A 57671-nucleotide genomic window follows, 5' to 3' on the forward strand; every position below is an offset into this window, starting at 1 on the left:
ACACGCAGAGATATTGCTCTGTGTTTTCAACCGCTATCCCTTTCTGTTTAGCCTCTGTTTGCTGCCATAAATATCTTTGATGGGCTTCTCGGTATACTTTTTCTAGTCTTTCAATACTCTCTAGAATTTTGACCGTCTCAGCATCCATCATCTTGACGTTGGTGTAGATGTCATCAAAGGATATGGACTGCGACATCCCTAGTACTTGGATCTGACCATGACGCTTATAGTAATTTTGAGCATAGATCTCTGACAAGTTGTATATTTGCTGTTCTACTGATATCAGAGGCTGATTTTCAAGGAATTGACCAAAGACTTTGAGACTAATACTAACAAGTCCTGTTACAGCAGTTTCTAAAGTTTTTCCCTCCAGTGACACTGTTCTCTAATCCCCCAATAATATTGACTTTGATTATTATTAATTGAATACGTTGATTCTCATATATTCCTTGGATTTAATTCATAAAAAGCATGAGCGATAGAGTAGGAAAGATGTATATATTTCTCTTCTTATTTGTTACTCAGCCTGCATAATAAACCTCAAAATTGCCGTACTTCTTCCCAATAATTTTTATGATATCTGGCTGCAATGCCATTGATATGTTATTACAGTATGTTATAACGTTGGTATTGCTTGGTTTAGCGCTATGACTGATAAAACTTACAAGGCATCTTGGGCCAAAATTGGGAATTCCTCTGGCTATCGGATCACGAGTGATTTCTTCCGGGAACATCCCGAGTTCGTTGGTTCAGATGGGGTTATCCAAGTCATTGCCCCAGACACCGTTGTCTTTTCACGCGCGAAGACGGAGGAAGAAGGCCAGGAGGAAGATGATCTAATGCTCAGTCTCTACCTGGACTTTCTAACCAAACAGGCCCTCGCTAACCCTGATGAGTTGGAAGAATATACTCAGGACATGGCCGATGAGGACGAAGAGTTAATCGCGGGTGTGATCCTCGATGCTGATTAATGACTGGAATATTTACTTTCTCAAACGCCTGTTTGGACAACAACGTTTGGCATTAAGGACTGAAGTAAAGCGACTGAAAGCCACTCTACCGCCAGAAGACTATGTACGCCATCCCCAGGTGAAGCTCTATGCTGCTACCATGCAGGCGATCAAAGCGAAAATTCCAGCCGATCCCTTTGCGTCTCATTTTGCGTTGACTGGACCTCTCAAGAAGTTTGGTCGGGTGAAAAAGATGGGGATTCCTAATCGATATCGGTTATTTTTTCGAGCGTTTAAAGTCCCTGAAAGTCAGTCCATCTTCGTCCTATGGTTGGGTTATCCCCGTAAGGAAGGTGATAAGAAGGATTGCTATCGAGCGTTTCGAAAAATGGTTGAGCGGGGTGATTTCCCTGATTCTTTGGATGATTTGATGGTTGAAAGTGAGCAAGGTTGATGAGTAAAAATTATGGGGTAGATATCCCGGAAGTCAAACTCATCACCTTCCCCACGACGGAAGCGGATCAAGCACCGTCTCCAAAATCCATCCGTCGAGGCAGACCGACACAGATTCCCACTCCGATGGATATCCGCTGGCCGATGGTTCAGGAGTTCCTACGTAACAGCAATTTATCCCCCAATTCTCAAAAGCTCTATGAACGGGAGCTTAAACGGTTCTTGGGCTGGACCCATTTTCGATGGTCGGATCTGACGCTTCGGCATCTGGGCCAATACAAAGTCTACCTGATGGAGCTAAAGGTCGCTGAAGGAAAGACGCTCTCCAAAAACAGTCTCAATAGTGCCTTAACGGCCCTCAAGAGCTTCTTCAAATGGCTGACCCAGTTTCACCCGGAGCTATGCCCGACCAATCCCACCAAAGGGGTGAAGTTTGAGAAGGTGCCTTTGCCCCCGGCCCAGAATTTGACCCCGGAGGAGATGACGCGAGTCTGGGATGCGATCACACAGCGGGAACAGACCCAACTGAGAGACCTGGCCCTAGTGCAGTTGCTCAGTCATAACCTTCGAGCGGGGGAAGTAGTAACCGCCAATGTGGGGTCTTTTGATGGCCGATTGATTAGTATTACCAAAACCAAGAATAACCAACCTCGACTCGTGCCCCTTTCAACGGAAGGGCAGCAGGTGGTTCAGGAGTATCTAGATTGGCGAAAGGATCAACAAGGGGAAGCGTTATCGGCTGAGTCTCCGTTGATTCTGTCCCACCACCAGGGCTGGGAAGGGCAACGCCTGAGTTATCACGGGGTCTATTTTGCTGTGGAGGATATCGGCAGATTAGCTGAACTCCCCGATCTTCACCCCCATCAGTTTCGACATACAAGTGCGACTGAATATTTGCGAATGGGGTTAGACCCGGCTCATGCCCGACGATTAACAGGGCATACGGATGAGCGGTCCTTTCGACGGTATACGGTGGCAGCAGAACAAGAGGCTGCGATCACTGCGTTTTACCGGGCGGAAAAGGAGGGGCAACCTTTAGTCTTTGCCCAGTCGTTGGACCGGAAGCAGCGTCAATTGCTGGAGGCACTAGCAGAGATGACGGGGAAGCCTCCCCTGTACCAAGATGATTTGGATGAAGGGATCATTGATTTTGCTCAGCTCTGGCAGGAAAACTTACAGGAACTTGAGCTATTAGTGGCTGATGTGCGGGCTTTGCCAGAAAAGCTGGGACTGAGAGGTTTTGTGAAAAATGAGCGGCAGTCGACATCGCTAGAAGAACGGGTCCTGCGTGGCGAAATACCGACCAATGAGGTGCTTCAGTTAGATCCTGTCGTCGAAGAGCCTTCGGACTGTCCCCAGGTAAGGTCTGTGGAGAGTTCTCATCAAGTCATTCATTTGGGTATGAAGCTCTGGGTTAATGGGAAGAAAAAAGGCAAAGTTAGGAAAGCGATTGAGGAGCGGGTACTCGAACAGTTTCAGATGGTCAAGCGGAAACCGCGAGGAAATGAATACCAGCTAACGGTTGAGGTTGAGGAAGACGATGACTTGCCAGCGATCCTCTCTCAGATGAAGTGGGAGATGGAGGTTCTGGGAGAGTTGGATGAATGTTTGGTTGAAGTAAAGCTCAATGACGAAGCCAAGAAGGGTAAACCCTAATGCACATTGTCTCTGGACATCTAGATTGTGTCTCTGGTATTAGTGTTAGCCCTGATGGTCAAACCCTCTTCTCTGCATCCTGGGACAAGACTCTGAAGATTTGGGAGCTGGCAACGGGTCGGGAGCTGAGTATACTCTCTGGACATACTGACTTCGTTTCTGATGTGATGATCAGCCCTAATGCTCAGACTCTGGTCTCTGCATCTTGGGATATGACTTTGAAGGTCTGGGAGTTGGAGACAGGCAAGGTAAGGCACACCCTTACTGGGCATACTGACTTCGTCAATGGCATCAGCATCAGCCCTGATAGTCAAATCCTCGTCTCCACGTCTTGGGATGGGACATTAAAGGTTTGGGAGCTAGAGACGGGCAAGGAGCTGCATACCCTCAATGGTCACACTTTTTCAGTCCATAGCGTCAGTATCAGCCCCGATGGTCAGACTCTCGTTTCAGCATCTAGTGACAAGACCTTAAGGGTTTGGGAGCTAGCAACAGGCCGGGAGCTGGGCATCCTCAAGGGTCATTCTGACTCTGTATCTGATGTGAAGATCAGCTCTGATGGCCAGACCCTCATCTCTTCATCTAGTGACAACAGCCTTAAGATTTGGGAGTTAGCAACAGGTCGTGAGTTGGGTATTCTCAATGGACATACTGACTCTGTCATTGGCATCAGCATCAGTCCCAATGCTCAAACCCTCGTCTCTACATCTTTGGATAAGACCCTCAAAGTCTGGGATCTGCAGACGGGTAAAGAAGTAATGAGTTTTTCTGGCGAAAGTGCATTTAGTTGTTGTGAGATCGCCCTGGATGGTCACACAGTTGTTGCTGGAGATTTTGATGGAAAACTTTACTTTTTTTCTCTAGAAGATCTAAGTTTTTCCGATGAGCACTAGAGCACTTAAACTCCGTCCTAGTATGCATTCCAGAGATAAAGGTGTTATCTTTTCGTGTAAGTTTTTGGGTAATGCAGATAAGAGGGATTATTTGGAGTAGAAATAACTACTAAAATACCCTTGCTGCTATAAGAAGGTTTTTGAAACGTGGTTTTGAGATTATGGAGGAAGGAAGGATGTTCTGTAACTCGGGTTTTGAACATTAAAAGGCAATAGTTTAGGTCAACAGAATAAAAACCCGAAGCCCTTTATAACTATTTTAGTTTGTATCGCTTGAATGACATACAGGGAATGGATTTCAGTTTAATCAACCTCTAAAATAAAAACTGAAATGAGTTGCTAGGGACAACTAACTACATTCGTAAAGGGACTAGAAGGAGTTCCAGGAGGAACCAACGTGCCATCGAAGCTGAAGATTGCATTATTATTGTCAAGACTGACAGTTGTTAAACTTTCCACCTGGAAAGGACTCCTCGCAGAGATTAGATTAAAATCTAACCCTCCTGCCATTGCAACGTTGGGATTATCACTACGATTGCCAGAAATAGCAGCACAGATGGGATTAACATCATAATTTCCTATCCGTAAACTATCCTGTCTTGCTTGAATCCGTACACTGTCCCGCCCTGCTTGAAGGATTTTATTATTAGAAATAGTAGCGGATTGGATGGCTCCATTGCCAACAGGCCTTACTAAGATACCGTCAGCATTTTTCCCTGACGTCGAAACCGTGTTTCCAGAGATAGTCGCTTTATTGATAGTGCTGTCTATGTATGGCTGGACCCTAATACCAGCAGCATTGAATCTATCCGTTGAGACAGTGTTACCTGAAATAGTCGCAACGGTGATTGTACCGTTTTGGGAAGGTTGAACGTTAATGCCATAGGCAAGTCCAGTTGTCGAGACGGTATTTCCAGAGATGATCGCAGTGGATATAACGCTATTAGTAGTAGGCCTGATATTAATACTGGCAGTTGTACTAGGAATAGTAAAGAAAGGTCTTAAAACCATATCATCAGAAATTAATCCAGCTGTTGAAATTTTATTTCCAGAGATGGTCGTGGTGGTAATAGCACTGTTATAGCCGGGTCGGAGCAAGATCCCATCAGCAATTCCAGTAGTCGAGACAGTATTTTCAGAGATGCTTGCGGTAGTAATAGTACTTTTATTGAACGGCTCAACCAAAATGCCATAAGAAAAGATTCTATCCGTTGAGACGGTGTTTCCAGAGATAGTAGCAGTAGTGATGACACTGTTGTAGATAGGCCGAACGGAAATACCCTGAGAGTTCAATCCTGCTGTTTCCACCGTATTTCCAGAGATGTTAGCGGATTGAATAGTACTATTATTGGAAGATTGAACCACGATGCCGTCAGATTGTACTCCATTTGTTTCAATCGTATTTCCAGAGATAGTAACGGATTGAATAGCACTATCATTCAAAGACTGAATCACAATGCCGTCAGTACTGATCCCTGTTGTTTTAATTGTGTTTTCAGAGATGACTACACGGTCCAAATTGATGTTGGATAAGCTGAGAGAAATACCGTGAGATATACCTGGAGCAGCAGGATCAACAAATATAGGGTTCCTGGTAATCTGGTTATTAATAATTTCAGCAGAACCTGTTATGTTCTCTAATTTGATGCCTGGAGAAAAGTCTCTCCCGATAACAATAATCTGATTGTTCTGCACCCTAACATTACGAACGTTACGGCCAAAGATGCCTCGATTGCCTGAAAAATCTACGTTGTTGGGTAAAGGGGCTATGTTTAAATTTGCGATGGTAGTATTATTTCCCAGCACCACTCCATCTCTTCCCGTGCGTTGGATGCGGCTCCCTGAGGTACCTACAATTCGAACTGAGCCTGTAGACGCACTAACATTGCTAATATCCACTCCTGCCATCGCAGGGTTATCAATATTAATCGCGTTATTGTCAAGATTGAGTGAGCCACTAATGCCATTGATTGAGATGCCATTGGTAGTTGAATTTGTACTAGCAAGACTATTATCTATAACAGTCGCAGTAGTAATGTTGTTAGCTACTAATGCTGGGGCACCCGTTACCTGTACATCAAACCCTGAGAGCAGCGTGTTATTCCCCAAACTGACGGTACTAGTGATGCGAGGGAAGCTACTATCGCCAGAGAAGGGAAGTTGAACCTGGCCTAGCCTAAGAACACTCTCTGGCCGCAATGGGAATGAAATGGGGTTAACATCAATCTGCTGTACAGCTCCTCTTGAACGAACTTGTACCTTGTCAGGAATCGTAAATCCTTCAATACCTGAATTTATCCCATTTGCTACATAAACGATGTCATTCCCATCCCCCCTTATCACTCCTAGTGCATCTTCCAAGCTAGGAAATGGTGATTCAAAGGTGCCATCGCTATTGCCCAAACCTAAGTTGACATGGTGAAAAAACCATGGCTCTCCCGTGGTTGGGTTCATTGCTGCAACCGTTTGAGTCTCAGTTTCAAGAAGTTCTGTAGTGTTGGGGGTATCTACAATTATGCTGTTGTTGCGAATGACTGAATCACCCATTCGTGCCACAACATTGTTCGCTGGTGAAACTGGGCTTTGAGGCTGATTTACTGAGAGTGTAAAGGTGATATTTCCCAACACATGGGTGCCGAAAAAATCATCATGCTGAATTCCAATTCCACCACTGATATTAGGAGTAGGTCGTACCTGTAAGCGCAACCGACCTCCAATCGTATTACCTCGAATACTGCTATGGAGAAAGTAAGGGCCTAGGTATGCTCGTAAATCACCTCCATTCTTAAAACTAAGGAGTTGTTTTCCAACTTCAAAGTCCACTCCGGCCAAGGCTTCTTCAAATTGACGCGTAATCAGACGTCGCCGCAGCAAGTCTAAAAGTAGAATATTCCCAGTAAATCGAGGGTCACCATTAAGTTGCAATACCTCAAAAATACGTTGCCTGGTTTGGCGGCGAGTACTGCCAACGGGCCAATACCCATTCAGGTGAAGGTCAACATCCTTTCCGAGACTCTCTATACCCAAGCTCAATTGCTGGAAGGTATTATTATCAGTGTTACGAATATCAAAACCTAGATGACCACCAAATATACGTTTTAGATCATCACTATACTGACGGAAGCCGAACAGAATATTTCCACCTGGGTTGCCCTGGTCATCTAGCAGGAGACGGCCTTCGAAGAAGGTCAATGCTCGACCCGGCTTCTGCCAAACAGGAACAAAGGTTTCGAGGCGAGTGGTGGTGTTTGTACCACTGCTGGGGCTATTCGCGCCAATACCGAAGCGAGGCGAGAAGCGTAGGTCAGAGGCTTGAGTTGAAGGTTGAGGCTCAGCGATCGTAGGCAGGCTATAAAAAACAGTAAGGGTAATCGCTGTGATGGCTATGCGATCGCAAAATAATGCCATAACTTAGCTCCTTAATTTTCAGGAAAGGAAATGGAACGATGCTGAGGGGAAATTATAATCTGATAAATGATTTCGGATTTTGTGTGTAACCTACCTGAAATAGCTACTTTTTAGTTTAGTAGTTAGCGTTAATAAGGTCTTGATTAAGACAAATTATTAAGTATTATCTTGTTGATATTTATTACCTGAAATAGCTAATTAACAGAGTGGCCAAATGTCATTAGATTAGAGTTTTGAGATAAATTAGGGAATTCTTTGAATTATTAGATAACCCTAAATTAGCTAAAATAATTTGCACCTAATATAGGTCTGATGAAAGGTAAACTCCCATCTGTAAGAATTATCCAAAAATTCAAGAAACTACAAGGCCCAAATCAACTGCCCTGCTGCAAGCAGACGGGGTATGGAATACGATTTGCTCCCAAACCGTAGATTTGAATTGCAATTCCATTTCTTCGCTGCAAGCAGCGGGGAATCTACCCTCACTAGATTGAAGGGCCGCTGACACCAGCTTCAATCAAACACTTTTAGGGGCTTGAAACGACGCAAATACGTTCGAGAAGAATCCAAATTATTACTAAAGGCTAAAGAAAATTGAGAAATACTAAGGCCTGAAGTCCTTTCTCTGTATAGCTTCTAGCTTTCGTTGCAGTTGGTATCAGCAACTCTTCAATTGGGCCAAAGTGATAAAAATGTTAGTGTCCTTATTTATTCGCCATGGACTGAGATAGCTGAAATGCTTTGATAATAGAGAATTCAGAGCACTCCTTGATGAACTGCGTATTCTCGTAACCTCGGGATCTAGTCCACTTTTGGTGATGCTTGAGAAAATGCACGCAAAGCTATAAGCAGCAACTACTTCAGCTCATAAGCACCAAGCGTTTATTCAAAAGGTCGAGACCAGCCCTCCCATACATTTGGCGCTTCACCATTTTCAATCGATTATTTTGTCCTTCAACCTGGCCATTACTCACTTCCAGTGTTAGGGCAGCTTTGACCGCTTCGTAGTCGTCTAGGAGCCCTTTCGCAAAACTCTGAAAAGGTTTCAGTGCACTATTTTTAGCTCTGTCCAACCACGGGTCTAGATGTTGAGGTAATCTCTTCCTGACGATGAAGAGCAAGCTTTGAGCCAGATCAATGGCTTTTGAGAGTTCAGGTTGACTACTCAGCTGTTCCAAAATTGTCTCATCCTCTTCCGTTAGATTTTCCACCTTGCGCATCACCAACCAAGCCGCCCTCTGAACTGTCAAAGGCTTTTGGATGAGCTCTTGAGCCTCAGGAACAGGTCCTCTTCCTGGTAGCTCATTGAGGGAATCTCGTGGAGGCTGCGGGGGTAGAGACTGACGCAATTTGTGAGTGTAGCGAACGACCATCGTATAACTGCCCTTGAAGCCCTGCTGCTGAATCTCTGCTAATAATTGTTTGGAATTCTGACGACCTTTATTCCATTGTTCAAGCAGGTAGGCTTTGTAAGGGTTAAGACCACTCCATCCTCGTCGGGGATGGGTTTTATACTCTTGAAATGTATCAGCAGCTAGGTAGGTATACACAGTGCGTTTGCCAATCCCCAGATGATGAGCAATATCTTTGATCAGGTAACCTTGCTTGCGTAAAGCATGAGTCTGCTCGTATTTTTCCAATCTTCGAGCCCGATTTTGAGCCTTACGAGAATTAGGATCAACTTGAGGTTTCACCACAGGCTGGCTCATTGCTTCTGTGTCTTGATGCTCAGCAAGTGTAGCTTTCAGCAGGGTGTACTCGACTGTCTTGATTACTTGGGAATGAGAGCTAAACACGTTTTCTAGAATTTCTTCAAGGTTCTGGAGTAGATGAAAGCGGTCTGCAACCTGCAATGCATCAGGTGCCCCTTCACTTGCTCCTGATTTATATGCCTTGGAGCGATCACGAGAAATGACTTCGACACCAGGGTGCTCGTTCAACCAATCTGCTAACGTGTCTGCTTTGCGATCTGTTAACAAGACAATAGGTTGATGCTTTTCAAGGTCCACAAGAATGGTGCCATATTCATGGCCTCTGCGAAGTGCAAAATCATCCACCCCTAATATTTTGGGCGTTGTCACTGAGGGAAGTGGAAGCTTGAAGAGGGCTCTCAACATAGTATTGCGACTACTTCCATAATTGATTTGATAACTCAGCCGGGCTGCAGCTGCACCACCAAGGGCCAAGCCAATCGAACTAAGGTGTTCTGCAAAGCGAACTGTCCTCCGAGCCCAAGGAACCGCGACCTGGGGTAATCGCTCAGTAAAAATGCGACGCTTACAAGTTTTATTGGAACAGAAGAACTTGCAAACTTGAAGCAGAATAGTCAGACAGAATTCCACACAGGGAAGATCTCTCAAGGTCCGCTCATAGCGACTGTGAACCCGGTGTGATGTTTGATGGCAGACTGGGCAACAAGCCAAAGCTTGAGTTGAAGAAACATGGAAGGTCATCTGATGGTTTGTGGAGTCAAGATCCCAACTGTCCAAGTGAAGGGTGTCTTGGCACGGAAGGAATTGTTGGAAGAGTTCCATAACCAGACCTGGCAAGGGTTTACTCCTCTATCCTCTACCGCATAGTTGGCATCACCAAAAGAGGACAAGAGCCCGAAGCTATGCAAATACGCATGAGGTTAGCATCGGTGAAGTTGGTACCAATGAGATCAGAACCATTAAAGTTAATACCGCTAAAAATTTCTTTCAACTTCCTAAAGTGAAGATGTAGCAGGATTTGTGAATTTTTTTTTCATTTGTGATGGTGGCTACAATATTGACTATATATTTAGGAAATATGAGGATATATCTGCATCTCAATTAAGCTATTAAGCTAAATCTTAGAGGATTTTTACCAGCTTCATAAATCTCCAAGAATGCATGTTACTTAAGACTTATTTCTGTATGAGTCTGTGGCAACAAGAGATATGAAGTAAGAATAAGATAAGTCAGTGGTTAGAGTCCCTCATAACCTCTAAGTATCTGGATCGGAACGCTTGCTGCAAAAGATATATTTCACAGTATCTCTTTTATTTTTTAGTGGCTTAAGCACTGATATGGCTTGATGAAAAGCATCTGAGTAATGTTCTACTCAGTCATTTCTTATTGGAAGTAAATAATGATGAGTAATTCGTGATACCAATTTCGTTTAGAGATGAGCTAATCGATATGCTAAAGTGGCGTATTTACAATGCTTTAGCAGTTCAATACAGGTCATCTTTATAGGTAATTGGTATGTGTATTGGTAATTTAATATCTTCCTTTTAAGGAAAAGAAAGAATTTAGATTGCTAATCTTTCCCGTCATATTTTTTCAAAATGAGGTGCAACAAAGAAGGTTATTGATCAATACCGAATGAAAGCTAAACATTATAAATTTATGAAGTAGTTTCTTCAAATATTTACGAATCTCTGTCTCAAATCAGCTCTTGAAAGTAATCCGTGAATAGAGCAAAAATAATTCTCACTTTAGATATTTTGGAAATGGTTTATGAACATATCTGCATTATTAAAAGTCTCTAGAAATGAAAGAGATATTACTTGGCTAAGAAAAGCACTGCAAACAGCTCTAAAGCTTGAGTTTTCAACCTTACCTCCTTACCTCATTGCACTGTGGACAATAAATGATCGCAACTCGTTCGCATACCAGTCCATTCGCAATCAAATTGCAGAAGAGGAAATGCTACATATGGGACTGGTATGCAATCTAATTGTGGCAATGGGTGGGGAGCCAGATCTAACTTCTAGCGATGGTGTACCCACTTATCCAGGCCCTTTGCCAGGAATGGTGCAATCCGATTTGGAAGTATCTTTAGCACGATATTCTCCAGAAGCACTTCAAACCTTTCTGGCGATTGAATACCCCGAAAATCCTCCTATTGAGATTGGCAATGATCCCAAGCCAGATGCCCAGGCTAATGATTGTGCATCGGATTGTGCTAAAACTATTGGCCAGTTTTATACCGAAATTCTTGAAGAATTTCAAGATTTACAGGATCGAGGCGAACTGCCAGAGTTTGATACTAACCAACAACTCAAATACTCAGTTGATTTTCAGAATGACCCTGATCGAAAAGTTTTTTTAATTGAAAGCCTTAAAGATGTCAAACGTGCGATCTCAGTTATCAAACGCCAAGGTGAAGGGACAGGCACATCCCCAGAAGATACAGGGGTAGAAGACCTCTCTCACTACTATCGATATTTAGAATTAGATCGTGAACGGCGAATTCGATTTATAAATGGTCAGTTTGTCTACGGTAACAAGCCTGCAGACCAAATTAAAGCTCCAGCAGAAGTTTATTCGATGGCTACTATTCCTGAGAATGGCTATCAGAGAGAAAATGTTTCTAGCGATGTCTGGGAAAAAATCACAAAATTTGATAGAACTTACTCCAAAATGCTCTTAGAAATTGAGCGAGCATGGACATACCCTGAAGAAGAAGGTGGTGGAAAACTATCTCTGGATGATGCTGTTCTAAGAACAATGTTTGAGCTGACTAATGATGCAGTCAGTATTCTACAAGAAATAATTCCTAATGCTTCTGGGGAACGTTATGGACCTTGTTTTCGCTTTGATCCAACCGTAACCCTCCCAGATGGGAATGATTCAGACAATACTGGAGGTATAAATCCCTTTCCTACTTGGGAAATTGATATCAAAAACTTTTTTACTGCTGGTGATATTGGTTGTATGAATAATGTCGGAAATCCTCCCTTTGATTTGGCCAGCTACACAGATGTATTCCAATTTGCTGATCAGATTTTAGATCGAGTTTCTTTACCTGAAGAAGACCCCCTTCTCATGCCACAAGGGGGACCTCGTTGGCATCAAGATAAGATTGATACATTTCAAAATTGGATAACAAATGGTAAGCCAAAGGTACCCACTTGGGATGATAATATCCGAGATTTATTTGAATCTTTAGATGTTAATTGCATGAAAAATAGTGGTTCGCGATTTGATCTTAGTAACTATGATGATGTCGTTGCGAAAGCTTCAGATATTTTGAATAGAGTTTCTAGAGCTGAGGGAGCTAGTGGAGTGATGCCTCCACAGACAGATAGACATTGGCCAGATAATTGGGTTGCGACATTTAAATATTGGTCTGAAAATGGAATGCCTAAAAGTAACGATAATCTACCAGAATAGCCTCTAAAATCTGGTGATATAGCGAATTTTGAATAATAAGTAGAAAGTCGAAAGACAGAATTCTTGCTTCAATCTAGTGAGGGTAGATTCCCCGCTGCTTGCAGTGAAGAAATGGGATTGTAATCCAAATCTACGGTTTGGGAGCAAATCGTATTCCATACTCCGTCTGCTTGCAGCGGGCAGTTGATTAGTCCGACAGAAATGTTACTGGTTTGGCACCTCAAGCGTCAAAGATTTGAATGTTAGTGCGAAGTCTGTTGGGAAAGCAGTTACATAATCCCAATGGATAGGAACAAAGGTAACTTGCAGTTGCTTTCTCCCGTCAAGATGAGCTGGTGTAATGATGCCCGCATGCCATAACCTAGAGAGTGTCGGCGCGATATTAAATTGTTGGGACTGTACGTCCTCAAGACCTAAAACAAAGCTGCTTATGTAATGCTGATCATCAATGGTAGTGTTAGCATCAGCATCTGGATTCTCAATAAAGATTCGAACACCCTTCAAATCCTTTGCCGCCTGCGGATAAACGTCTCGAATAACTAAACGGGCAATCTTGAGAGAGCCACCCTCAAGATGAAGTTTAAGGGTTTGCCGAACCTCATCTCCGATTTCTAACTGAAAGGTGCTAGAAGAATTGTTGATGATGTTCATAGTCATGGGATCACTCTTACCACTGTTGCCGCTTAGATCGGCTCCTTCGGCTCGAACATCTGAGTTTGAGGCAGAGCAAGCTACTGAGATGCAACTCATCAAGGCGATGGCAATGAGTCTAAAGATCGCTCTCCTTGAGACCCTCATAGCCACCCATGTGAAAAATCTGTCTTCAAGCATTGAGGTCAACCACATCAATCTGAACCATATTTGGTTGGATTTCCTCCACCGATGCGAAGGCATTCTGGTCACCAAAAAGGGAGCGAGTCACAATCGAAACTTTCAGGCTATTGCTCTCTGACAAGCGAGTGTCTCCATAGAGTCTCTTGACAGCTTCAGTAGCATTAAGAAGTACATTCTTCTTGTGACCATGACTCCAACGCTTTCTGTTGCCGCCACCTTGTCCCTCAAAGAAGGTGAAGTTGCCGACATATCCCGGTGCAGATATAGGAGTTTCAGCAGTAATGTCAGGCCCTAAAAATACAAAAACACCAGTATTTTGCTGCTTTGGTGTCTTGACACCTTCAATACGCAGACGTACAACATAGTTAGGTACTCCGACTGCTGCCGTACTTATAAGACGACGAGTCCGTAGAGATAAATCCACATTAGCTTCAAATGAAAGCACATTTTCCACAAGGATAGACTTCGACTCAATTACAGATTCTACAACCTGCTGCCTTATTATGCTTGATCGTGCTGCCAACGTCTGTGTTAGGTTAGTAATCTGATCGGTACTGTAGACATAGCCCATAACCCTTGAGTCCACAGTCTGACCACACGTGAATTCACTCCCGACCTGGTTTTTATCAACATCATAGAATTCGTTAAAGGATTGGTTCTGCCACTCATCTTCTGAAGGAGGTAAGTGGCCTGGTCTAGAAAGCCAATCAGAGTAAAGGCGGTCTATGTTGCAGTGATGCATCCAGAATATTGGATCCAGAGGAGAAAAAAACTGCACCATATTGCTATTCTTCCCACCGACATCACCAACCCATCGATGGATGAAGTTGTGTGGGATTACCTCTAGTTCACCACTACCTCCAATACCTCCATAGGTTGCATAGTCGGGATTCTGCTGGATGCTCTCGATCCTAACGGGACCAACATACTCTTCTAATTCTTGTTGTGTAATCTCCTCTCCGTCGGGACGGCCACGACCTGCCGTTGGTGCTGAAGAACAAATAGACTGGATCGAAATATTATCGTCGAGAGGATTGGCATCGCCATAGAACGAACTCGGTACAGTATGGGTTTGTGACCAATCCCAATATGGCAGTGCAAAGGTAGCGTTACCGCTGAAGTGTTGGATGAGTTGCTCGAAATAGTAGAGATAAGAGCGATGCCAGGGTGCAAAGTACCAATTACTATGCTTACAATCGGTAAAATCATTACAGTTACCATGAATATAAGCTTGGAGAATCCATCCTCGTGGGTCTTCAGGATCTGTATTTATCAGCCTCTTCATCTCGCTCACTCCATCGCGCAAAGAGGCAAGATCGCCTTCTGCATCAGGGCTAGCAACATTCTTTCGCGTGCGCAGTTCCTGTGCTTGCGCTACCTTGGTGGGAAGAAAGAACAAAGCCGTAGCTGCACCAGCAGAGATCAGGAACTCACGACGTGTTTTAGAAGTAAACATTACTCATCCTCTTCAGTAGTGATTAACAGTTTTTCTATATATTTTGCAAGTGCAAATCAAAAAAACTCACTAAGGATACTAACTAAACTATAAAAAATAATATAGAATCCGTTCGCATTTATCCAGAATTATTTGATGCTTATAATTTAGTCATCACCTCTGATTTTTTAGGTAGGCAAGAGTTAATCTTTATCAAATGTTCACTACTAAAAATACAGTAGTGAACATTTGATAAAGTCAATTTTAGTTAAATACGACAAGCTGTCAAATTATAGCAGATCGGATAATAGAACAATCCAAAACATGAATTAAAGGCTAAGAATAATACTAGTTTTAATGGATTTTGGGGCTACCTGAAATCGCCTATCAACTGGTTTCAGATTTTTATACGGTTAATCTAAAATATAGGTTTTTTAGCCTAATAATGAATAGCTGAGAAAGAATTGATAGGTGATTTCACTACTTCATTCTGGAAGTTCTCTCTATAACTACGTTTTTTCAGCAGGGTAAGCTAGACCCATGTACCAGGGATCTCAGGTATTTATGGACCATCAGTTTGTTGCTATTACCTCGTTTCATGACCTGCGAAATGTAGGTTTCAGACGCACGGCTCTGACGCGGATGCACAATGCTGGAGTGCCGACAAAGCCTATTCAGCGAATTCCGGGGCATAGGACGCTGGCGGTACTGTCGGGATATCTGGAAGTGACTGATGAGCAAGTGGAGGGGGCGATAGTGAAGTTGGTGTTTTAGTAAGGTCAGTTTGATCAGTTCATGGAGACAAGGATTGTTGCAAAGTGATGTTTTGCAATTAATAGTGGAGATATTGTGATTAAAAAGAATATTTTTAATGATTTTTTTACTGAGTATCTAGTGTATAGAGATGAATTAAATAGTTAATTTATTTCTATGATGGATTCGTTTTTATGAACGGGAGAAACCATAATTATATTAAGAAATAAATCTTTAAAGTTGCATTTTAGTTTTAGTAAAAGTATCATAGACTACATTCAGGTGATAACTTTAAAGCATTAGGTCGAGGTTCTGTTAACAAACATAAGGAAGATATAGACTTGTAAGTCTACTTTTATCTCTTGAATCTCGCTATCAAAAATCAACTACCCCATGCAAGTAGACAGGTATGAAAGATGTTTCCCTCCCAATCTGTAAGCTTGGATAGGAATCTTTTCTCTTCATTGTAAGAAATGGGGAGTGTACCCTGACTAAATGCAAATACCAAAAATCTTAATATTTTCTTGTGCATAAATAATCTCTGTATGCTGTTTTTTTAAAGAACTAAAAGTAAAGCATATTGAATAATAATACTTGGGCAATAGTGCTGATTTTAAATATGTTTATTCGAATTATTCAATAACTATTTTATGTAGTTGTATAACTTTATTGCTGTGAGATTTTTTAGATCATTTTTCAGGATTTACCTGTTAAGAAAATATGATTTTGAGTAGCTCCTTCCTACTCTTAGGCCTGATGATTTCGACGCAACTTACCGATTTTGTAAAGCAGAAGATGAGGAGAGTACTTTTTGAAACCTCACGGTTATGAAGTCACAAAAATAGATACTACTCATTATTAAAATACAAAAGCATTTTAAGGTTAGAAGAATGAACAAGAAAAATTTACTAGCATTAGCTTGTATATTACCACTATTTATTCAGGCTCCAGTCCATTCTGAATCTCAACAGCCTAGTGGTAGAAACTGCCGCCATATAAAATCAGTATTACAATTAGCAGATGATAATAATCTTGATACTGAAATTCTTATTAAACTCCAAGAAAAATATTGCTCTACTAACCATTCGGATAAACTATTTATTCTTCCTGAACAACAGACTGAAAAGACTTGCTCAGAGATAACAACTATAGGTAACTTCTCTTATGTTAGCAATGATCAACAATCCAGAGAACTATCAAAGCAAATAGTTAATCGTTCAAAATTTATATGTAGATTTGATGATGGTAATGGATCATTTGATTGGGGAAATGGTCAAACAGCGAAATCAATAGGTGGTACTTGGTATTACCCAAATGGTCAAACAGCGAAATCAATAGGTGATACTTGGTATTACCCAAATGGTAACCGTGCTTCTTCTGTTTCTACCAGTTTATTGCCATGGGCTTGCGAAAAAGTAGAACAAGAAATATGTGATCGAAGGTTATCACTAGTTTCTAAGCTACAACAATCAAATGATTCAACTAATGAAGATTATAGAGAATTTTATCTTAATCAATCTATTATTATGCTCGCTTGGCATGCACATCTTCAATAGTGATTAGGAACTATGAAATTTTGCCTTTATCGCATGCATTACTTCTGAACAAAAATTATTCATAATAAATAATACAATAATTTGTTTGACAAAAGAGGGCTTCATTCGCATTAATTTCACATAATTTTTAGTGAATTGAGTTGCTTCAGCACCCATAGTTTCAAGCATAATTAAATAATACATAACGCTGGTGTGCCGACGAAACATATCTAGCGAATATCGGGACACAGGACGCTGGCCGCATTGTCGGGGTATCTTGAGGTCACCGCTGAGCAGGTGGAGGGGGCGATTGCGAAGTTGATGTTTTAGTTAGGGTTGGTAAGGCATTCTAAAGAAAATCCCATAAGGATCTGGTTGATTTTGAAGTAACGCAATGTTGCAATGGTCTACCATACCAATTGAAATATTGATTCAATGCAAGACTCTTTACCCGAATCACTCAGCAAACTCCTAGGTAACATTTCTACAGATCAGCAAAACTATGTTCTAGAAGCCCGAAAGCAGATCTTAGGATTTGATGATCACATCATCGAAGTGGGGCGAACCACTTCAACAGAATATGGCCTTAGGAAAGGAGAAAAGCAGATCTATAAAACCTTGATGTGTGCTAAATTCATTCCGTTTCATAGAGGAGTGTACCGTCCAAAACTGTTGCTATTACTCCCTTATCCAAAGCGTGAATGGGCTGGGCAAGGCAGTGGAAGAACCTATAAGCGAGAGAAAGTGAAGGGTCTCACCTGGGTAGAAGCGAGTCATACTAAAGCGTGGGATCAGAACTCACAACTCAAACTGTATTTTTATACAGGGAAGTCACAAAGTCGATATAGCTCCGTGATGGACCTAACCCCTTATGAATCAATGTGTCATCTATTATTGGGTAAGGAAGATCTGAAATTCACATCTCTGTTCGACATCATCAATCTTGCTTTGAACGAGTGGAAGCTGCAAGTTGATGAGCGGGATCAATGATTACTCCAATCTGTGCTTGCCACCAGTGAGATCGCTTCAGTGGATACCTCACTGAAGGCTTCCTCGTCTGTGCCATCCATCCCAGTGGCCCAGTTCAGCATCCTTGCCCTGACTTCGCAGAAGTAGTCGAGGACTGGGAACCAGTGGGGGCATTTTATAAGGATAATGAGTTGATCAAGGACTGGGTGGGATATCTCGCTGCATCGGAGCGGATAGAGGTTCTGGAAACACACCCCTTTTTCACGGGAGTCTGTTCAAAGTGCTGTGCAAGCTTTGGGGATAGCAGACCCATCCACTACGATTGCAACAATTGTGGCTGGATGGATGATTCCATTAACTGAGACAAACTGAGACAGATAACTAACCCAAGCTTTTGCCTTTGCCTATTCTGAAGAGCAGCTAATGAACTGGATCATTCTGATAATTTGCATGATTGCATTCATCGTTTACTGGAGTAAATGGAGACAAAGCCGAGGTAACCTCGGCAGGGTCATTGACTACAGCAAAGGAAATAAGGGCGCGCGAAGGGAGCAATGGCAAAATTACTCTTCAAGCAAAGCAAAGCTGATTCAGAGGATTGGCCGTGAAGCTACAGAGCGTCTGATCGTCAACGTACTTCTGGATAATCCGAGTAAATCGAGAACCTGGTGCTCGGATAAAGCCTTACGTGACCTGGAACGAGATCAAGGTCTGTAAGACAATAACAATCCCAAGACAGCTACTCTGTATTCTTCTCCCCATAGCAGTATTGGGGTGTGACCCACCTTCCAGCACCATAACCAACGACGTTGCCCCAGCGAACACCACCCCCGCCGAAGTTCTCAGCACGGGTGATGGGGATACTTTGAAGGTGCGATCTAAAGACGGTACATCGAGCAAGATTCGCATTGGCTGCATTGACGCACCAGAGTCTTCGCAGGAGTATGGACCGGAGGCAGGCCAAAGACTCAAAGCATTGCTACCCAGTGGAATAACTATCGAGCTTTGGGAAATTACCACGGATCAATATGGCCGCACTGTTGCGGAGATCTATTCTGAGGGGAAATCGGTTGGGCTTCAGCTTGTCCAGGAAGGCTATGCCGTTGTGTACCACCGCTACCTTGAGGGCTGTTCAGCGACTGCGGATCAGTATATTGCTGCTGAGGAAGAGGCGCGATCACAGAAGCTGAATTTCTGGAGTCAGAGCAATCCAGAGATGCCGTGGGATTTTAGAAGATCTAGATAACGGTTCGGACCCATAACAAAATGGAAGAAGCACAGCACCAAAACGCCTTTTATCCAGAAGATCTAGGGGGTAGGCAAACCCTAAGCATGATGGAGATCCCCGAAGGTGAATTTATGATGGGTTCTCCTGAAGGGGAGATGGATCGTCAAGACGATGAAGGGCCACAACATTGGGTCAAAATATCAAGGTTCTACATGTCCCAAACTCCCATCACCCAAACTCAATGGCGAATCGTTGCTCAATGGCCATTCGTCAATATAGAGCTACAGGGATATCCGTCGTATTTTGAGGGAGAGAAGCGACCCGTTGAAGAAATAAATTGGTTTGAAGCCATCGAATTCTGTGATCGCCTCACCCAACATACTGGCAGACCGTATCGTCTCCCCACAGAAGCGGAATGGGAATATGCTTGCCGAGCAGGGACCACGACTCCCTTTTATTTCGGTGAAACGATTACGACTGACCTAGCGAATTATCGGGGAACAGATTGGGAAAAGTACAATTCGTCAGGTTCCTATGGTTCGGGACCAAAAGGAACGTATCGCGGGGAAACGACTCCCGTCGATCACTTTCAAGTCACCCATCCGTATGGCCTTAGCGACATGCATGGCAATGTTTTGGAATGGTGCCAAGACACCTGGCATAGTCATTATGATGGTGCCCCAGTAGATGGGAGTGTATGGGTTGATGAGGAAGATATTGATTCTGATAAGGTTCTACGTGGCGGTTATTGGGGCGAAAATCCAGGGTTCTGTCGTTCCGCATGCCGCTCAGGGACCGATCCCGACAACCGCAATTTCGATATTGGTTTCCGGGTTGTTTGTTCGCCTCAAGGTCTTCCTTATAGCCATAGATGATCTCGGCTGTGATCATCACGGTGATGATTGACACACAGCGGATCTGTGGGAATTTTGGACCGTCAGGTCTTGAGCCTAGCTGGCCTGATCAGGAACATATCGATGCTCTAACGGTATCTTCTCAATCGCCGCTCTCTGCCGTGCATCTCGTTCCGCTTTCTGTCGAGCAGCAATCCTAGCCCTAGCCGCTTTAGCCCGCATTGCCTTGGCATCGCTGTTGTAGTCCTTCTGAATTTCCTCGGTGTTACGAGATGGGGCTGGGGCGTATTGGTCTTGCTCTGACATCAGGGATGGAATGGGTGAATAGACCTCTAGCAATATTTAGCTAACGATGTGCTATTGCTGTCTTCTAGAAAACTGTCCTGGCTATACTCCAAAAGCCTCAAGGATTGTTCGTTCCATTTCATCAGCTACTTTCTTAAATCCTTGAGCTGATAAATGTAGCTCATTTTCCCAGTCTCCGTCTTTAATAATTATTCGCAAGTCGATGTGATAGACATTATTTGGGTATTTATCAGATAAATCTTTAAGCATTTCATTGAGGCTATCAATAAGCCTTTTAGCTATCACTTTTCCTTCTGCTTGAGAAATCCCTTTTCGTCTTAGTGCAGGTTCAAACCAAGGTCCGATGAATTCGTAATCACCTATCTCAATGACAGCTCTTCCGTCAGGTGTTGGATATCCATAACCATGTAAAAATATTTTAATATCTGACTTTGCAGATATAACTTCTTTAATCAAAAATTCGAACATTTCATAAAATACTTTATTGGTCATAAAGTCAAGATAATCTTCTTTGAGGTGAATAGTACTCAATTGTGATCGAGAGTGATGTAAGAACGGTTCGAATTTAAAACCATTCGGTCCTGCAACATCATTACCTACGCCAGAAAATAGAAAAAAGTCTGGTTCGTATTTATCTATAAGTGCTAAAGCTTTTACAAGTTGAGGGCTATTTACTAATGGATTTGTTCCAAAGGTCATATTTTCTAAGGTATCACCCGCCTTAGCAACTCGTAAAAGATTTATCTTACTTCGCATATTCAGTTGGTTGATAAGATCACCTAGCGAAATATCACTAACCCAAGCAGGAGGATAATCAAACCAAGAATCACCTTCAGCAATACCCTTTAAAGCTTCGGGTTTAATTTTCATTCGTAGTTTAAACCATTCTTCATTCGATTGATCACGAAAGCTTGAACTAGATGCATCAATAACCTCACTTTCAAATCTCAAATCATTAAGTCTTGACATAGATTTAGAGTTCCTTTTTTTTAGAAATTTCTAATACCGTAACTTGGAACTTTAATCCATATGTTTTATCTCAAAGTATTTTTTAATCTTGTGAATTAAATCTTAAGGATTCAGTAATGCAAGTGGAACTGACGGAAATGGTTACCTAAATTTCTGGAACAGTGATTACTAGCTCAAATTTTTATGATCTCTGTAGTTAAACAGTCTTCAGATCGAAGGTGTTTAATTATTCAGTTCATTCAATTGAGCAATTTGCTGTTCTATCCCTCTTTTATCACTTTGATAGGAGAGTATCTGTAAGCTTGAAATTGTGTTAGTACATGGCCTGGTGATTGGATTCACTCTAAACGGCCTTCCAATAGCGACATTTGCTGTTGGCGAATATGCTACAGAGTAGAAATTGATTGTAATAAAACCTTTTCCTTGGCGTGTCTTAATTACGCCGCTACGCCGACTTTTTTCTTGTCGTAGTTGTGTTGCTTCAGCATCTTGATTTCCTGAGTGGAAAGCTTCCCTGGCTGCTGTGAGTCGAGGGCAAATCCCTCAGCCTTCGCGAAGAGCTCGTTCTCCGAAGGACAACCTTCAGGTAGGAAGAACACTGCATCCGACATGCGAATACGGCCGTCATTGTCGTGGTCCATGTAGACCTGTCTGTCGGTGAGATCGACCAGATAGGATTTGTCGCCATCATGGACCCGATAGATCTCGTAGTTTTCGAGCCCTTTACCGGTCCAGTGAGCCTCTAGGTAAGCCGCACCAGCTCCGAAATCGAGTAGGTTTTCTTCGCCGTAGTCGACGTGTGATTCGATCGGGTGCGGGATGTTAGTCCGCATGTTGCTGAACGCGTTCGGCCGCTCTCTGCCCTCGAGATACTCCCGGAACTCATCGCCGCCGAAGAGGCCGAGAAGATGCTCGAAGGTGACCGCGTTGACGATGTTAGTACCGGTTGGAGTAACTTGTTCGGGCCCTGCGTAATTGGTGAGCCATTCGTTGTGCATGAACCGGGTAGACGCCTCCATCACGAAGTTCATAAACGTTGGATTGGGCACCGCGTAGCCTTCGGGCCGGAACTCGTCGGCGAGCTGCCCCATTCCCGTGGTCAGAAATAGTTCACCGCTCGCCTCGTTATAGGGGCCAAAGAGCTGCTCCCATCGTTGGATAACTTCCTGCGCATTCTTAGAATCGGGTTCTTTGAAAAGTTCGCGGTAGCTCTTGAGGCCCGGAATATTCAGACGTTCCAGAAAGCTGTTATATCTGCCTGTACCACGATCCAAGCCCCGCTGCACATCGGTTTCACCGATGCGCGTAGTGCCTCCGGCGGTTGCAAGGTGGGCGAACTCTGGTAGGTAGTTGTTGAGGGTGAATGCCCCAACCGAGGTGTTCATCAGCATGTGGGCGATACGGCCGATGCCTTCACGCTGGAGCAGTTCGTTTCCAGTAGAGCCGAGCGTCTCAGTGAGGGAAATAAACTCTCCACCTGCCACCGGTTTGCCTTGCTCATGAATATCGCAGAGAGCCATGTCGAACCCATCTGGCTGAAGCGCGTGGCCCACCGGACGATAGGTTTCCGAGAAGTCGAGACCTTTAAGTTCCGGATCCGAGAACATCTGCGCAATCTTCGGGTTGCCGGCGAGGCCGTGTAGGGCCGGATGGGTCCCTTTGTGCAGCGGATCGTGCACAAGCTTCTGGCGAAGCGGTGTTCTGCCCTGTAAGAGCCCAAATTGGTTGCTGTGCAGGGCCCGGGTTGCGGTCTCGTGGCCAAAGAGCATTGGCGTCCAAAATGCAGTGTGGACCTTGGCCCGGGTCTGAATGACGATGTTTGCTGCCTTCCAGTACAACTGATTGTCAGTGAGTTCAGGATGTCGCTTAGCCAGAATGTCGCAGACCAAATTGTGGAATCGCACGTAAACCGTGCGAATGAGTGTAACTCCAATCGACATATTCTGGTCGATACCAGTTTGGATCGTCTTAGCGCCACTCTCGTGCTCGATGTTAGGTAGCCACTTACCGTCTTGGAGGTAGATTTTACCGCCAGGGAGCATTTCGCCAGTGGCAGGATCGGTACGCATCCGCTTGACCGCCTCAGGGGTACTACCGCGGTCGGGGCTTCCGTCCCATGCATTCGTTGTGGAGGACAAGACCGCGCCGGTTTTGGGATCTATCTCGTTGGCGCGAATCCAGACCCACTCAATGCCGAGCTCCGCCTCCGGAGACCCGGACGCCACCGGAATAGGTATCTTCTTATGCTCATTGAACGCGGGCATGAGAACGTCGTGGGGTAGGTCGAAGAGGTGGTCGATTGCGAACACGTTGAGGTGGTCGGCGGTTTCTCGCCGACCAGTCGCATAGAGCTCGGCCTGTGCAATTTCGGCCGCAGAGGGCAGCAGGTGTTCGTACTTGTTAGGCTTATCACCCAACCCGCCGTGGATCGGAATCGGTTGCCCCACCGCCCCTGCGCTTGGGAGATCGGGGTCGGTGAAAAAACCACCGGGGCCAGGGTGTTTGGCGGTGTAGCTCGAACTCAAGTCGCTCTGGGTCTTCATCGACTCCGGGATATTTCGACCCGCGAGGAGTTCATTTCGGTCGCTCGCTAGACGAAGCAAACCAATGGTGGAGGGGAGATAGGTCCAAATTCCGTGGCGCATCGCTTGGCGGTATTTGCCGAAGCGTGAGAATACGGTGTCCACAACCTTGAAGATACAGCTCGTTAACCCCTGGACGAGATCGAAGGCACCACCCAAGAGCAGATTGATGCCTTTCCGCCACAATGAGGGCTTCGGAACATAGACCTTCAGCGGCTCCTCATTAAAGTCCATGATGTCCTTGTTTGGGCCTTCCCAGAATTCGCGGAGCACTCTATTTGCGTCGCCGGAGCGGTAGGTATCGGTGATAGGGCTCTTACGTTCGACCGATTCACCATTCATAGCCGCCTGCCCTGTAACCCGAGCGCGATCTTGCCACCAGCTTGCATGGTTGGACTCTGGGAATCTTTCCCCTAATTCACGGAAGATTTTGGCTGCGCCCTTCGGGTCACCGCTTTCAAATTTAGCAAGGGCGAGGCGTTCGATGTCGGTTTGCGAGGCTGAGCCATCCGCTACCTTGATATTCAGAAGCGTGATGGCCTGGGCATGGTTCCCCGCGTTCATTGCCTCGAGCGGATCACCTGTCTCGAGGCCAGGCGACTGGGTGTTCAACTGTACATTCTTGCCAAAACCGAAGGGGCACTTGCTACCTGCGGAATTCGGATCATTCATACTACACTCCTGTAGATTGCACTACTGTATTGCTTGGAAAAAGATTGTCGGTGCGGGAAATTATCCTAAACTGGGCTAGGTAGTTAACTCATAGATGTAAGTAGCCAAATTCACTAATATGGCAATGAGGAATTTTAAATTCTGTCCTCTTTTAGTTGTGTCGAAAATAATGATCTCAGTTACAAAAAATTCCTCTGAGTTTTATCCAAGACTATGCAGCCAATCTGAAGATTTGATTGATAAAAGAGATCTGTCCTATCACATCATCTTTGCGATGCAACCGCCTTGTGGATTTGGTTGTGTATTGAAATTATAATTAGCCATGATTACTGCTCTTTAATTCATGCATGATGCATAGTACTGTTTGTGTCCAATGGCAGGTAGTTTTGGGTGTTAATATACTCAGATAAAATCTATAAAAAAATAAAAAACACCTCAATAATTACTGTCATTTTGCAAAAAATTCAGTTCAAGTTTTAACAATAAAACTTTTCTATAGAACTATATTTACTCATCATTCCTTCTCTAAAGTTTTATGCGAAATGACATAAAAGTCCATATTTAGGAATTCGAAGTGAGGCAATCATAGATCAATTCAAGTCTCTAGCAATTTTCATAATCTTGCTACTTAAGGGAATATGGTTTACCAAGTCTAAAAAAATATAATCTTACATCCTGAAAAAGCCTTGTCAAAAACATATCTGAATATGTTTAAATATTTGTTTTAATTATTGTTAGTTTGATTGAAATAATTCTTAAGGCTTATCGACTTCCATCGCTTCTGCGTCAATTTGAACTGAGTCAAAGTCAGAGTGTTGCACGAGTACATACCACCTCTCGCCAGGTCGTTTAGCTAGATCAGGCAGAAGGCAAATCACTTGTTTTCTTCGCAATCGTCTTGTACACACTCACTCCCACTGAGCTTTATGACTACTAGTTCAAATGGCTATTTGATTACGTCCCCGACTAAGTTAAATTGACTCAGAAACGGTCCTTTTGCCCACATCACAAGTTGGCATCGGAAAAGTGAGCAGGCCCTAGAGCAATTCAAAACATAAATGGATGCGATCCCAAACCCACCGACCATAATCAAATTCTTCTGCTCTGAACCCTGCCTTTACTTGGGGATGCTGCATTATTAGATTCTTCTAAGCTTGGTCCGAGCTTGGGACTTAGTATCGGGTTTAACCTTAGCCACTATCTCAACATCAGGGAATTTCTTGAGAACAGGTTTTTTGGACTCACCCTGGCAAATCCATCCGAGCAATAAATCAGGCTCATAACAGGGGTGGCTCCTCCCAGGATCAACCATGACAGGTTTTGGCGGGCAGTAGCAACGGATGATGATTTCATCAGATTCCATTAGGGAATTTGAAAGATTATAGTTGGGTCTCAGTTGGCTAATTTTAGGTGCAAATCGGAGGTGGTATCGGAATTTGCGATCGCACTATCCAGCTAAGGAGTACTCCACAGTGATTACTGCGGTAGGTATGCAGTCACGGTAAATAATTGATAACCACATTGGCAATCACAATAACGGTCACACCGACGTTCAAGCGAGTTTGTAAGCCTGAACAACGGTGTGGCGAACGGATTCCTTGAGGGCTAATACTTCGGACGATTCGAAGAGATTGATGCTTGGAATTTTCCTTTCTAATTAGATTGTTCTCTACTCACTGGGAAAAATAACTCCATTCAGCAGGATCCAAACCATAAAAATCTGAAAGTATTTTGTAAAGTTTAGAATGATTGAGTTTCATTGGTATCGGCTTTTCAAAAAATACTTCAGTTGCAACAGCAAAAAACTCGGCAAGGTCAGTAGCTCCATATTCATCGATGACTGTTACCATATTGTTTTCAACAGCACTTTGGAGTCTTTTATACTCATCCGTAATAATTTTATTCCATGTCATATATGCATGTTGAGGATTGAGACAGTTGAGAATGGGTACACCATCTGCACAACTATCTTCTTGATCAAGCTGATGTGCAAACTCATGAAGAACTAAATTTTGTCCATCTTTCCAGTTTAATGCTCCAAGCTGTGCATGTTTCCATGAAATTCTTATCTGGCCCTTACGAGCATTAGAGTCACCTAACCAGCTTCGACGCATATCTGTTACTACGAATTGATTTTCAATACGTTCAACTTTTTTGTTTATTGAATCAGGATAAATTAAAATTGATGAGAGTAATGGATATGTTTTTCCTTTTCGATTAATAATTAAAAGGCACGCCTGTGCTGATATCGTTATTCTAATTTCATCTGTTATTTCTAATCCATCGCAGCCAAAGAACCTCTTATCATCTAGAAATATTAGAATCAAATCTTTTAGTTTGGATTGTAATGAAGATGGAAGAAAGTTATAGATAGGGATATTATTTTCTAGAATTTTTTCCCAATCTGATATGAATATTTTTTTGTGAATAGTCATGCGAATCGATTTTTATTTTAAGTTGCCAAAAACCTATGACAGTTTTAATCTGCTTAGATGACATTCAGGAATGGGGTTATGCTATGGCTCTTCATATGAGGGCGTTGGATGCTGACTGCGCTGTCAGCGTGTCTGGTGGTGGCGAGTGAGCAGTAAGAGGGGAATTAATTTTTTTAGTTGACAAACCCAGAACCCTTTTGTGAATTTATCTATTCCCATGTGATTTAAGACCCAGAGGCCGAGGCTGCAAGCTGCTCAAAATCGATTGGCTGGATGTCCTCATGCCGATCCTGTTGTAGTGCTTCCCATAGATCTCGATCCTGCTGCATTCCTAGCCAAGTACCTGCTGTTAGTCCCACGCCCTTCTCAAGGCGAATCGCCATGTCAGGTGTAACGGCAGCTTGTCCCGATACCAATCGGGAAATTGCAGAATGGGATACCCCTAGTGCTTTTGCTAATTGACGAGCGCTTAAACCGTAGGGTTCTAGATAGAACTCTTTGAGGGTTTCTCCAGGGTGGGGGGGATTATGCATCAGCATTAGTGGTAGTCCTCATAGTCCAGAATATGAACGTCACCGTCTCTAAACTCAAACGTCAGTCGCCAATTCCCACTGACAGAGATGGACCAGCGACCTTTTTGGTCTCCTTTTAAGGGGTGCAACTTAAGCTGAGGTGGCAACGTGGATAGAACCTCGATACGATTCAGTAGCTCTAGTCTGAAGCGCAAGGATTTAGCATGTTTGGGCTGAATCTTTGCGGTGCTTCCAGTTTCAAAGAATAGTTGCAAGCCTTTATGCCGGAATGACTTGATCATACTCAAATTGTAACGTGGTGCGCTACAGGCGACAAAAATAGTAGATGATAATCTGCTCGAAAGCCAAGCGGTTGTTCAATTCTTGAGTAAAGTTTGGGACGGTATCAGAATCAATCGTCTCCTCCCTCTCCTTTGAATGCTTCCGCCAATTGCTTTAGCGTCACTCCAAGAGTTTCACACAAAATCCACGTTTGCCACGGGTCAAGTTTTGGCTTGGTTGTATTACTTTCCCAGTTGTATATTGTCTGAGTTTTAACTCCAAGCTTGGCTGCCACAGCGAATCCGTCAGAAGTGGTTAGCCAAATCCTTGAAAACAGCGATTAGTACCCCCAATTTTCTTCGTCTTTGTTGTTAAGCAGCCTGGAATAATTCCTGGAGTTCACTCACACCTTTCATGAACTTCTTTCTTCGATCAGATAGTGACACGAATTCTGCCATTCGACTGCGAGGTCTCAAAAAGTTACTCACTTCGTCCACCGCTTTACAGAATCGATGAGCAGCATTAAACTCACCAAATCCTAGGGTTGGGTGATACCTGTGTTTGACGGGTCTGTGACTCTGTTCAACTGGGTTCTCAGTGCAGGGACGAACCTCATTATTGGATGTCAACCCCATAGGCGATGTCGCGACAACCACAAGGCGGATCAACCCCCAAATTTGAACCGTATTATTTGGCGTACACTCCCTTTGCGTTAGCTCTTTTTCAGACCTCATACGATACCTTCAGAACAAAACGACAACCCGTGATCGAAATGACAACCAGTGATCGCTCGATTATTTGGACTGGGATTTTTGAGGTTGAGACTGAGTTTGAGCCGTTCTCTGAGTCGCTGATTTGCGCCGATAACTATCGGCTTGAATTTCGATAATCAAGCCATGATGAATTAAGCGATCAATGGCAGCCACCGCCATCATCGAATCAGTGAAAATGTCATCCCATTGGCTGAAGGGTTGATTCGCTGTAATCAACAAACTTTTTCGTTCATAGCGATGCGCAATTAATTCAAACAGAACGGACGTTTCCGCTTCCGACTTTTTGCAATAGCCCAAGTCATCCAAGATCAACAGATCATAGCGGTCCAGTTTTTTGAGCATTGGATGCAGCTGCAGTTGGAGCTTCGCCTGTTGCAGTTGCTGGACCAATGCGTTGGCTGCAAAGAACTTCACCCGCTTACCGAATTCCAGCATCTTTTTGGACACCCCAGTGGCCAGATGTGTTTTTCCAACACCCGAGGGCCCCAGAATAAGGCAATTCTCGGCGCGCTCCAACCAACCCGGATCTGCGGCTAATTGCATCAAGGGAGCTGGATTGAGCTGGGGACAATGGCTAAAGTCAAAGTTGGTAAAACTTTTTGCGTTTGGGAGCCTGGCTTCGGTGAGGGCACGTTTTAGACGAGCTTGTTCTCTTCGTTGGGCCTCCGTTTCGCACAAGGCTAGTAAGAATTCCGCATAAGACCAGTTTTCCTGCATGGCTTGGGATTCGATAGATTCCCAATGGGTCAACATGTGGGAGAGCCTGAGCTTTTTTAAATAGAGGCTCAGGTGCTGGTAGGGGCTCAGCGGGGACTGAGCAGGAGGGGAGGAGTTTGTCATAAAGTTCAAGTGAATGTTGTTCAATGCTGAGTTCAGGAACCTGCTTCATCTGAGGCGGCTCAAACTGTTTTTTCAGGCGATTGAGGGTAAGGCTGGATGAGCGAAGCTGCTGCTGTAAGTACACTGCTACGGCCTGTTCTTTATCTTGAACCGCAGCAATATACAGGGCTTCCACGATGATCTTGGCAGCCTGCTCCAGGTCAAATTGGGCTTTGAGCTGTTCCCAGATTTGGCGGTATTCAGGATTGGGAAGTAGGTCTGATTGCCAGGTGCAATAGATAAAAGCACGAGGCTTCAATCGCATTGAACCAATAACATGGCGATAGTTGATGCAACGGTCGCGACGTTTGCCTTTGCCACTGACGCGCTTCCTCGGCAATTCCACCACCGGGTGTCGCTCCAGATAGCCGACAATCCGGTCATGGTATAGATGCAGTTCCAATTGACGACCAATCAGTCGAGAAGGGACGGTGTATAGAATGCAGCGAACATCGATGGTGCTGCGTTTGCTGACTTTAGCCGTGAGCACTTCATAGTCAGGGGTTCGATATTTGGGCAGTGGTTGTAGATGGTCTTTCTCTTGCTCATACTTGGTTTGGCACTGCTGATTCAACTTGGCAACCTGTGCATCAATTAAGGCTTGATACTCAGCAACGCTCGTAAAATCTGCACTGCCGCGCAGATAGATCGCCTGCTTAATTCGGTTCTTCAGATGACCATGGGGAGATTCAATGGAGCCATTCTCATGGGCTACACCTTTGTTGTTACGAGTGGGTTCTAGCCGATAGTGGTCACACAGTTCGTCGTACAGACGAGTGAGGTTTTTGGACCGGCGGCCGCCCATGTTGCGATAGGCTGCACTCAAACTATCAGTACGATGCTGTGTAGGAACACCTCCACAGGCTGCAAAGGCATTTTGCAATCCTTCTGAGAGGGCGACAAAGCTTTCGCCTCCTTCGATGATCTGGGCATATCGCCAGCCGCTGTATCCCAGACGGTAATGGTAAATCAGGTGCTCAAAGGGTTTGCCGGCAATGGTAATCGTGATGCCTTTGAGTTCTGTAAAATCGGAGAACCCTTGTACCCCTGGTTCATGACGCAATTCAAACATCACTTCAGGGCTTGGTCCATGTAAGGCTTTCCACGTTCTCACCCGACGTTGTAGGGTCCGCAGGACTTGGGGATACTGGCCTGGATACTTATCCTGCAGGTACTCATACAGGGTCATGGGTTTGAGGCGTGGGTCTCGACGCAGCATTGGTTCTAGCTCGTCTTCCCACACATCAGCTAAGGGGTCGGGAACGGTGCGTTGGTCCTGAAGGCGGCCGCGATTAGGTTGATGGGTGCCGGCCTCAATTCGTTGTCCGGTTCTTGTAGATATTTCGGCAATGTAAGCTGCATCAGCTTGTTTTAAGCCGAGGTCTCTTCCGTTCATATAAACACGAGTATGATAGGAATCAATTCTTTTGTTAGGCACTTGTACAGCCCTCTATTGATTAGGGATGTAAAAAGTGTCTTTTTTCTTGAGATTGAATTCTAGAAACGCGATCTCACACATCATTTCTAGGGAATTGAGATCTAGTTTTATCCTTCTCAGGGGATGCCTGGTTTCTTCATAGCTATAGCCGACGTGACATCGTCATTAATCCGTCAGCTCGATTGTCGTCTAATACCTCATGCTCTACATCCTCACCCAACTCTTCTGAGATCGCACGAGGGTATGATGCCAAGCCATCAGTCGCCACTTTTTTAGGTGGATCATCATGCAGCTCAATCGCTTGAGCAAAGAAGGCTTTGGTCCCTTCCATATCTCGACTATGAAGCCGTAGGAGTGTCAACAGGTATTGTTTTGACTTTTTAGCAGCCTAATAAATGCCAGCCATTTTATTGGCTAGGTAAGTATCTATATTGGCTCCTTTCTTGTTAACTCTTTTCTTCTTTATGTATAGGATAAGGACTTAACCGACTATCCGAGTTTCCGATACATTTTGCTCAATCGTATCGTCTCAAGAGTGACATGCAAGTTGTCTCAGGCTTATTCGGGTTTGCAATCTTGATTAAGAATTAGACTAGAGATATGGACAAGCTCTGAGATAGTTTTCCCTAATGACGGGAATATAGAAATCCTTAGACTTCCTATGCTAAAGAAAAGAGACTTATGCTGCCATAGGACCTGCCTGTTTAGAGTCCCACTTCTCCTGCTTCTTTAACAACGTCCAACAAAGGATGAGCAGTTTACGGGCCACAGCTATAATGGCTTGTTTTCTACGAGTCTTTTGACCACCACAAAGTCTTTGATACAGTGCTGCAGCCCAAGGATTGTAGCGTTGCATAATCCAAGCAGCCTCAACTAACGTAGCTCTTAAAATCCTTGGCCCACGCTGAGTTATCTTACCCATCCGATTCATTTCACCGGACTGATGTTGTCGCGGGACCAGCCCCGCATATGCACCGATCTGCCTAGCATTCTTAAACCGTTTGGGGTCATCTATAAAAGCCACCACTACTTCTGCTGTTTTACGCCCCACACCTGGAATTGATTCAAGCAGTTGAACTCTATTGTCTTGTTTGGCGATCTCAGTGAGTTTTTTATCGACAGCATGCAGTTGCTCCCATAAGGCATCTAACCGCTTCAGTTCTAGATCGAGTTGACCCTGCCATAGGGACAGTAGCGAACATTCATCCATGTTTTGAGAATACTTTTTCAGTTGCTCTATTCTCGAAATTGTCCAAGCCTTCTCCCCTGCAGGAATAGAAATTCCTTGCTGGTTAAATACGGCTCGAATGGTGTTTTGGGCTCGTGTGGCATGGCTGACTAGGCGTTTACGATATTTGACCAGTTGCCGATATTGACGGGATTCAGCGGATGGCATGTAGACAGGGGAAATCTGGCCAAGTGCTGCTAATTTAGTCAACTTGAGCGCATCGTCTTTATCTGTCTTGCGTTTGACATGTTTCCAGTGCCAAGCTTCATGAGTAGGGTTGGCCACAATGGTGTTAAAGCCTTCTGCCTGACAAAGGTCGTACACCCAACCAGAGATCGTGCAAGCTTCGATAACGACCTGCTCTGGCTGAGTTTGGCTAAGTAGTGCTTTAAATTCACTAGCAAAGGATTTAAAGGAGAAAAAGAGGGTGTCGTTACTTTGGGTATCAAATAAACAAGCAGCTGAAGTGTACTTTCCAAGATCAATGCCTAAAATTTTCATAGGTCTTCTCCTGTGAGTTGGGGAATTAGGTGATAGGTCAATCCTTCTAGCTGAATTGTCCTGGTTTTCCAACTCACGGCTTACATGGATTCTGGTTTTGCTTAATCGTACATCCACTAAATTGCCAGCATTATCAATGCCACGATAAAGGTAGCACCACCTGCCCTTGATTCGGACATAAGTTTCGTCTACAAGCCATACCTTGCCTACTTTTCCCTTCCGTTTAGTCTGAATCTGTTCCGTAAAGTGAGGCAGAAATCTTTCCTCCCAATCTCGCACGGTTTCATGAGTGAAAACAAAGCCCCGGATCAAGAAGTACTCGGCCACATCTCGATAGCTGAGTTTGTAGCGTACTCGAAGTAAAAGCACCTGGAATACTATGTCTGTCGGAACTTCAATAAAGTTGAAGGGAGTACCAGTTCGCTCATTGTAACTCCGCCGACACACTTTGCATCGAAACCGAGCATAGCCAAGGTCAGTCTTACTCTGAAGAAATGAGACTCGGGTTGAGTTGCAATGAAGACAATCCATTAAATACAGACAGAGTATGGCTCAGGGACAAGGCTCAGCCTATCAGGACGGTGTCGATTTCTCAATTCTGGACAATCAGCCCTGACAATTTCCATTCCCTATTTCAGTCGAGTATTCTGCTATGCCTCATCCAATCATGCTCGTAGTGTCTATCAGCAGCTCTGGCGATATCGGGCCAAAGTTGTACGTGAAATCTATGTGACGCGCAAGGCTCATATCCCTGATATTCCTTCGATTAAGTCCGTGGAACAGGTCATCATGCTTCAGTCCAAATACGGACAAGATGTTGCTGCCTCCATTGATTTAGAACAGCAGTTGATTCATGACCAGTCCCCTGAAACGGCTCAGCAGTTGGCGGCACTAAAGGCATATCAGCAGAATCCCAATAACTGTCACAACGTCAGCTTTGCTCGATATCAAACTCGCTCGATTGCTTCACTGTTAGCACTCAGAGAGTCCTTGATGTTGTTGCTGAAAGATCATGGACATCCCATTGAGATGGAGGAACTGAGAGACCGCAATGCCGATATCGTCGAGTCCTTCAGCAAAGTGCGGAAGCAGATGGAGGTGGAAACTGCGGTGATGCTGGGGACGGCTGATGGGGAGCGATTCACGGTGGAGCAGGCCATCCGAGTGATGGGAAGTTCTTCTGCCACCTATAAAGATACGTTGGATGCCAAAAAGGTCTTATTACAAGATGAGTTGCCCGGTGTTGAATTGACGGATGAATTCATTCATCAAGTCTGTGTGGAACATCGAGGACGGTTGAAGAGTGCCACGAAGTTGCATTGGATGTCTTATCACCCTGAAGTTGCTGAGGAATTAGACCGGAGAAACTTTATGAAACAGCTCAATAGTCAGTTCGTGTTGACTCATCGGTTAACTAATAATCGCATCCAGGTACAGTTACTTCGTGACCTGGGGGTATTTGACTTGGTAGATACTTACAACGTCACCAGCGCTGATTATGAAGCCTACGACAAGGCGTTGGAGAAAGGTCGCCAGGTGCAGCGGCAACGACAATCGTTGAGATTGGAGGTCAAGGGATTAGCTGGGCAGATCAGGGAAATTGTTCAGGAGCAGAAGGCCATTCAAGCCAAGTTAACGGCATTGGGCAGAAAGGCTCATCCCAGGAAGACAACGCTGAAGGGGGAGCTGGAGCAGTTGGAGCAGCAGAAGCAGGGGCTGAAGGACCAGAAGCAGGGTTTAAGGGATGCTATTGAGCAGCAGTCTCAGGCATTCACCCAGGCCCGATATGAGCAGGTAGAGGCCCGGATGCGGATGGAAATCATGGTGATGACGGAGGATGATCAGCGACTTGAGGATATCAAGGTGAAGGCGTTGGAATATCGCTATCAGATCTATCGCCATTTTCGGAATGTCATCAGTGAAGGTCAGAGTGCCGTTGCCATCGTCAATAAGTTGATTAAGCGAGTGGCCCATGAGTTGGTGAAGGTGGGAAGTGAGGAATCAGTGAGTCTCTATGTGATTCGCTATTCGGGCAATGAAGCTTACAAAGACCAGATGCTGAAGGCGTTTCAGGTGAAGTGGAATCAGAGATTGGAGAAAAATAGACCAAGTTGTGAAATCTGTAAGAAAGACAGTGATCTAATTACAGAAATGGAAAAGCGATCTGATATCAATGAGTTTGGTTGTGGATCTGATCAGGAAAACGGGCAGTTTGAGGGGAATGATGATGGAATTGAGGGGGGACCTGAGATGATAATGGGGTGCGATTGACCCCGAAATAAATTTCCGTTATTAGAATTAATTTTTTCAACGAAGTCTCTAGGAACTAACCTTAAGACTAGCTTGGCTGTACCTCTATTGGCTGCACCATTGAAAGAGGATAAATATCTTGACTATTTTCTTCACTAAATCCAGCAATTTAAGACAGCACAAAAAAACACAAAAAATCATTTTTATCCTGAATCATTGCTTTTATACTGATAATAGTCCCCCTATCAGGCGTTTTATTTGTTGATTTTAGTGCTAGCTATATTTGGAGGTGCTATTTGATAGGTTGTTTTTGCAAGTTCTTTGCTGTGATCTAGCAAGCTGGTATAAAAAGCGCTCGAAGTATACTATCGGTCTATGCTTTAAATTAATCCGTGCACCCCTGATTAAATTCCGTTGTACGGTGAGTGATTTAGATTTTTAAGTCTTGAGTTAAGAGGAATAAATAAAAGGTAAAAATTAAAAAAATAAAGATGAACGAGATAAAGTTTAGTTAGGATCGTAAATATTGAGTTTTCCTGGCGGCTATCAAATACCTTATGATTCAGACTTTTCTTGGAATGTTTTTTATTGAATTAAGTACCTTTTAGAAAACACTAAATTTTTGAAATAAAAGAGAGTAGTAACATGGGGCTAGTCTATAAGGTAAAAAAAGATTTAAAGAGATTGGCGGCATTTGGCTGGGACGAATGGTTTGCCCAACATGGTCTAGATATTACTGCAAAGGACTTGGGTTCAGAGTGTCAAAAACTTCTTCCCGCAATACGTCGGGATTTACCTGGCCTTGGAGACTTTTCTGTTAGTGGAAAGCGAGGTATTGAACCGGGTAAACCAGCGCTGAGCTTGGTATATCACGCCTTGGCGAGTCCCAATGTTCATCCAACAAATAATGGCACCCCCCATAACAATCCGGATGCTTATCCTACATTAGGTGAACTTGACAATCTGGAAAATTACATTTACGGATTGGCTCGTCGTTCTATTGATTCCTTCGACAACCCAGTGCTGGCTGTATTTGCCTATCAGTATCGCATTGCAGAAAACAGCCCACACAAAATCCACGCTGATCTGGGTTTTTCTCGTTGTGGTGTATCGAGAATCGGTACTGAAGCACCACGTTATGATGCGCCGACGAGATCCTATACATCTTCACCTGTTACAAGTGAGCGAGGTGCTGCGGTACTACCTGCTCGCTATGGGGCATTTATTGCTGAGCGTCGTGCACCAACCAGTGATGATGCGGTTTTTCGTGCTTCGTCATCTGATAATCAGCAAATATTCTTGTTCCCAGTACATAAGCTATTTGCTGGCGATGAATGTTTACTTGATGAGCTTGGTGCTCCCATGACGGTTGGTACGATTAATTTTAGTGAGTACCATATTAACGAGAAGTTGCGTCGCTTACACACAGATTCTCCAGATAATCCTGGTTTTATCGAGCCTTTAGATATTTTCGATATTGATGCTTTTCCGTTTGTTCGTGATTCGAACAATGATCCTGAGCTGGCTTCTTTAGAATATGTCGGTGATTCAGTGTTAGTTGTGTCTCATCACCATGATCAACTGACGCGCACAGCAACTCAGAAGGTAGACGGGGCAGAGCAGTTAGCTCGCTTTCAAGTCCCATCGGGAACAAGCAATCGTTTTTTCAGCTCCTTATCCTTGCCTGCCCCTTCAGGTAGAGCTGCACCGGAATACGCTAATATTCGCCATAAATTTGTGAGCAATGATACTACAGAAGATTTAAATCAGACGTTATCAGCAGATGAGTTTCGGGAGCAGGTGATCGAAAAAGGCGGATATGAAGCAGTGCATTTTATTGATGATTCCTGCGATGGCGTTATTGCTGTTGAGGTATCTGGCTTGAGTGACTTGCCAACATCTTGCGCTTATTCTTTGGTCACGGCTGTCGACTTTTTCCCATTGATTAGACAACTAGATATTCAACGTTGGGTAGAGCAACTATATAACGCTGACATTGGTTTAAGTTTGTCTGATATTTCAAGAAATAATCGACTGCATTTCAACCAAGGGGGCCCTAGGCCATTGAGTGATGGACGTTTTGAACGTTCATTATCAGGTGAGGCTAGTTTAATTCATAGGTCACCGAATATGTCGCTGAAAAATCCACTCACACAAGCTTCAGCATTTCCACGCAGTGATCATGCTAATTTCACTGTCACAAGCATCATTGGCAGAGCTGCTCAGGGGGATGCTTTTGACCCCGGCGAAAGTCCCTCTCGGGTGCTTAGCTGGTTACCAGACGCGGCAGCCGATGTGTTTGCTCCTGGCTGGGATATTTCAACGCATATCGTGAATGGTTTGGGGACCTATGCTTCTTATGGTTTGGGCAGTCCATTTCTGGAAGATGCAAAACTCTGTGCTGCTCTAAATTCATACTGGCCAGCTGCGGCACCAGATTCTTCTCGTACCTTCAACATCTCCGGGTCACCCACAGCGCAGCCATTGCTTGATAGCGAGTTGGGTTATCATCCGAATCATCCGCGAGTTAAGCTTAATGAAGTTATCAGTAATCGAGGTTGGGATGGGGAATACGGACCGTTCATCGAAAGAGAAGGCGGACAAGAATTTGTTAATTCTGCCCATCGCAATCGTTCTGACTATGTGAGTAACGCGCTTGCTGGCACAATTGGGTTCAATGGTCTGAATCAGGTTGATGCGGGAGAAATGATCCAGCGCATGGACGTGTTGAGATTATGCTTTAGCGCTTTGTCAAGACAAACGGTGCCTAACAATGACCTATGGTTAGTTAATGCTGAGAAAGTTGATGACTGGAATCAATGGAATAGTGAGGAGTTGCCGAAAGCTGATTCGGTTCTTTCAGGTGCAGGTTATATCTACCGATTTGTGATTGTTGATAATAGCTCTGTAGAAGATGTTGCGACAAATCCCGTCACACGTGAACGCTATAGCTTGCAAGAGATTTATGAGTTTCAAGTGAGTGCTAAAAAGCTATTTTTAAAGACTGCTGGTCATTGGAACCCTCCGATTGACATTGATATAGTAATTGAATGATTGAAGATATTGATATCACTACTGATATTTTTTGTGGAATTGCTATTTACCTTTAAAAAGCAAGTTTATGGGGTTCCATCTACCTCATGAACTTGCCTAACCACTTATCATCGTTTAATCGTTCGAAATAGAGACGATTATATTTAAGTCAAATTAGTTGTTACTTTATTTTCATTTGTGGTATTTTGCTAACGAACTTATGGATCACCTAGTAAATTGCAGATGGTTTACTAGTGTCATCACCGACGAAAATGTTAGCCTTCACCATCAGCCATCTTTCATGAATCAGATCACGTGCAGCATTGTTTTCATCATCACTCCAGTAAGGTTTTAAGTAGGGTACTGATTCCTACTCTACTTCCCATAAACAGTTATTAAATATTTCCCAGAATACAATGTCCTCCTTTCCTATGAGGTGAAACAAAGCAACTCTTTTGAATATTTTTCAAATGAACCTATCACCTTTTTACTCTACTTTTCTTTAAACCACTAGTATTTATTCAATATAACTAAGATTCACCTAAAAATATTCAATGACAGTATTTGAAGAAAAATGGCTCTCTGGGAATTAGCGTGTAGCAGTCCTACATTTAGTGTGTTTCCTTTTTCATCCCTATGGAATGATCTGAGGTAGTACTTCAGAGCAATGGCGTAATGGATAACTCAATTCGCATCCCGCTCAACCTTCCTGATATTCGAGTTCTAGAGCTATCGAAGACTGAGAGAGGGGATTGGCTCATCAAGATTGAGAGTACGCTTCAAGGAACAACCTGTCATCAATGCGGACGTGAGATTACTGACCTCCATTGTCATGATCAGCCTTTTCGGATTCGTCACCTGCCATTATTTGAAGTCCCCGTTTACTTAGAAATTCGGCCCAAGCGTTATCGATGCAAGTATTGCGATGACCATCCCACAACAACTCAACATTTAGAATGGCACGAACCTCGCAGTCCCAATACAAAAGCATATGAGCGTTGGCTTCTGCGAATCTTGATCAATTCAACGGTCTCAGATGTTGCCAGAAAACTAGGCGTTAGTGAGGATATCGTCAGTGGAATCATTGATCGTTGGATTGCCGCTCAAGTTGACTGGAGCGAATATGCAGACCTCAAAGTTATGGGGATGGATGAGATTTCTCTCAAACGAGGCCATCGTGATTTTGTGGTTTTGATCACGATTCCTACGACGGATGGGGTGGATATATTGGCAGTTCTAGCCGACCGTAAACAGCAGACAGTGGCAAATTTCCTTCAATCGATTCCCATTGATTTACGCCAAACCATTGAGCGCGTCTGTACGGACATGTACCAAGGATTTGTCAGTGCAGTCCGAGAACAATTGCCGCAAGCCAAAATTGTCATTGACCGCTTTCATGTGACCAAAGCCTATCGTAATTGTGCTGATACGGTTCGTAAACGTGAGGTCAAACGTCTACGACGAGAGCTCTCTAAGCAAGAGTATGACAGCATCAAAGGCGCGATGTGGCCTTTTAGAAAACGACCAGAGAATCTGAAAGAGTCAGAGCAACAACTCCTTGAGCGATTGTTTGCTTATTCTCCACAACTGAAACAGGCGTACAACCTCCGAGAGAAACTCACGCAGATATTTGAGGGCAGGTACACCAAGCACGGAGCTAAATGTGCCATCCGTGCTTGGTGTAAACAAGTACTCAAGAGTGACATCAAGGAATTCGATTGTTTTCTGACCACTATCAATAATTGGATGGACGAGATGACCAACTATTTCCTGGAGGGGTGGACCAGTGGTTTTGTGGAAGGATTTAATAACCGAGTCAAAGTCTTAAAAAGACGATGCTACGGTATTTTCGATATTGAAAGACTCTTCCAAAGGATTTCTCTTGACCTCAATGGGTATCAGACATTCGCTGTGACCTAAACACTATATCTAGCGGCTACCACGCTAATTCCCGGAGAGCCAGAAAAATTTCATTGAATATTTTTTTCAAGATTTAGGTTCTCACAAGGTTGCTTAAAGCTGAAATTATTTAAAGTTCCTAAGAAATTAAGCAACCCCAGCAATAACCCCAGGCTATGAGTGCGCCTTGGAAATAGAGGGCACGTCCGATGTGTTGCGGGTGATTGAGCTGCGTCCTGGGGACACGATGGAGCGGATTGAGGAGATGGTGGGGGTGTAACAAGATCAGGCCGAAGTTTAAAAATCAATTTGTTGATGAGCCAAGATCCCTAGCGAAATTATTTCTTAAGTGCACTGAGTAATATTCAGGCGCATGATCAATTAGACTGAATTTAATATCATTAAAATTTTTTGAAATGATACTTGCTGTTGACTCAAAAATATTCTGGGAAGAATTAATCAAAATATCATTATAATCTACTTTTTTACTCGGGTAAGTAGAAATATTGGTATTCTTATCAATATGTTTTAATTCTCCTACATGTTGATATAACTCTGGAAGTTGAAAAGAAGATAAAGGGGAATTAAACCGAGGGAAAGGAATATTCGGAAATGGTGTTTCGACAAGTTCTACTGATATAATTAAATCAGATAGAGGAAACTTTGTAATTGCATCATTATTATTAACAAATCTGAATATCTTTCCTTCTAGTTTTTTGTCAATACTATCAACAAATTCTGAGTTTCCTACTTTTGGGCAACCATAAGTGTAGATTCCTTGTGCTTTACCGAATCTGCTAGCGGCAAGAATAGCAAGAGCACCTCCTAGACTATGTCCAGTGAACCATAAGTACATTTCTTGGTTTGTATCAATGAGCTCTTGGAGATATCCTTTTAAGTTTGGACCTTTCTCCCAAATCTCATCCAGAGCAGCTTTAAAACCCTCATGAGTTTTACCTATTATGGAAGAATCAACCAGCTTTAATCGAGCATCGATGAGGACATCTTGGACAAAATTTGATCTCTTTATCTCAGTACCACGAAAAGAGATAATAGAGAACTTGTCATTACTAGCTACATAGCATTGAGTGCTACTACCTGAGAAGAGTTTAGCCTTATTAAGACCAATCTTTTTGAAATGTTGCTCACACACAGGTTCATTTTCTATATATGCTAAAAAAGCGCTATCTGCTAAACGCCAAGCATTAACTAATTGATATTCATTGCTATCATACTTAAAATGGTGAGTATCACCTTCTTCAAAATAATTGTATTCATGATTAGGTGGAATTAATCTATTGAGATTTTGAATAGAACCTGAAGGTGGTTGTACTATTTCCATAGCTGAATATTGAAGTTTAAAGCTTATTAATAAATTGAATTAATGCTTTTTTTTGAAAAGATGATTTAACTTTAACATCTCTGTAAGTAATAAAAGGATTTTGGAAGTACTTTTTACATCTGTTCATAACAATCATATTACCAGTTAGAAAAGCTGATTAATTAAAACAAAGACTTATTCGTAAATTTATGGAAAGAAATGAATAAAATATTAGCTATGTTGATGCTATTTAATTATCTTGACTATTTTTCAGCTTTATACTTTCCTTTTAGAAGTTTTTGATATCTAGTTTAATCTGACATTTAAGTGTAAATATTAAAATTTTTATATGTTTGCGTAAAATCTTTTAAGTTACCAGATAACTTACAGGCTATGTGAGACTTTTTTTGAGGGATTCAATAAACCTTACAAATCAGATAAAAGCTATTGGGTGTTGAACATTCAGATGTTGCTCAAAGTCTTTGTAACCTGGCAAAATACTGCATAAGTTAAGGTCAGTATGTGGCCCAATTAAAAGGTAGCTGATACCAGGTGCAATCAAGCACTTTTAGGGGCCTGAAACGACGTAAAAACGTTCAGATTAGAAATCACTCAATTACTGAAAGTTAAAGGATGTCGAGAAATATAAAGTCTTGAAATCCTTGATCTATATAGCTTTCAGTCTTTATTGCACCTGGAGTCATCGACCCCTCAATTGGGCCAAGACGTGGTTCTTTCTTATTCCTCTAAGGAAACTATTTTGCCAGTATGTCATTCAATGCTGAAATCGCAGGCGCAAACAAATACTCTCCACCAGTCGGCACAACAAAATCTTGTTGGGTTTTAATTTCAGTCGTCTGGTGTTCACCGGGGAACTCGATATGCCGTTCTCTATTCCCTGTCGATCCGTTCTGGCCTATGACCATGTCGTGCCCACCTTGATTTGGCTGAATTGCTGAGTTCGCCCAACGTCGTTGTAAAAACTCAAACTGATCTTCAATACTTGAGTTATAACAAACAAACATTAAACCTCTGTCTAGCAGTAAGTCCTCATCGCTTAAATCTGGATTGCCAGCGATCGCTGGTCCATAAGGTATGCCGCGGCGCAAGATCATTCTAGCTAAGTTATCTTCTGGCTTTCCTAAATCGGTAACACTTTCTCTCGGATTGACTTTTCTAATGTGCGCGAAATGAGGGCAAACTTTGGCGAGAAAATCAGCTTTCGCCTGTGGAAACGAGTCTCCTGGATAATGGCTATCACTGAACTCAATTTCGCTTGTGTTGTCGTCAAATAGAAAATGATTGTTTGCAAACGCGTTTTTACCAAGCTCAGGCAATTCACTGTTAGGGCTTCGCATCAATGGAGCACCACTAGGCCAGCGACCAACCAAACGAGAGGCAAACTCTATTACGTCAATGTTTAATGATTCCGCAGTGCTACTAACAAACCCCCAAAACGCGGACACATCTTGATGTAAGCGTCTTACTACCACGTAAGAGCCAAGCTTTGCCCAGCCGGGAATATTTGTCTGGATTCGCCCTTTAAGATATAAGTGTTCAGTGCTTTGACGTGGCTCTCCTAAAAGAAACTGACCTGGCCAAACCAATAACTGCCCTGGCTTGGCAAAATAATCTTTGCGTTCGTCGGTACCAGCCACATAACGTGGGGTGATAAAATCGCCAGGGCGTTCAGACAGTTTTCCCCGTATTCCCGGCTGCGAAATGCCATCTTTAAAGCCAAAATGTTCGTGGCCTCTAAACTTGCCTGGTAACCGCTCCCCTGGTTGTTCATATTGCAACTCGATGCCCTGATCTTGCGCATGTTGTTTTATCAATGCCACAAATTCTTGCAACTGATCTTTGGAGTTCGCAGCGGTCGTGATCATCATGTCGATCTCATTATTGGTACCACCAAAACGCCAATTCGATTGATGGCCAGGACTAGATTCATCGCTAGGATCACCTAAGAAAGTTGACCTTTTGGCCATTCCCAAACGAAAACTGTCATCACCAAATTTATTGGCTTCTTCATCCGAGGTTAGTTTTGCTATGCCCGTGTATGAAAATGACAAATTCAACCAAGCTGACGACAAATAAGTTTCCCTTTGACCCAGTTGAGCTCGGCGTTGCCGATGTATTTTTCGAAACTTTAAAACTTCATAAGCGCTGGATATAGATACATAGGGGGAAATTAAACGCAAGAATTGTTTAGGAGAGCTGCCAACTCCAAAACTTAAAAACAAAAAGTGCTCATAATTGGTATTAAACCCGAGCAGTAAGTTTCCTTGTATATCTGACAGTGTGGCTTCGTTGTAAATAGGTTCGTCAGCCGATTGATCGTATGGACTGGGCTCAGGTTTATGCTCTAGCGGTGTATCGTCAATATTTGCTTCAATAGTTGAAAATAAGTCTTTTAGTTCCGTGAAATTAGCGTTGTCCATCTTTTTAATTCTCCTGCCCTTTTTGGGTACCTGCTGAGCCCACTATGCCGACCGTAATGTGCTCGGCTAGCTGTGCGCCATACTGAATTTCATGGCCGCCAATGGTCAAGTCACTTACTTGAAAACCTAAAGCTTTAGGAACGGAATACTCCAAACGCATAACCTTGCCATTGGAACCTCTCTTGGGTTGCCACCACTCAATAGGGGCAGGTGAGCCGTCCGGCTGAGCGATTCCACTGTTGTCCCAACCAAAAATATAAATGCCAATAGGTTCTTGAAGGCTGACGTATAATTTTTTGCGCAATAGCATGTGGACGTCGTAATCGACTCTTGGATCGACCGATGTCGTATATGTTGCAAAAGCTGGGTTAGCCTGATAGTTGTTGGCAGCATCAAGCGGGAACATGCTCATTTCTTCTGCCAGGCCAATAGCAGCGCCGAGAGTATTAATGTCTTGAGTGAAATGCATTATGCCGTCAGTTGTGTTCCAGCGATTTAGAATATCATAGTCGCCATTTCCATTCATTAGGTCATCTTTTTTAACTGGTTTATCTAGGGTGTCTTTATAAATTTCAACGACTTTATCAGGATCGAATTTCCACATCTCTTCATAGTAGTTGTGCAGCTCAGTGGTAAAAGTAATCCTTGTAATGGCGTCATCGTCTTTATGGACATACCATTCAAAATATTCGTCTTGCTCATGCCCTCTATCTTTTCGGTTCGCATTGTCTGCAGTTCTATATGCTTCCCATTTGTTGTCTCGTAAGTTTGGCAATAAGACCCTTCTTGGAAATCCCATCCAGCTAATGGTTTTTTCTCCAATGATATCGACATCCACCTCAGCTGGATTATAAAAATGCCCCCCATTGGGGCCTGGAGTCTCTTCTGCGATAAGGCCTTTTACAAATTCATGCCATTTTTCATAGAAATCACTATCGTCATCAAAATCTTTAATAGACGCAGGTGTGTCAAATTGAGTAATCAGAGACATTTCACTCTCCTTAGCTGATGGAAATGAAGAATGGTATTATTTGGACGCCACTAAACATATTATCCAAAGTAAATACACATACATTGTCAAGATAGACAATCAATAAATGTTTGTGAAATATATGTTATTAAGCGAAAACATTCCCTTTATAAATTTGACTGGTTTGTAGCTCTGATACTTTCAAATCTAAATCGTTAACCAAGCTTGGAATAGAATTAAGAGCTCCATGGCATCTGTCTAGACACGAGTGATCCGTAGCGGCCTATTCTCATCTACAGGTCCTACTTTAATCAATCTTTCTTGCCCCGTAGTTACAAAAGGATGATCCTGATCAAAAAATAAACGTGGTCCTCGATCAGAATTTGGAAAATCTTGCAATATGTTGCTTAAAGGCCTTAGCCAAAGCTCTTTCTAGCTATGGAATAAAACCCAAGTGAGTTGTGAATTAGGTGGATAATTTTCAATCGGCATTATGCTCCCGCAAGCACCCCCCAGATCAGCAGGTTCCTAGGAGTTGAGCAATGCTTCACCTAGAGATTCGAGCTGATCCCTTTACTCGATAATAGCTATCTCTATCTTCACCCAGCTGAAATCACCTGCTAAGACTTAGTTTTCAACTGCCCCCAATGCCAATAGTGTGTGTTTTTGAGCTGGGGATAAACCTTTCATCTGAGTAATGTTCATGCCTGCATAGGGCTTAGTGGGTCTTAGTGTTCTTATACACTCACCAGTTTGAACATGCCAAAGTTTTATAGTTCCGTCAAAACTGCTACTAATAAGACGCTGACCATCAGAACTAAAGGCTACTGAGGTGACACCATTTGTATGCCCCTCTAAGATTGCCAAATGCTTATGTGTTTCAACATCCCAACATCTAATCGTATGGTCTAAACTTGCAGTGGCAAGTAGTTGACCATTTGGACTAAAGGCAACATCCCAAATTTGACCTGAATGTCCTTCAAAAATACATATACAATCGTTAGTCTTAAAGTCCCAAAGTCTAGCTGTTTGATCAACACTCCCACTAGCGATAAAGTGCTCATTTGGGCTAAATGAGACGGAACTCACCCCCGATGAATGCCCTTTCAGAGTGTTTAAACACCTACCTTCTTGGATATCCCAAAGCTTAACAGTGCGATCAAAACTTCCACTCGCTAGTATTTCAGCATTCGGACTAAATGAGACAGACCAGACCCAATGGCCATGTCCCTGAAATGTCTCCAAACATTCGCCGCTATGGATATCCCAAAGTTTGGCAGATTGATCTAACCCACTACTAGCAAGGAATTTTCCTTTCGGGTGAAATGCCAGTGACCAAATTCCATTAGAATGCCCTTTTAAGATCTTGATGCACTGCCCATTAGAAATATTCCAAAGTCTTATGGTTCGATCACCTGTTCCACCCCCACTAGCAATGATTTGGTCATGAGGGCAATAAGCGACGGATCTGATAGCATCTGTATGCCCTGGAAAGTCTAAGCAATTGTGGTCTGAAAGTGACCAGACCCTTAGGACTTGGGCATCACCACCACTAACAAGAATCTGTTCATGTTGCTTCTCTGTTTCGGAATAGTTAAATGAACCGAAGGGAGTAGTTGCAAAAATGGCTTCAAATATGGTGAAAGTACATCCCGATAATGTTCTCAAGCATCTGCCTTTATTGTAATCCCATAGCCTAATGGAACCATCTTGGCTACTACTAGCCATAATTTTTTGAGTAGGATTTATGGCCACAGACCAAACCCAATTTGTATGCCCCAATAAAGTTTTTAAACATTTTCCAGTTCTAATGTCCCAAATTTTTATCAGTTGATCTGCGCTACCACTAGCAAGGTAATGACCAGAGGAACATAATGCAATCGAGCGTATAGAATTTGAGTGTCCAAACAACTTCTGTATACATTCACCACTCTGTAGATTCCATACCCTGATAATTGGATCATCGCAGGCACTCACGAGCATTTGTCCATCAGGACTGTACGCGATTGACCAGACCCATCCAGCATGACCAGCCAATACTTTCAGGCATTGGCCGCTCTTAACCTCCCAAATCCGAATGGTTTGGTCAGCATATCCACACGCTAGTTCATGATTATCAGGACTAAAGGCAATTGATCGGGCTGCTGCCCGGTATCTGAAGCTCTTCAAAAATTGCCCTGTTTGACTATTCCACAGCCTAACAGTGAAGTCATCACTACAACTTGCAAGGAGTGTACCGTCGGGACTGAATGCTACTTCCCAGATGAAATTAGTATGTCCCGATAAAAGTTTTAAACATTCTCCAGTACGTACGTTCCAAAGCCTAACAGTCTGGTCTGGGCCAGCACTGGCCAGCAGATGATTGGTCGGACTGAAGGCCAAAGATTTGACCCAGTTTGTATGTCCGCTACAAGTTAAGAGGGGTTGCCCATCAGGAACTCGAAGAAGACGAATCTCGCCTTTAAAATCTCCAGCGGCAATGAGCTTGCCATCTGGGGAGAAAGCAATCGATAGGATACCTCCAAAATCCTTGGAAAAGACTGACTGAGATAGATCTGAGTGAGTGAACTTAACCCCATGCAAGTTGAGTCCTCGTAGATCAGCTTGCCGAATTGTGAGGTGAGAAAAGTCGTAACCACAGAAATCTACAGGTAACTGTCGGAGCAAATTCAGAACATTTCCTGCGACATAACCTGCTTCTTCCGACGATTTTCCCCGCACCACTGAAAGGAGTTGAACCAAGCAGGCTTCAAGGTGTGCTCTACTGCCTAGGACCTTTACCAGGCTAACAATTAAGGGTTGCAAGATCAGGCGAATCTGAGTGTCTTTGATATAGTCTTTCGCCTGTGCCTTTATGAGTGCATGAGTACGGAACAGATGCAATTGATTTTCCTGTCTTTCCTCATACTGTTGTTGCTCCTGAATCTCGGTACAAATTTGCTGAATGAATTTGTGGGCTGTGAACTCCATCACCACAGGTTGTTGGGTGAATCCAGTCTCAGTTTGGTCAACCAAAGATCGACGTTGCAGCGAGGTTATCGACTGCAACAGGTCACCTGGGAGAACTTGAACCATCAAATCGAGGGCCAATTGCTCTAACTGGGCAGGCTCGCGATTAATGGTGAGCCAATACATTACAGCCTGTTCTATCTCTGATAGCCTTTCAAACTGCTTGTTGAGGAGGTCGTAGATATCCTCAAGAACGAATGGCTCCATCTGTGAGAAGCTGAGGAAACGAGAAAGACTTCCTTCAAAGCATTCTTTAATGGTTGATGACACAATTTTTAGAGCTAAGGGATTACCCGCATAGTGCTTGTTTATAGCGGACCACTCTTTTTCCGTTCCTGTGAATATGCCCTTAGTTTTAACCAAGGTCTGACAAGCATTAGTTGATAACCCTTTCAACTGCAAGCATCGAACTGGCAGGGAGTCTCCCTCCATCGCTGCAATTCCTTGTGGTTTTTCCCGAGCGGTCACCAAAACACAACTGCTGTGGGTAGCTTCTCCAAACATTTCAAAGAGCTTGGCATAGTCTTCACAACCGGATCTATAGCGACCTGTGCGATCACCACTTTGCAATAAGGACTCTGCGTTATCTAAAATCACTAGACAACGTGAGGTGCGCAGATAACTCAGAAGTAGCGAAATTTGAGATTCTATTCCCTTGGGTAAATAGTTTTCTTGTTGATTCGAGAGAAACTGGATGAGGTCAGACAAGATTTCTGTAATAGGTGGGGCACTCGCAAGACTGCGCCAAATTACAAAATCGAAGTCGTATTGGACTTTTTGAGCAAGTTGTATGGTTAGCGCTGTTTTACCCATACCTCCCATTCCGAGTACCACTATGAAACGGCAGTGTTCATCGACCAACCACTGGCTCAAAAGGGTCAGCTCAGTTTTGCGTCCATAGAACCAGGAGACATCAATAGCACTCCCCCAGTCTCGATTTCTTGTATCTAATTGGAGATCTGGATTAGCTAGGAACGAATTGACTGGTAACGCACTCGATTTCTGGTCTGTGGCCTGTTTAGACTTGAATGGCCGACGTTGCTCCCATTCCTCATCAAATTGTTTTAAATTGGCAACTTTATTGTGTCGCTTATACCAAAAGTTGAGCGTAAAATGCCATTTATTAGAGCCTTTAGGTTGAGAACGATTGTCTGTGAGAATATCTACAAACTGTTCTAGGAGTTTGAGTGATATCTTGATTTGGTCTTTACTTAGCTCTCTATTAGATGGATATTTTTTACTTAGCTCAGCTAAATCTTTAATAGTAGTTTCTACGACTAACTGTTGGTCTGTTTGCCAATTTACCAGTATTTGAGAACGGAGTCGATCTTGTATTTCGAATTCATCATTGGCATAGGCCAGTATAACCTCTAGAAGAAATTTGGTCCTTTTTCTTGGGGTAGGGCCATAGCTTACTCTTGCCATAATTGGACCTCAAGCAAATCTATGTATTTTTTTTCTTACCTCAAGTATTTATCAGTGATTTGCACGGTATTTACGCAAGGAGTTCTAGCATCCTAAATAAAAAAATAGTTAGGGTATCCCTTAACTTTGATACCTACCCTTAACTTTCAAAGGCTTGATTTATAAAGGATTTAAGGTAGAAAGTTTACTTCTTGCTTGGTGTCAGTTTTCTCGCCTAGTTTGAAAGCATGAAACCTCAAAGAACTAACTGCATATCAATCAGTAGGAAGTTAAAGATATTCTAATATATCTGAACAGCAAAGTATAAAATGCGAACTCATTAAATTGATAACCCATGAGCATTTTATGAGTAAAATGCTCAAAAGCTATTTCAATTCTTTTAAGTATTTTATTCTGAAATATATGCAAATACTAGCTTCAATGAGAAAAGAAAAAATGGAGAAATATAATGCCGATACTTAGTGATTTCACGACTATCGTTGGCAATCAAAGAATACTTATTGGTGATAATTCCAATAGTAGTGGTTTCACATCAAACTTTAGGACTGCAGAGAGAAGAAGCGATCGAAATGCATTCATCTCTTTCATGGTAAGAGGTATGACTCAAACAGACGAAAATGCTGAAGTCTTTGTTAATGATATACGAATTGGAAGTCTAGAGAATAACAATGGAGGTAATATAAATCTATGGCATACACAGTCAATAACACTCTCTGGGGATCGCTTAAATGACGGAGAAAATACCTTAAGAGTAGACACTGTACCAATAGCTCCTGGCACCCAAGGAGTTGGAAATTTTGATGATTTTTTTATAACGAATGTGATTTGTCATTTTCATCAAGATTCCTAGAAATAAGCTTGTTAGTTCGGATTTTGTGAGAAGTTTGCTAAACTCTTTTCTTCATAAATATTCTGAAACAGGTAGAGTCTATGATGCTCCCACTCTTGATCATCATTGAACTTCCTAGTTAAGGATGTAAAGCTATTTACCTTCTTGTAACTAATGAGGTAAATCATTAGAAACTAATCGCCAAAGGAATTATATTCCGAGATTATCTGGACAGACTTATAGCTTAATACTCTAGAACTCTTTTCTTCTTGATTTACTAATTGTTATGAATTTTATGTATTTTAAGAGGATTGATGGCACAACTTTTTGCGCAATATTAGCAGCTAATTCTAGCACAATATTAGCAACCAACTAGAGCGCAGAGTGAGATACACTTTGCTTTTCTAATGTTCTACAGGGTAGGAATAATAGACTAAGTTGAGAAAACTATGTATTCTTGGCACTTTGGCTGTCATTATGCGCAGACAAATAATTAACTATTAGGAGACAATCATGACTAAGACTAAATCTATTTCGGATGCACATCAGCGCGTTTTTAAACTTGATGTGGAAGAAGTAATGAAGATCGTAAAACGTGGTAAACCCTTGACAGCCGATGAACTCGAAAAGTACGGACCTGATGAATTCTATTTAGCCGATCAGGTACCTGAAGAGCCTGCTTTGCATAGGAATATTCCGTTACCCGCTGAAGTAGGTGACCGTATTTTCCCAAATGTGGTCTTAGTAAGTCCATTCTTCTGCTGGTGTTCAAGCTATACATGGTGTCTCGAAATTGATGAATTTGGGCGATTACGTTATGTGTTGAAGTGCAATTACTGGTGCATTCCGCAGTTCCAAGTTTCGGCATAGAATTTTGGGGCTACATGATTAAGCGGAAATATTATTATTCCTTTATGATTTTGATGTAGTCCTGAAAATCATTTCCTAAACTTTAGACCCTGAAAAAATCGATTGATAGCTATGGATTATTTGCCTTCCTGTTGCTCTATTAGATACTGGTCTCTTAAGAGGATCTAGATTACCGTAACCCTTGCGCAATAAACATTTGAATCTTCTCTCGTTATTTACTTTTAATCCCACATAACTAAATGATTTTGACCGCTCTAGATCCTGGTAATAGACCAGTGCCTAATGGGTAACTCTTTCTGCTGACACCCCAGATACAGAAACTTCAAAATGTAGTTGAATATCTTGAACAGAAAGAGCTTAAGCTGAGGCCCTCTAGTTCCGATGTGTAGATGTGGCAAGGCAAATGTTTCAAACTGCTCTAGGGTCAAGCAGGTTGGAATCCATTGATTGGAATGGGTTTGGGTATCTGCCCTCTAAACGAACGTCAAACTAAAAGACTGAACTCATTTTAGTTAATATCTCAAATTAAAAAAGTTAGAGGAACCTCTATCTTTGAAACCTACCCCTAACTTTCAACATCTTAATTTAAAAGGGTTCTAAGGTAAGGAAACTACTTCTTGCGTAGTGATAGTTTCCTTAACTACCTTGAAAGTATGAAGTCTTAAAGAGCTAACTTCATATAAACCCAGTAACAGCATAAATTTATTCAGATATATCTGAATAAAATAGCAGTGGCAATGCAAACTCTATCCAATTTCAGCCTTGTTTGAGAGTGTAATGTTTCGATTACAGCTTTGAGGTTATCTGTTATGACCAGTGCCATTAACACTAAACCTATTTTAATAGCAGGTCTATCTGATCTTTGGGTAGAAACTATTGGAGATCCTCAGATTAGTATTGCTATTTTAGATGGTTTCGTAGATCAATCTCACCCTAGTCTTGCTGAAGCTAAACTTACAAATTTAGAAACTATTGCCTTAAAGGCTTCCCAGCAAGGTTCAGCAGCTCAACATGGTACCCAAATTGCAAGTATTATCTTTGGTCAGCATCAAAGTTTACTCAAGGGTATTGCTCCCCAATGTCGAGGTTTGGTGATTCCTATCTTTGCTGACGGGAATCAGCAGGCAATAGATAACAATAAGTTCTCAGAGACCATTGCCCCTTGCTCCCAACTAGATCTTGCCAGAGCTATTCTTTTAGCGGCAAATCAAGGTGCCCATATTATTAACATCAGTGGTGGACAGCTCACGCCTAGTGGAGCGGCAGATCCGATTCTCACTAATGCTGTTCGCTATTGTATGGAGAACAACATCCTGATTGTGGCAGCAGCAGGAAATGAAGGATGCAACTGTCTGCATGTACCTGGCGCTCTACCATCTGTTCTGGTAGTAGGTGCAATGAGTGCTACAGGAACCCCCTTAAATTTTAGCAATTGGGGTGAAGCTTACCGGACTCAAGGAGTCTTGGCATTGGGTGAAAATATCCCCGGAGCTGTTCTTGGTGGAGGAATTACATCCAGTAGTGGAACTAGCTATGCCACAGCGATCGTTTCTGGCATAGCAGCATTACTGCTGAGCCTGCAAGTCAAACGAGGGCAGACTCCCAATCCTCAAGCAATTCGAACCGCTATTTTGCAGAGCGCACTTCCCTGCGATGATCGGCCTGCTCTAGAATGTCGCCGTTTTTTAGCAGGCCGCCTCAATGTAAAAGAAGCGCTGTCCATCATTTTACAAAAAGGAGAAACTATGAGTGAAAATATAGACGTAGAAACGGTACAACCTGACTCTAATGGAGCTGTGCAGGCAGCGCTGTCATCAAATCAATCCCAGATTCCGGCTGTTCAGGCAGCGACGTATAATCCTCCCCCTACTGAGGTAATGCCTCATCCCGCACAAGCGCAAATAAGTTTATTAACTCAGGTAAGTCCAAGTGCCATTTCTCCATCTGCATGTAGTTGTGGAGAGGGAGGTAAAACATCATCACAAGCACCTAGTCAAGCACAGCTAGTTTATGCTCTGGGACAGCTAGGGTATGACTTTGGTACGGAAGCACGCCAAGATTCGATTCAGGAACACATGGGCGAAGGAGCTAATCCTCACGATCCTCGACAATTTTTACCATACCTAGATGAAAATCCTTGGGATGCAGCTATGGTCGTCTGGACGCTTAGTTTAGATGCCACACCAATCTACGCAATTCAACCTTTTGGAGCTTATGCCGAACAAGGATATGAGCGATTGCGACAGTTTCTTAAGGAGCAATTAGAAGAGGGTGTTGAACGTATTTCGGCTCCTGGTGTCATCGTAGGACAAGTAACGTTGATGTCTGGTCAAACTGTGCCTGTGATTCTGCCAACACTTCGCTGCATGTATAGCTGGACGACATCAGCATTGATTAAAACAGTTTGTGGTGAGTCTCCTGATGAGTCTGCCGTTCAAGGGGTAACCAACTTCTTGGAAAGAGTTTATTACGAGCTGAGAAATCTAGGAATAATGCCTCAAGAAAGAGCGATCAATTATGCAGCAACAAATGCTTTAAATATCGAGCGCATTTTTGAGGCAGCCATTCTAGAAGAGATGGATCTCGATTCAATTGAAGTGGAACCGAGTCCCCTCTGTCGTCAGGACTCTGAGTGCTGGGATGTGAAACTGACGTTTTTCAATCCCAGGCGAGTGTTCGAACAAGCTAGAAAAGTTTATCGCTTCACAGTTGATGTGAGTGATATGTGTCCGGTGAGTGTGGGGAGAGTGAGATCGTGGTTTGTGAGGTAACTAACTTCACTGCTGTAATGGTTTCTTGAATCAAGATTACTCAATTTATAGTTTTAGGAGAATAACAAGATGAGAATTCCAAACCAGTCTATTGGTCAGATACGTTCTAACCCTGCAATAGAGAAAACCGCTGTCTCAGGAGGTGTACAGCCTTCTGGCCCCGGTTTGGGAAGGCTTTGTAACGAAATTTGCCGTTCTCCAGGAGGAGGAGGGGTTTGTCCTTTGTGTGAATTTCTCTCACTCGTACCTGGTTTCTAAGGTAAAACTTGATCAACGGTGATGTTTTGGGTGAGAGGATTCACCCAAAACATTCTCGCAACTGATTTCGGATTTTTATATGGTTAACCTGAAATATTGGCTGTTAATGAAAAAACCCGAATCACAACACATCACTTTCTTCCTCTAAAACCTCAAACCGTCTTGTTTGAATTCCATTAAAAGAGGATGCACTACCTACAACTCGCTATCGACTGAACAGCCTTATAGAAAGGGATATAAACTCTTTCAGCAAGCCCATGCCATGAATATTTTGATTAGACGATATCTTATTACCGAAAGGAAAATACCATGAGCAACGAACTTTTTATCAAAGGTCCTCACGTCCCGATTGAGGAACGTGCGCTGGAACGATTAAAGCGTGCAGTGGAACTGGGTGAACTTGAAAAACTACCGAATACTCCGGGTATTCCCAACGTGCCGCGCTACCTGGTCACGTATATGAACTCACAAACTGTGAATACTCAGATGCGCTCAGCCACGGTCGTATCCGTGACCAACCAGAGTAATTTAATCAATCGAGTATTTGTTACATTCTTTAAGGGTTTCACGGACGACTCATCACCGATCGGAACTGCAGCGTTTGCTATCCCACCACAGTTCACGGTAGATTTTGCATCACGAAGCCTACCCAGTGAATTGACGGTTACAAATGCTGTTCCAAATCCAGAATTAACTTTCGACGAGGGTCGTGCAATTGTATCGTCGATGTGGCCGGAAATTGGCGTGAGCGCACGTGTCTACTACACGGCTGGTGACAATGATGAGCGCCTACATGCCATCACCGACTCAAAAGTAGTCATTTATAGTAGAAGCAATAGCGGAGACTGACTACAGGGTCTAAGGATAACGAAGGCACCAAAAACGGCAAGGCAGCAATTTTGAGTTGTTCAATCTAGTAGAGGTAGATTCCCTGCTGCTTCCAGTGAAAAAATGGGATTACAATCCAAGTCTACGGTTTGGGAGCAAATCGTATTCCATACCCCGTCTGCTTGCAGCGGGGCAGTTGATTGACTTTTCCTTAGTAGAGGATATCTGCATGACCCCCAACTCGTCTCACTGAAGCCCAAACCACCAGCCGCCCCCCGCTGAAACCCTCGACGAACACCAGCACAACCATCACATACCCGGATAAGGTATCATTTCCGACCATCGCTCGAAACGATGATCTGCCAGTGAAGCGCAAGGTAGCTCCAGAGCCTGGAGACGATGATCGCAACCCCGAACCTACCCTCAGATACAGCCGCAGAGAATCCACCGACACCCAGAGAACACAGCGAGGGTATTCAGCTCGGCATACAACTAGTAGAACCCGACCCCCCAGAGTCTCCAGAGCATTTGAGTCCAAGTTCAATGCCCTTGAGCGCAGACAGAAGAATTTGGTTCAGCAGACCAAGCAAAAGGGTCAGCTTGAGTATCTGACCGTTTCCAAAAGCAGCTCAGGGAATTATTGGATCACCATCGAAGGTAGTGGTAAGCCATTCATCAAAATTTCGTTTGAAACGCCCGAGTTTTGCTTCGAGTGCGCTTTGGAGCTAGAGAATACGTTCGACGTGTTGCAGGTTTTAAGACTGCGGCCAGGGGAAACTATCGAGCGGATCGAGGAAATGATCGGGGTGTGGTTGGAGCGGGAGAGGGGGAGTAGGGCTTGGGGATGATAGGTTGTGGGCACCCAGCTTGTTTTCCTGTTTTAATAGTCGCTTGGGGAGAATAGCGGTTTTAGTGTAATTTGTGTAATCAAGATTTTGGTCACACATTCTGCAATCATATCAACTCAGATTTTGACCTTTAAAGTAGATGCATGGTTGGCATGTGTGACATTTTTATCGAATCACGGATGTGTTCCATTACTGGGATAGAATTATTGTCAAGAGACTAACAACATCTCGCTTAGAAATTTCCGGGGGAAATGATATGTGGTCACATTTAGATCGTTCTTTGGGATTATTTAGCTTAATCGCTGCACTGACCTTAGTTATTGTAGAGCCATTAACCAGTGGGGATTGGCAGTCTAAACCAAAGTCTAACTCTGCCTCGGATAAAATCATTCTAAGTCAAAAACCTGCTAGCTCTTTATCAGAGCATCTTCTGAGATAACGAATCAGGGAAGCCTAAATAATTTACAGCTATTGCCAGAAACATAGTAGGCAGTGGAAAGCCGCTCATCAGAATTCCGTTTGAAAGTCCTGAATTCTACTTTGAGTGTGCGTTGGAATTGGAGGATACTTTCGATGTGTTGCAGGTAATTGAGCTGCGGCCAGGGGAAACTATTGAGCGGATTGAGGAGATGATCGGGGTGTGGTTGGATCGGGAGCGGGTGAGTAGGGTTTGGGGGTGAGGGTGATGCTTTAAGCTTTATCCTTCTGCTTGTCGAGAGGCCCTCCAAGAGACACGTTTATTCCAAGTAAGCCGAGCATTCCAATGATGATCATAACGATGCCTACATACATTAAGGGGATTCCGCTAAGGGTCCAATTTTCTCCAATAATGATGGTGATCAAACCACCGATAATCGACCAAAAACAAGCGAAGGTGCGGCCTTTTTGACGATGCCGGACTATTTCGGCTTGATCAGGAGGAAGACCCGTTTGGGGTGAACGTCCGTCTATAGTGAGATAGTTGTGAATTCAGAATCCATGTAAGCCGTGGGTTGGAAAACCAGGACAATTTGAACAAAACATTGACCTGTCAACCGATTCCCCAACCCACAGGAGAAGTTCTATGAAAATTCTAGGCATTGACTTAGGCAAATACAACACCGCCGCTTGCTTATTTAATACTCAGACTCACGACACTCTCTTTTTCACCTTTAAATCCTTTGCGCGTGAATTCAAAGCCTTGCTCTACCAAACTCAGCCAGAGCAGGTCGTCATTGAAGCTTGCACGATTACCGGTTGGGTTTACGACCTGTGCCGAGCAGAAGGCTTTGATACTATTGTGGCTAACCCTACTCAAGAAGCTTGGTATTGGAAGAACGTCAAACGCAAAACAGATAAAGATGATGCACTCAAATTGACCAAGTTAGCTGCACTTGGTCAGCTTTCCCCGGTCTACGTTCCACCTGCTGAGTCTCGTCAATATCGGCAACTTGTGAAATATCGTAAACGGTTGGTCGGCCAGACTAATAAAACTCAAAATACAATTCGTGCATTATTTAACCAACAAGGAATCTCCATACCTACAGGGTCAAGAGCTTGGACAGTTTCTGGGATTGAGCAACTCCAGCGGTATGCCAAAACGTTGTCTGATTGCTCGCTATTGTCTTTATGGCAGGGACAAATTGATTTAGAGCTAAATCGATTAGATGCACTATGGGAACAACTACATTTAGTCGATACCAAACTTACCGAGATTGCCAAACAAGATGCCAGGGTTCAGTTGCTCGAATCAATTCCAGGGGTAGGGCGTAAAACCGCAGAAGTAGTGGTGGCTTACATTGATGATCCTAAGCGATTCAAAAACGCAAGACAGGTAGGTGCTTATGCTGGATTGGTGCCGCGTCAACATCAGTCTGGCGATATGAATCGAATGGGCAAGATCACTCGGCGTGGCCCTCGACTTTTACGATCTGCTTTAGTCGAGGCTTCTTGGGTGATGTTACGCTACAACTCCTGGGCTGCGGACTTGTATCAAAGACTTTGTGGTGGTCAGAAAACTAGAAGGAAGCAAGCTATTGTTGCTGTCGCTCGTAAGTTATTAGTGCTTTGTTGGACATTGCTAAGAAAGCAAGAGCCATGGGACCTTGATAAGATAAGTCCCCTAGCAGCATAGACATTTTTCCTTTTGCATAATAGGTTTACGGATTTCTATATTCCCTTGATTGGGAAATCTACCTCAGAGCTTGGAGACCTTTCCTAGTCTGATTTGCTTCAAGATTGCAATTCCGAATAA

At 43.3% G+C, this 57671-nt stretch carries 39 protein-coding genes and 5 pseudogenes (1 of these 44 only partly in view); 21 read left to right on the forward strand and 23 right to left on the reverse strand.

Translation table 11 applies throughout. The features are described 5' to 3' along the window. On the reverse strand, positions 1–256 hold the start of the coding sequence (locus tag AM1_RS31805; protein WP_187152978.1) for an NACHT domain-containing protein. The gene continues 1844 nt to the left of window position 1, outside the view; the window shows 256 of its 2100 coding nt (coding positions 1–256); it begins with the start codon at positions 254–256; the stop codon falls past the left edge of the window. Positions 257–647: 391 nt separating this feature from the next. On the opposite strand from AM1_RS31805, the gene AM1_RS31810 reads away from it, so the two are divergent. Genes AM1_RS31810 through AM1_RS31825 form a run of 4 tightly spaced genes read left to right on the forward strand, consistent with a single transcriptional unit; the run spans position 648 to position 3952 of the window. Then, the gene (locus AM1_RS31810; protein WP_012167211.1) at positions 648–971 is read left to right on the forward strand and encodes an AbrB/MazE/SpoVT family DNA-binding domain-containing protein; all 324 of its coding nucleotides are present in this window, start codon (positions 648–650) and stop codon (positions 969–971) included. Beyond that, entirely contained in the window at positions 961–1404 is a 444-nt protein-coding gene (locus AM1_RS31815; RefSeq protein WP_012167212.1) for a type II toxin-antitoxin system YhaV family toxin, read from the forward strand. The genes AM1_RS31810 and AM1_RS31815 overlap by 11 nt, the downstream gene beginning before the upstream one ends. Next, positions 1404–3059: a tyrosine-type recombinase/integrase gene (locus AM1_RS43580; RefSeq protein WP_012167213.1), complete on the forward strand. Its 1656-nt coding sequence runs from the start codon at positions 1404–1406 to the stop codon at positions 3057–3059. The genes AM1_RS31815 and AM1_RS43580 overlap by 1 nt, the downstream gene beginning before the upstream one ends. Beyond that, complete coding sequence (locus AM1_RS31825; RefSeq protein ID WP_012167214.1) at positions 3059–3952, forward strand: WD40 repeat domain-containing protein; 894 nt, start codon at positions 3059–3061, stop codon at positions 3950–3952. Before AM1_RS43580 ends, AM1_RS31825 begins: the two co-directional genes overlap by 1 nt. 339 nt (positions 3953–4291) lie before the next feature. Here AM1_RS31825 and AM1_RS31830 read toward each other — a convergent pair whose 3' ends face one another. The 3 genes from AM1_RS31830 to AM1_RS44570 form a co-directional block, all read right to left on the reverse strand. Then, on the reverse strand, positions 4292–7360 hold the full coding sequence (locus tag AM1_RS31830) for an inverse autotransporter beta domain-containing protein (protein ID WP_012167215.1): 3069 nt from the start codon (positions 7358–7360) through the stop codon (positions 4292–4294). A gap of 860 nt (positions 7361–8220) precedes the next feature. Beyond that, complete coding sequence (locus tag AM1_RS31835; protein ID WP_012166248.1) at positions 8221–9894, reverse strand: ISL3-like element ISAcma23 family transposase; 1674 nt, start codon at positions 9892–9894, stop codon at positions 8221–8223. A 34-nt stretch (positions 9895–9928) separates the two neighbouring features. After that, complete coding sequence (locus AM1_RS44570) at positions 9929–10063, reverse strand: pentapeptide repeat-containing protein (protein WP_187152979.1); 135 nt, start codon at positions 10061–10063, stop codon at positions 9929–9931. 779 nt (positions 10064–10842) lie between these two features. Here AM1_RS44570 and AM1_RS31840 point away from each other — a divergent pair. Further along, a complete protein-coding gene (locus AM1_RS31840; RefSeq protein ID WP_012167218.1) occupies positions 10843–12501 on the forward strand; it encodes a ferritin-like domain-containing protein in 1659 nt (552 codons plus the stop codon). 204 nt (positions 12502–12705) lie between these two features. Here the strand turns inward: AM1_RS31840 and AM1_RS31845 are convergent, their stop codons facing one another. Then, positions 12706–13152, reverse strand: a complete 447-nt coding sequence (locus tag AM1_RS31845; protein WP_187152980.1) for a hypothetical protein — start codon at positions 13150–13152, stop codon at positions 12706–12708. A 172-nt stretch (positions 13153–13324) separates the two neighbouring features. Next, positions 13325–14791 (reverse strand): tyrosinase family protein, encoded by a 1467-nt coding sequence (locus tag AM1_RS31850; RefSeq protein ID WP_012167220.1) that lies wholly within the window; start codon positions 14789–14791, stop codon positions 13325–13327. Between the two features lie 519 nt (positions 14792–15310). Here AM1_RS31850 and AM1_RS43585 point away from each other — a divergent pair. From AM1_RS43585 to AM1_RS31885, 6 genes are all read left to right on the forward strand, one after another. Continuing rightward, on the forward strand, positions 15311–15544 hold the full coding sequence (locus tag AM1_RS43585; protein WP_238549342.1) for a site-specific integrase: 234 nt from the start codon (positions 15311–15313) through the stop codon (positions 15542–15544). A gap of 869 nt (positions 15545–16413) precedes the next feature. Further along, positions 16414–17079 (forward strand): hypothetical protein, encoded by a 666-nt coding sequence (locus tag AM1_RS31860; RefSeq protein WP_012167223.1) that lies wholly within the window; start codon positions 16414–16416, stop codon positions 17077–17079. A 414-nt stretch (positions 17080–17493) separates the two neighbouring features. After that, positions 17494–18048, forward strand: a complete 555-nt coding sequence (locus tag AM1_RS31870) for a hypothetical protein (RefSeq protein WP_012167225.1) — start codon at positions 17494–17496, stop codon at positions 18046–18048. A gap of 402 nt (positions 18049–18450) precedes the next feature. After that, positions 18451–18744 carry a hypothetical protein gene (locus AM1_RS31875; protein WP_041661244.1) on the forward strand — a complete coding sequence of 98 codons (294 nt, stop codon included), beginning with the start codon at positions 18451–18453 and terminating at the stop codon, positions 18742–18744. 52 nt (positions 18745–18796) lie between these two features. After that, on the forward strand, positions 18797–19273 hold the full coding sequence (locus AM1_RS31880; protein WP_012167228.1) for a thermonuclease family protein: 477 nt from the start codon (positions 18797–18799) through the stop codon (positions 19271–19273). Between the two features lie 20 nt (positions 19274–19293). Beyond that, complete coding sequence (locus AM1_RS31885; RefSeq protein ID WP_012167229.1) at positions 19294–20130, forward strand: formylglycine-generating enzyme family protein; 837 nt, start codon at positions 19294–19296, stop codon at positions 20128–20130. A 75-nt stretch (positions 20131–20205) separates the two neighbouring features. Here the strand turns inward: AM1_RS31885 and AM1_RS31890 are convergent, their stop codons facing one another. The 12 genes and pseudogenes from AM1_RS31890 to AM1_RS39180 form a co-directional block, all read right to left on the reverse strand. Next, complete coding sequence (locus tag AM1_RS31890; protein WP_041661245.1) at positions 20206–20415, reverse strand: hypothetical protein; 210 nt, start codon at positions 20413–20415, stop codon at positions 20206–20208. An 81-nt stretch (positions 20416–20496) separates the two neighbouring features. Next, positions 20497–21384 (reverse strand): hypothetical protein, encoded by an 888-nt coding sequence (locus AM1_RS31895; RefSeq protein WP_012167231.1) that lies wholly within the window; start codon positions 21382–21384, stop codon positions 20497–20499. A 437-nt stretch (positions 21385–21821) separates the two neighbouring features. Continuing rightward, entirely contained in the window at positions 21822–24638 is a 2817-nt protein-coding gene (locus tag AM1_RS31900; RefSeq protein WP_012167232.1) for a peroxidase family protein, read from the reverse strand. A 1673-nt stretch (positions 24639–26311) separates the two neighbouring features. After that, positions 26312–27073 (reverse strand): M90 family metallopeptidase, encoded by a 762-nt coding sequence (locus tag AM1_RS31910; protein ID WP_012167236.1) that lies wholly within the window; start codon positions 27071–27073, stop codon positions 26312–26314. A 224-nt stretch (positions 27074–27297) separates the two neighbouring features. Next, complete coding sequence (locus AM1_RS31915; RefSeq protein ID WP_012167238.1) at positions 27298–27612, reverse strand: HigA family addiction module antitoxin; 315 nt, start codon at positions 27610–27612, stop codon at positions 27298–27300. Next, positions 27612–27887 (reverse strand): type II toxin-antitoxin system RelE/ParE family toxin, encoded by a 276-nt coding sequence (locus AM1_RS31920; protein ID WP_012167239.1) that lies wholly within the window; start codon positions 27885–27887, stop codon positions 27612–27614. The genes AM1_RS31915 and AM1_RS31920 overlap by 1 nt, the downstream gene beginning before the upstream one ends. A gap of 351 nt (positions 27888–28238) precedes the next feature. After that, positions 28239–28484: pseudogene (locus AM1_RS38000) on the reverse strand (hypothetical protein); the annotation flags it as partial. A 177-nt stretch (positions 28485–28661) separates the two neighbouring features. Further along, a complete protein-coding gene (istB, locus tag AM1_RS31930) occupies positions 28662–29480 on the reverse strand; it encodes an IS21-like element ISAcma26 family helper ATPase IstB (RefSeq protein ID WP_012168214.1) in 819 nt (272 codons plus the stop codon). A gap of 382 nt (positions 29481–29862) precedes the next feature. Next, positions 29863–30915 (reverse strand): annotated as a pseudogene (gene istA, locus AM1_RS43590) (IS21-like element ISAcma26 family transposase); the annotation flags it as partial. A 235-nt stretch (positions 30916–31150) separates the two neighbouring features. Beyond that, positions 31151–31321: pseudogene (locus AM1_RS31940) on the reverse strand (DDE-type integrase/transposase/recombinase); the annotation flags it as partial. Positions 31322–31636: 315 nt separating this feature from the next. Continuing rightward, positions 31637–32686: an IS110 family RNA-guided transposase gene (locus tag AM1_RS31945; protein WP_012167243.1), complete on the reverse strand. Its 1050-nt coding sequence runs from the start codon at positions 32684–32686 to the stop codon at positions 31637–31639. 90 nt (positions 32687–32776) lie between these two features. Then, positions 32777–33217: pseudogene (locus AM1_RS39180) on the reverse strand (DDE-type integrase/transposase/recombinase); the annotation flags it as partial. Between the two features lie 198 nt (positions 33218–33415). Here AM1_RS39180 and AM1_RS43595 point away from each other — a divergent pair. The 3 genes from AM1_RS43595 (at position 33416) to AM1_RS31960 (ending at position 39889) form a co-directional block, all read left to right on the forward strand. Beyond that, positions 33416–34957 carry a hypothetical protein gene (locus AM1_RS43595; protein ID WP_012167244.1) on the forward strand — a complete coding sequence of 514 codons (1542 nt, stop codon included), beginning with the start codon at positions 33416–33418 and terminating at the stop codon, positions 34955–34957. 624 nt (positions 34958–35581) lie between these two features. Beyond that, on the forward strand, positions 35582–37990 hold the full coding sequence (locus AM1_RS31955; protein ID WP_012167245.1) for a hypothetical protein: 2409 nt from the start codon (positions 35582–35584) through the stop codon (positions 37988–37990). Between the two features lie 654 nt (positions 37991–38644). Next, positions 38645–39889 carry an ISL3-like element ISAcma10 family transposase gene (locus AM1_RS31960; protein WP_012160803.1) on the forward strand — a complete coding sequence of 415 codons (1245 nt, stop codon included), beginning with the start codon at positions 38645–38647 and terminating at the stop codon, positions 39887–39889. Between the two features lie 283 nt (positions 39890–40172). On the opposite strand, the gene AM1_RS31965 is transcribed toward AM1_RS31960, so the two are convergent. The 4 genes from AM1_RS31965 to AM1_RS31980 all read right to left on the reverse strand — a co-directional run bounded on the left by AM1_RS31965 (position 40173) and on the right by AM1_RS31980 (position 49034). Continuing rightward, entirely contained in the window at positions 40173–41210 is a 1038-nt protein-coding gene (locus tag AM1_RS31965; protein WP_012167246.1) for a lipase family protein, read from the reverse strand. Between the two features lie 734 nt (positions 41211–41944). Further along, entirely contained in the window at positions 41945–43630 is a 1686-nt protein-coding gene (locus AM1_RS31970) for a Dyp-type peroxidase (RefSeq protein ID WP_012167247.1), read from the reverse strand. Between the two features lie 4 nt (positions 43631–43634). Beyond that, positions 43635–44621 carry a hypothetical protein gene (locus AM1_RS31975; RefSeq protein ID WP_012167248.1) on the reverse strand — a complete coding sequence of 329 codons (987 nt, stop codon included), beginning with the start codon at positions 44619–44621 and terminating at the stop codon, positions 43635–43637. Positions 44622–45227: 606 nt separating this feature from the next. Then, entirely contained in the window at positions 45228–49034 is a 3807-nt protein-coding gene (locus AM1_RS31980; protein ID WP_012167250.1) for a WD40 domain-containing protein, read from the reverse strand. A gap of 448 nt (positions 49035–49482) precedes the next feature. Between AM1_RS31980 and AM1_RS31985 the strand changes: the two genes are divergently transcribed. The 4 genes from AM1_RS31985 to AM1_RS32000 all read left to right on the forward strand — a co-directional run bounded on the left by AM1_RS31985 (position 49483) and on the right by AM1_RS32000 (position 54611). Then, complete coding sequence (locus AM1_RS31985) at positions 49483–49884, forward strand: hypothetical protein (RefSeq protein WP_012167252.1); 402 nt, start codon at positions 49483–49485, stop codon at positions 49882–49884. Positions 49885–50376: 492 nt separating this feature from the next. Next, on the forward strand, positions 50377–50733 hold the full coding sequence (locus tag AM1_RS31990) for a hypothetical protein (protein ID WP_012167254.1): 357 nt from the start codon (positions 50377–50379) through the stop codon (positions 50731–50733). A gap of 809 nt (positions 50734–51542) precedes the next feature. Further along, positions 51543–53504 (forward strand): S8 family peptidase, encoded by a 1962-nt coding sequence (locus AM1_RS31995; protein WP_012167256.1) that lies wholly within the window; start codon positions 51543–51545, stop codon positions 53502–53504. Between the two features lie 567 nt (positions 53505–54071). Next, positions 54072–54611, forward strand: a complete 540-nt coding sequence (locus AM1_RS32000; RefSeq protein WP_012167257.1) for a hypothetical protein — start codon at positions 54072–54074, stop codon at positions 54609–54611. Between the two features lie 190 nt (positions 54612–54801). On the opposite strand, the gene AM1_RS44115 is transcribed toward AM1_RS32000, so the two are convergent. Beyond that, positions 54802–54933 carry a hypothetical protein gene (locus AM1_RS44115; protein ID WP_269150240.1) on the reverse strand — a complete coding sequence of 44 codons (132 nt, stop codon included), beginning with the start codon at positions 54931–54933 and terminating at the stop codon, positions 54802–54804. A gap of 22 nt (positions 54934–54955) precedes the next feature. Between AM1_RS44115 and AM1_RS38005 the strand changes: the two genes are divergently transcribed. The 3 genes and pseudogenes from AM1_RS38005 to AM1_RS32010 all read left to right on the forward strand — a co-directional run bounded on the left by AM1_RS38005 (position 54956) and on the right by AM1_RS32010 (position 57551). Beyond that, the gene (locus tag AM1_RS38005; protein ID WP_012167258.1) at positions 54956–55438 is read left to right on the forward strand and encodes a hypothetical protein; all 483 of its coding nucleotides are present in this window, start codon (positions 54956–54958) and stop codon (positions 55436–55438) included. Between the two features lie 482 nt (positions 55439–55920). Continuing rightward, positions 55921–56118: pseudogene (locus AM1_RS39185) on the forward strand (hypothetical protein); the annotation flags it as partial. Between the two features lie 383 nt (positions 56119–56501). Further along, positions 56502–57551: an IS110 family RNA-guided transposase gene (locus AM1_RS32010; protein ID WP_012167261.1), complete on the forward strand. Its 1050-nt coding sequence runs from the start codon at positions 56502–56504 to the stop codon at positions 57549–57551. Positions 57552–57671 lie beyond the last annotated feature (120 nt).

Origin of the sequence: Acaryochloris marina MBIC11017, from assembly GCF_000018105.1 — a bacterium.
Taxonomy (GTDB): domain Bacteria; phylum Cyanobacteriota; class Cyanobacteriia; order Thermosynechococcales; family Thermosynechococcaceae; genus Acaryochloris; species Acaryochloris marina.

What these genes read in the sequence shown, in the direction of transcription:
- AM1_RS31955 (WP_012167245.1), top strand. Translation starts at nt 35,582, where the DNA reads ATGGGGCTAGTCTATAAGGTAAAAAAAGATTTAAAGAGATTGGCGGCA.
- AM1_RS31960 (WP_012160803.1), top strand. Translation starts at nt 38,645, where the DNA reads ATGGATAACTCAATTCGCATCCCGCTCAACCTTCCTGATATTCGAGTT.
- AM1_RS31890 (WP_041661245.1), bottom strand. Translation starts at nt 20,415, where the DNA reads ATGTCAGAGCAAGACCAATACGCCCCAGCCCCATCTCGTAACACCGAG.
- AM1_RS31830 (WP_012167215.1), bottom strand. Translation starts at nt 7,360, where the DNA reads ATGGCATTATTTTGCGATCGCATAGCCATCACAGCGATTACCCTTACT.
- AM1_RS32010 (WP_012167261.1), top strand. Translation starts at nt 56,502, where the DNA reads ATGAAAATTCTAGGCATTGACTTAGGCAAATACAACACCGCCGCTTGC.
- AM1_RS31845 (WP_187152980.1), bottom strand. Translation starts at nt 13,152, where the DNA reads ATGAACATCATCAACAATTCTTCTAGCACCTTTCAGTTAGAAATCGGA.
- AM1_RS31915 (WP_012167238.1), bottom strand. Translation starts at nt 27,612, where the DNA reads ATGCTGATGCATAATCCCCCCCACCCTGGAGAAACCCTCAAAGAGTTC.
- AM1_RS31835 (WP_012166248.1), bottom strand. Translation starts at nt 9,894, where the DNA reads ATGGAACTCTTCCAACAATTCCTTCCGTGCCAAGACACCCTTCACTTG.
- AM1_RS31875 (WP_041661244.1), top strand. Translation starts at nt 18,451, where the DNA reads ATGAACTGGATCATTCTGATAATTTGCATGATTGCATTCATCGTTTAC.
- AM1_RS31920 (WP_012167239.1), bottom strand. Translation starts at nt 27,887, where the DNA reads ATGATCAAGTCATTCCGGCATAAAGGCTTGCAACTATTCTTTGAAACT.
- AM1_RS31825 (WP_012167214.1), top strand. Translation starts at nt 3,059, where the DNA reads ATGCACATTGTCTCTGGACATCTAGATTGTGTCTCTGGTATTAGTGTT.
- AM1_RS31900 (WP_012167232.1), bottom strand. Translation starts at nt 24,638, where the DNA reads ATGAATGATCCGAATTCCGCAGGTAGCAAGTGCCCCTTCGGTTTTGGC.
- istB (WP_012168214.1), bottom strand. Translation starts at nt 29,480, where the DNA reads ATGACAAACTCCTCCCCTCCTGCTCAGTCCCCGCTGAGCCCCTACCAG.
- AM1_RS31990 (WP_012167254.1), top strand. Translation starts at nt 50,377, where the DNA reads ATGACTAAGACTAAATCTATTTCGGATGCACATCAGCGCGTTTTTAAA.
- AM1_RS31840 (WP_012167218.1), top strand. Translation starts at nt 10,843, where the DNA reads ATGAACATATCTGCATTATTAAAAGTCTCTAGAAATGAAAGAGATATT.
- AM1_RS31970 (WP_012167247.1), bottom strand. Translation starts at nt 43,630, where the DNA reads ATGGACAACGCTAATTTCACGGAACTAAAAGACTTATTTTCAACTATT.
- AM1_RS44115 (WP_269150240.1), bottom strand. Translation starts at nt 54,933, where the DNA reads ATGGTCGGAAATGATACCTTATCCGGGTATGTGATGGTTGTGCTGGTG.
- AM1_RS43580 (WP_012167213.1), top strand. Translation starts at nt 1,404, where the DNA reads ATGAGTAAAAATTATGGGGTAGATATCCCGGAAGTCAAACTCATCACC.
- AM1_RS31895 (WP_012167231.1), bottom strand. Translation starts at nt 21,384, where the DNA reads ATGTCAAGACTTAATGATTTGAGATTTGAAAGTGAGGTTATTGATGCA.
- AM1_RS31870 (WP_012167225.1), top strand. Translation starts at nt 17,494, where the DNA reads ATGCAAGACTCTTTACCCGAATCACTCAGCAAACTCCTAGGTAACATT.
- AM1_RS31885 (WP_012167229.1), top strand. Translation starts at nt 19,294, where the DNA reads ATGGAAGAAGCACAGCACCAAAACGCCTTTTATCCAGAAGATCTAGGG.
- AM1_RS31945 (WP_012167243.1), bottom strand. Translation starts at nt 32,686, where the DNA reads ATGAAAATTTTAGGCATTGATCTTGGAAAGTACACTTCAGCTGCTTGT.
- AM1_RS31860 (WP_012167223.1), top strand. Translation starts at nt 16,414, where the DNA reads ATGAACAAGAAAAATTTACTAGCATTAGCTTGTATATTACCACTATTT.
- AM1_RS31995 (WP_012167256.1), top strand. Translation starts at nt 51,543, where the DNA reads ATGACCAGTGCCATTAACACTAAACCTATTTTAATAGCAGGTCTATCT.
- AM1_RS31810 (WP_012167211.1), top strand. Translation starts at nt 648, where the DNA reads ATGACTGATAAAACTTACAAGGCATCTTGGGCCAAAATTGGGAATTCC.
- AM1_RS31985 (WP_012167252.1), top strand. Translation starts at nt 49,483, where the DNA reads ATGCCGATACTTAGTGATTTCACGACTATCGTTGGCAATCAAAGAATA.
- AM1_RS31850 (WP_012167220.1), bottom strand. Translation starts at nt 14,791, where the DNA reads ATGTTTACTTCTAAAACACGTCGTGAGTTCCTGATCTCTGCTGGTGCA.
- AM1_RS31815 (WP_012167212.1), top strand. Translation starts at nt 961, where the DNA reads ATGCTGATTAATGACTGGAATATTTACTTTCTCAAACGCCTGTTTGGA.
- AM1_RS31910 (WP_012167236.1), bottom strand. Translation starts at nt 27,073, where the DNA reads ATGACTATTCACAAAAAAATATTCATATCAGATTGGGAAAAAATTCTA.
- AM1_RS31980 (WP_012167250.1), bottom strand. Translation starts at nt 49,034, where the DNA reads ATGGCAAGAGTAAGCTATGGCCCTACCCCAAGAAAAAGGACCAAATTT.
- AM1_RS32000 (WP_012167257.1), top strand. Translation starts at nt 54,072, where the DNA reads ATGAGCAACGAACTTTTTATCAAAGGTCCTCACGTCCCGATTGAGGAA.
- AM1_RS43585 (WP_238549342.1), top strand. Translation starts at nt 15,311, where the DNA reads ATGTACCAGGGATCTCAGGTATTTATGGACCATCAGTTTGTTGCTATT.
- AM1_RS31975 (WP_012167248.1), bottom strand. Translation starts at nt 44,621, where the DNA reads ATGTCTCTGATTACTCAATTTGACACACCTGCGTCTATTAAAGATTTT.
- AM1_RS31965 (WP_012167246.1), bottom strand. Translation starts at nt 41,210, where the DNA reads ATGGAAATAGTACAACCACCTTCAGGTTCTATTCAAAATCTCAATAGA.